At 72.0% G+C, this 56831-nt stretch carries 53 protein-coding genes and 1 pseudogene (1 of these 54 running past the window's edge); 16 read left to right on the top strand and 38 right to left on the bottom strand.

Going from position 1 to position 56831, the window contains the following annotated elements; translation table 11 throughout:
* The 9 genes from ACFY3L_RS13480 to ACFY3L_RS13440 form a co-directional block, all read right to left on the bottom strand.
* On the bottom strand, window positions 1-495 hold the beginning of the coding sequence (locus tag ACFY3L_RS13480; protein ID WP_389322632.1) for a substrate-binding domain-containing protein. Its footprint begins 714 nt before the window's first position; 495 of the gene's 1209 nt are visible here — the first part of the coding sequence; the start codon lies at window positions 493-495; the stop codon falls past the left edge of the window.
* Window positions 496-628: 133 nt separating this feature from the next.
* Window positions 629-1501, bottom strand: a complete 873-nt coding sequence (locus tag ACFY3L_RS13475) for an alpha/beta hydrolase family protein (protein ID WP_389322365.1) — start codon at window positions 1499-1501, stop codon at window positions 629-631.
* Between the two features lie 53 nt (window positions 1502-1554).
* The gene (locus ACFY3L_RS13470; protein WP_389322363.1) at window positions 1555-2763 is read right to left on the bottom strand and encodes a glycoside hydrolase family 5 protein; all 1209 of its coding nucleotides are present in this window, start codon (window positions 2761-2763) and stop codon (window positions 1555-1557) included.
* 111 nt (window positions 2764-2874) lie between these two features.
* Entirely contained in the window at window positions 2875-3534 is a 660-nt protein-coding gene (locus ACFY3L_RS13465; protein WP_344503523.1) for a response regulator transcription factor, read from the bottom strand.
* Window positions 3534-4583, bottom strand: a complete 1050-nt coding sequence (locus ACFY3L_RS13460; protein ID WP_389322360.1) for an ATP-binding protein — start codon at window positions 4581-4583, stop codon at window positions 3534-3536. The genes ACFY3L_RS13465 and ACFY3L_RS13460 overlap by 1 nt, the downstream gene beginning before the upstream one ends.
* A gap of 5 nt (window positions 4584-4588) precedes the next feature.
* Window positions 4589-6076 (bottom strand): hypothetical protein, encoded by a 1488-nt coding sequence (locus ACFY3L_RS13455; RefSeq protein ID WP_389322358.1) that lies wholly within the window; start codon window positions 6074-6076, stop codon window positions 4589-4591.
* 25 nt (window positions 6077-6101) lie between these two features.
* On the bottom strand, window positions 6102-7706 hold the full coding sequence (locus ACFY3L_RS13450) for an ArnT family glycosyltransferase (RefSeq protein WP_389322356.1): 1605 nt from the start codon (window positions 7704-7706) through the stop codon (window positions 6102-6104).
* Window positions 7696-8868: a glycosyltransferase gene (locus ACFY3L_RS13445; protein ID WP_389322630.1), complete on the bottom strand. Its 1173-nt coding sequence runs from the start codon at window positions 8866-8868 to the stop codon at window positions 7696-7698. Before ACFY3L_RS13445 ends, ACFY3L_RS13450 begins: the two co-directional genes overlap by 11 nt.
* Window positions 8762-9373 carry a GtrA family protein gene (locus ACFY3L_RS13440; RefSeq protein ID WP_389322354.1) on the bottom strand — a complete coding sequence of 204 codons (612 nt, stop codon included), beginning with the start codon at window positions 9371-9373 and terminating at the stop codon, window positions 8762-8764. The genes ACFY3L_RS13445 and ACFY3L_RS13440 overlap by 107 nt, the downstream gene beginning before the upstream one ends.
* A gap of 146 nt (window positions 9374-9519) precedes the next feature.
* On the opposite strand from ACFY3L_RS13440, the gene ACFY3L_RS13435 reads away from it, so the two are divergent.
* From ACFY3L_RS13435 to ACFY3L_RS13420, 4 genes are read left to right on the top strand one after another with little or no spacing between them, the layout of a single operon-like run.
* Window positions 9520-10167 (top strand): response regulator, encoded by a 648-nt coding sequence (locus ACFY3L_RS13435; protein ID WP_389322352.1) that lies wholly within the window; start codon window positions 9520-9522, stop codon window positions 10165-10167.
* 7 nt (window positions 10168-10174) lie between these two features.
* Entirely contained in the window at window positions 10175-11179 is a 1005-nt protein-coding gene (locus ACFY3L_RS13430) for a sensor histidine kinase (RefSeq protein ID WP_389322350.1), read from the top strand.
* 34 nt (window positions 11180-11213) lie between these two features.
* Window positions 11214-12863 (top strand): FAD-dependent oxidoreductase, encoded by a 1650-nt coding sequence (locus tag ACFY3L_RS13425; protein ID WP_389322348.1) that lies wholly within the window; start codon window positions 11214-11216, stop codon window positions 12861-12863.
* Window positions 12860-14011: a cytochrome P450 gene (locus ACFY3L_RS13420; RefSeq protein ID WP_389322346.1), complete on the top strand. Its 1152-nt coding sequence runs from the start codon at window positions 12860-12862 to the stop codon at window positions 14009-14011. The genes ACFY3L_RS13425 and ACFY3L_RS13420 overlap by 4 nt, the downstream gene beginning before the upstream one ends.
* Before the next feature lie 267 nt (window positions 14012-14278).
* On the opposite strand, the gene ACFY3L_RS13415 is transcribed toward ACFY3L_RS13420, so the two are convergent.
* Window positions 14279-15556: a hypothetical protein gene (locus tag ACFY3L_RS13415; protein WP_389322344.1), complete on the bottom strand. Its 1278-nt coding sequence runs from the start codon at window positions 15554-15556 to the stop codon at window positions 14279-14281.
* Between the two features lie 172 nt (window positions 15557-15728).
* Here ACFY3L_RS13415 and ACFY3L_RS13410 point away from each other — a divergent pair, with 172 nt between their 5' ends.
* Both ACFY3L_RS13410 and ACFY3L_RS13405 read left to right on the top strand, forming a co-directional pair.
* A complete protein-coding gene (locus ACFY3L_RS13410) occupies window positions 15729-16859 on the top strand; it encodes a sensor histidine kinase (protein ID WP_389322628.1) in 1131 nt (376 codons plus the stop codon).
* Entirely contained in the window at window positions 16856-17569 is a 714-nt protein-coding gene (locus ACFY3L_RS13405) for a response regulator (protein ID WP_389322342.1), read from the top strand. The genes ACFY3L_RS13410 and ACFY3L_RS13405 overlap by 4 nt, the downstream gene beginning before the upstream one ends.
* A gap of 5 nt (window positions 17570-17574) precedes the next feature.
* On the opposite strand, the gene ACFY3L_RS13400 is transcribed toward ACFY3L_RS13405, so the two are convergent.
* From ACFY3L_RS13400 to pgsA, 9 genes are all read right to left on the bottom strand, one after another.
* On the bottom strand, window positions 17575-17982 hold the full coding sequence (locus ACFY3L_RS13400; RefSeq protein ID WP_389322340.1) for a PIN domain-containing protein: 408 nt from the start codon (window positions 17980-17982) through the stop codon (window positions 17575-17577).
* Window positions 17979-18227, bottom strand: a complete 249-nt coding sequence (locus tag ACFY3L_RS13395) for a type II toxin-antitoxin system VapB family antitoxin (RefSeq protein ID WP_389322338.1) — start codon at window positions 18225-18227, stop codon at window positions 17979-17981. The genes ACFY3L_RS13400 and ACFY3L_RS13395 overlap by 4 nt, the downstream gene beginning before the upstream one ends.
* Window positions 18228-18692: 465 nt before the next feature.
* Window positions 18693-19448 (bottom strand): YebC/PmpR family DNA-binding transcriptional regulator, encoded by a 756-nt coding sequence (locus ACFY3L_RS13390; protein ID WP_389322336.1) that lies wholly within the window; start codon window positions 19446-19448, stop codon window positions 18693-18695.
* A gap of 3 nt (window positions 19449-19451) precedes the next feature.
* Window positions 19452-20063, bottom strand: a complete 612-nt coding sequence (pdxT, locus tag ACFY3L_RS13385; RefSeq protein WP_389322334.1) for a pyridoxal 5'-phosphate synthase glutaminase subunit PdxT — start codon at window positions 20061-20063, stop codon at window positions 19452-19454.
* An 8-nt stretch (window positions 20064-20071) separates the two neighbouring features.
* A complete protein-coding gene (gene pdxS / locus ACFY3L_RS13380; protein ID WP_389322332.1) occupies window positions 20072-20980 on the bottom strand; it encodes a pyridoxal 5'-phosphate synthase lyase subunit PdxS in 909 nt (302 codons plus the stop codon).
* Window positions 20981-21237: 257 nt separating this feature from the next.
* Window positions 21238-21705 (bottom strand): hypothetical protein, encoded by a 468-nt coding sequence (locus ACFY3L_RS13375; protein WP_389322330.1) that lies wholly within the window; start codon window positions 21703-21705, stop codon window positions 21238-21240.
* A 45-nt stretch (window positions 21706-21750) separates the two neighbouring features.
* Window positions 21751-22890 (bottom strand): glycosyltransferase family 4 protein, encoded by a 1140-nt coding sequence (locus ACFY3L_RS13370; RefSeq protein WP_389322626.1) that lies wholly within the window; start codon window positions 22888-22890, stop codon window positions 21751-21753.
* A gap of 17 nt (window positions 22891-22907) precedes the next feature.
* A complete protein-coding gene (locus ACFY3L_RS13365; protein WP_389322329.1) occupies window positions 22908-23822 on the bottom strand; it encodes a phosphatidylinositol mannoside acyltransferase in 915 nt (304 codons plus the stop codon).
* On the bottom strand, window positions 23819-24466 hold the full coding sequence (gene pgsA, locus ACFY3L_RS13360; RefSeq protein WP_389322327.1) for a phosphatidylinositol phosphate synthase: 648 nt from the start codon (window positions 24464-24466) through the stop codon (window positions 23819-23821). Before pgsA ends, ACFY3L_RS13365 begins: the two co-directional genes overlap by 4 nt.
* 189 nt (window positions 24467-24655) lie before the next feature.
* Here pgsA and ACFY3L_RS13355 point away from each other — a divergent pair, with 189 nt between their 5' ends.
* A complete protein-coding gene (locus ACFY3L_RS13355; protein ID WP_389322624.1) occupies window positions 24656-26818 on the top strand; it encodes an elongation factor G-like protein EF-G2 in 2163 nt (720 codons plus the stop codon).
* A 6-nt stretch (window positions 26819-26824) separates the two neighbouring features.
* On the opposite strand, the gene ACFY3L_RS13350 is transcribed toward ACFY3L_RS13355, so the two are convergent.
* On the bottom strand, window positions 26825-27280 hold the full coding sequence (locus tag ACFY3L_RS13350) for a GNAT family N-acetyltransferase (RefSeq protein ID WP_389322325.1): 456 nt from the start codon (window positions 27278-27280) through the stop codon (window positions 26825-26827).
* A gap of 38 nt (window positions 27281-27318) precedes the next feature.
* Between ACFY3L_RS13350 and ACFY3L_RS13345 the strand changes: the two genes are divergently transcribed.
* The gene (locus ACFY3L_RS13345) at window positions 27319-28332 is read left to right on the top strand and encodes a DUF695 domain-containing protein (RefSeq protein ID WP_389322323.1); all 1014 of its coding nucleotides are present in this window, start codon (window positions 27319-27321) and stop codon (window positions 28330-28332) included.
* A gap of 4 nt (window positions 28333-28336) precedes the next feature.
* Here the strand turns inward: ACFY3L_RS13345 and ACFY3L_RS13340 are convergent, their stop codons facing one another.
* The 3 genes from ACFY3L_RS13340 to ACFY3L_RS13330 form a co-directional block, all read right to left on the bottom strand.
* Complete coding sequence (locus ACFY3L_RS13340) at window positions 28337-28801, bottom strand: HIT family protein (protein ID WP_389322622.1); 465 nt, start codon at window positions 28799-28801, stop codon at window positions 28337-28339.
* 131 nt (window positions 28802-28932) lie between these two features.
* Window positions 28933-30921 carry a threonine--tRNA ligase gene (gene thrS, locus ACFY3L_RS13335; protein WP_389322322.1) on the bottom strand — a complete coding sequence of 663 codons (1989 nt, stop codon included), beginning with the start codon at window positions 30919-30921 and terminating at the stop codon, window positions 28933-28935.
* Window positions 30922-30984: 63 nt separating this feature from the next.
* Entirely contained in the window at window positions 30985-31566 is a 582-nt protein-coding gene (locus tag ACFY3L_RS13330) for a phosphoesterase PA-phosphatase (RefSeq protein ID WP_389322320.1), read from the bottom strand.
* A gap of 349 nt (window positions 31567-31915) precedes the next feature.
* On the opposite strand from ACFY3L_RS13330, the gene ACFY3L_RS13325 reads away from it, so the two are divergent.
* On the top strand, window positions 31916-32128 hold the full coding sequence (locus ACFY3L_RS13325) for a hypothetical protein (protein ID WP_389322319.1): 213 nt from the start codon (window positions 31916-31918) through the stop codon (window positions 32126-32128).
* 852 nt (window positions 32129-32980) lie between these two features.
* Here the strand turns inward: ACFY3L_RS13325 and ACFY3L_RS13320 are convergent.
* From ACFY3L_RS13320 to ACFY3L_RS13305, 4 genes are all read right to left on the bottom strand, one after another.
* Window positions 32981-35455: a VIT domain-containing protein gene (locus ACFY3L_RS13320; protein WP_389322317.1), complete on the bottom strand. Its 2475-nt coding sequence runs from the start codon at window positions 35453-35455 to the stop codon at window positions 32981-32983.
* Window positions 35452-36024, bottom strand: coding sequence for a MerR family transcriptional regulator (locus tag ACFY3L_RS13315; protein WP_389322315.1), 573 nt, complete (start codon window positions 36022-36024; stop codon window positions 35452-35454). Before ACFY3L_RS13315 ends, ACFY3L_RS13320 begins: the two co-directional genes overlap by 4 nt.
* A gap of 18 nt (window positions 36025-36042) precedes the next feature.
* Window positions 36043-37383, bottom strand: coding sequence for a sensor histidine kinase (locus ACFY3L_RS13310; RefSeq protein ID WP_389322314.1), 1341 nt, complete (start codon window positions 37381-37383; stop codon window positions 36043-36045).
* A gap of 82 nt (window positions 37384-37465) precedes the next feature.
* Window positions 37466-38125: a response regulator transcription factor gene (locus tag ACFY3L_RS13305; protein WP_033356782.1), complete on the bottom strand. Its 660-nt coding sequence runs from the start codon at window positions 38123-38125 to the stop codon at window positions 37466-37468.
* A 98-nt stretch (window positions 38126-38223) separates the two neighbouring features.
* Between ACFY3L_RS13305 and ACFY3L_RS13300 the strand changes: the two genes are divergently transcribed.
* Entirely contained in the window at window positions 38224-39348 is a 1125-nt protein-coding gene (locus ACFY3L_RS13300; protein ID WP_389322312.1) for an outer membrane lipoprotein carrier protein LolA, read from the top strand.
* Window positions 39349-39360: 12 nt separating this feature from the next.
* Here the strand turns inward: ACFY3L_RS13300 and ACFY3L_RS13295 are convergent, their stop codons facing one another.
* Window positions 39361-40212, bottom strand: coding sequence for an MHYT domain-containing protein (locus ACFY3L_RS13295; protein ID WP_389322310.1), 852 nt, complete (start codon window positions 40210-40212; stop codon window positions 39361-39363).
* Window positions 40213-40313: 101 nt separating this feature from the next.
* Here ACFY3L_RS13295 and ACFY3L_RS13290 point away from each other — a divergent pair.
* Window positions 40314-40766: pseudogene (locus ACFY3L_RS13290) on the top strand (SRPBCC family protein); the annotation flags it as partial.
* A 238-nt stretch (window positions 40767-41004) separates the two neighbouring features.
* Here the strand turns inward: ACFY3L_RS13290 and ACFY3L_RS13285 are convergent.
* Both ACFY3L_RS13285 and ACFY3L_RS13280 read right to left on the bottom strand, forming a co-directional pair.
* Window positions 41005-41751, bottom strand: a complete 747-nt coding sequence (locus ACFY3L_RS13285; protein WP_389322308.1) for a class I SAM-dependent methyltransferase — start codon at window positions 41749-41751, stop codon at window positions 41005-41007.
* 188 nt (window positions 41752-41939) lie between these two features.
* Window positions 41940-42917 (bottom strand): hypothetical protein, encoded by a 978-nt coding sequence (locus ACFY3L_RS13280; protein ID WP_389322306.1) that lies wholly within the window; start codon window positions 42915-42917, stop codon window positions 41940-41942.
* Window positions 42918-43191: 274 nt separating this feature from the next.
* On the opposite strand from ACFY3L_RS13280, the gene ACFY3L_RS13275 reads away from it, so the two are divergent.
* Both ACFY3L_RS13275 and ACFY3L_RS13270 read left to right on the top strand, forming a co-directional pair.
* Window positions 43192-43512: a hypothetical protein gene (locus ACFY3L_RS13275; protein ID WP_389322305.1), complete on the top strand. Its 321-nt coding sequence runs from the start codon at window positions 43192-43194 to the stop codon at window positions 43510-43512.
* Window positions 43512-45143 carry a DUF6745 domain-containing protein gene (locus ACFY3L_RS13270; RefSeq protein ID WP_389322303.1) on the top strand — a complete coding sequence of 544 codons (1632 nt, stop codon included), beginning with the start codon at window positions 43512-43514 and terminating at the stop codon, window positions 45141-45143. The genes ACFY3L_RS13275 and ACFY3L_RS13270 overlap by 1 nt, the downstream gene beginning before the upstream one ends.
* A 24-nt stretch (window positions 45144-45167) precedes the next feature.
* Here the strand turns inward: ACFY3L_RS13270 and ACFY3L_RS13265 are convergent, their stop codons facing one another.
* Window positions 45168-45377 (bottom strand): hypothetical protein, encoded by a 210-nt coding sequence (locus ACFY3L_RS13265; RefSeq protein WP_389322301.1) that lies wholly within the window; start codon window positions 45375-45377, stop codon window positions 45168-45170.
* Window positions 45378-45893: 516 nt separating this feature from the next.
* On the opposite strand from ACFY3L_RS13265, the gene ACFY3L_RS13260 reads away from it, so the two are divergent.
* Complete coding sequence (locus ACFY3L_RS13260; RefSeq protein ID WP_389322299.1) at window positions 45894-46991, top strand: winged helix DNA-binding domain-containing protein; 1098 nt, start codon at window positions 45894-45896, stop codon at window positions 46989-46991.
* Window positions 46992-46995: 4 nt separating this feature from the next.
* On the top strand, window positions 46996-47325 hold the full coding sequence (locus ACFY3L_RS13255; RefSeq protein WP_389322297.1) for a hypothetical protein: 330 nt from the start codon (window positions 46996-46998) through the stop codon (window positions 47323-47325).
* On the opposite strand, the gene ACFY3L_RS13250 is transcribed toward ACFY3L_RS13255, so the two are convergent.
* Both ACFY3L_RS13250 and ACFY3L_RS13245 read right to left on the bottom strand, forming a co-directional pair.
* On the bottom strand, window positions 47289-48965 hold the full coding sequence (locus ACFY3L_RS13250) for a CocE/NonD family hydrolase (protein WP_389322295.1): 1677 nt from the start codon (window positions 48963-48965) through the stop codon (window positions 47289-47291). The genes ACFY3L_RS13255 and ACFY3L_RS13250 overlap by 37 nt on opposite strands.
* Window positions 48966-48976: 11 nt before the next feature.
* Window positions 48977-49879, bottom strand: a complete 903-nt coding sequence (locus ACFY3L_RS13245) for a transglycosylase SLT domain-containing protein (protein ID WP_389322293.1) — start codon at window positions 49877-49879, stop codon at window positions 48977-48979.
* Window positions 49880-50034: 155 nt separating this feature from the next.
* On the opposite strand from ACFY3L_RS13245, the gene typA reads away from it, so the two are divergent.
* On the top strand, window positions 50035-51900 hold the full coding sequence (gene typA / locus ACFY3L_RS13240; protein ID WP_389322291.1) for a translational GTPase TypA: 1866 nt from the start codon (window positions 50035-50037) through the stop codon (window positions 51898-51900).
* Between the two features lie 249 nt (window positions 51901-52149).
* Here the strand turns inward: typA and ACFY3L_RS13235 are convergent, their stop codons facing one another.
* The 5 genes from ACFY3L_RS13235 to ACFY3L_RS13215 all read right to left on the bottom strand — a co-directional run bounded on the left by ACFY3L_RS13235 (window position 52150) and on the right by ACFY3L_RS13215 (window position 56540).
* Window positions 52150-53217 carry a MerR family transcriptional regulator gene (locus ACFY3L_RS13235; protein ID WP_389322289.1) on the bottom strand — a complete coding sequence of 356 codons (1068 nt, stop codon included), beginning with the start codon at window positions 53215-53217 and terminating at the stop codon, window positions 52150-52152.
* 131 nt (window positions 53218-53348) lie between these two features.
* Window positions 53349-54224: an STM4011 family radical SAM protein gene (locus ACFY3L_RS13230; protein WP_389322287.1), complete on the bottom strand. Its 876-nt coding sequence runs from the start codon at window positions 54222-54224 to the stop codon at window positions 53349-53351.
* Complete coding sequence (locus ACFY3L_RS13225) at window positions 54221-54439, bottom strand: hypothetical protein (protein WP_389322285.1); 219 nt, start codon at window positions 54437-54439, stop codon at window positions 54221-54223. Before ACFY3L_RS13225 ends, ACFY3L_RS13230 begins: the two co-directional genes overlap by 4 nt.
* On the bottom strand, window positions 54436-55746 hold the full coding sequence (locus tag ACFY3L_RS13220) for an STM4012 family radical SAM protein (RefSeq protein ID WP_389322283.1): 1311 nt from the start codon (window positions 55744-55746) through the stop codon (window positions 54436-54438). Before ACFY3L_RS13220 ends, ACFY3L_RS13225 begins: the two co-directional genes overlap by 4 nt.
* A complete protein-coding gene (locus ACFY3L_RS13215) occupies window positions 55746-56540 on the bottom strand; it encodes an STM4013/SEN3800 family hydrolase (protein ID WP_389322281.1) in 795 nt (264 codons plus the stop codon). Before ACFY3L_RS13215 ends, ACFY3L_RS13220 begins: the two co-directional genes overlap by 1 nt.
* Between the last annotated feature and the right edge of the window lie 291 nt (window positions 56541-56831).

Genomic DNA, 56831 nt, shown 5'->3' with positions numbered 1-56831 from the left:
GTCCTGGTACGACTGGCGGCCGGAGCGGAAGGTGTACTTGTTGACGCCGGTGACCGCGTCGGACGCGGCCGGGCCGGACACGAAGAGCACCTTGTTCTGCGCGGCGAGCGGCGCGACCTGGCCGGCGACGGCCGAGCTGGTGCTGCCGGCGATGATCTTGTATCCCTGGCCGATGAGGTCCTTGGCGGCGGAGACGGCCTTCGCCGGGTCACCCGCGTCGTCGACCTCCTTGACCTCGACCGGGCGGTTGCCGACCTTGCCGGTGCCCTTGGTCGCGAAGGCGAGCCCCGCCTTCCAGCCCTCGATGTACTGCTTGCCGTAGCCGGCGAGGGCGCCGGTCTGCGAGTAGACGAGACCGACCTTGATGGGAGTGCCGTCCTTGGCCGGCTCCTGCGCGGCTTCCTGGGGGCTGCTGCACGCCGCCGTGAACGTCGCCGCGATGCCCAACCCGAGCGCCGCGAACAGTACCCGCCGCGGCGCAGTCGTCTGCCGAATCACGCTTCCTCCGTGTGAACGCCTCGTTAAGGCCAGCGCCTGCTGGCGGTGTTCGCACACGCTAGGAGTGGCGCAGGGCACCGAGCTATGTGGGCGCACCACACAAGTCGGGCGGGTTGCCCGGTTCTGTGCCCTACGAGACGGCTACGAGGTCGAGGAACGCCCCGAACATCGACAGGAACACCGGGGAGTGTTCACCCTCAGCGATGAAGAGCATGTGGTCGGCGCCGGGGAGGACGGCGACGGCGTTGCGCCCGCGGTGCAGCCCCGGAAGGCGCTCGGCGAGCACGGCGACGCTGCGCTCGACGGGCACGAGCTCGTCGGCGGCGCCGAACAGGGCGAGGATCGGGCAGCGCAGGTGCGGGATGACGGCGGCGGGGTCGAAGCTCAGCGCCCGGGCGAAGAACGCGAGGGTCGCCACGGTGTCGTACGGCGCGGCGGCGACCACGTCGTGCCATTCGCGGCCGGCGTGCCGGTGCTGCGCATCGAGGACCTGGGCGGGCGGGTCGCCGACGGCGAGCCTGGCGGCGCGCTCGTCGACCCAGCGCATCGCCTCGTCGACGACGGCGGGCGGATGCCCGGCGCGGCGCAGCCCCCGCTCGATGCGGACCCGCTCCTGCTCGGCGATGCCGACCGCCGGCCCGGACACGGTGATCACGAAGTCGACATCCTGCGGCCGGCCGGTGGCGGCGAGCAGGGAGATCCAGCCGCCCTGGCTGTAGCCGACGAGGCCGACCCGCTCCACGCCGGTCTCGGCGCGCACGACGGCGACGGCGGCAAGGGCCTCGGCGGCCCGGTCGGCGAAGCTCTGCGCCCACCAGTCGCCCGGCTTGTCGTGCCGCAGCGTGGCCACCCCACGCCCGGCCAGCCAGCCGGGGATGCCGACCCAGTCGTGCCGCGTGGCGGGCCCGGATCCGTCGACCAGCACCAGACCGGCCCGGGGCGGGTCTGGAGGCACAGTGAGGATCGCTTGCAGGTCGCCGACCGTCAGATCCCGTTCAGGCATGAGGCCCTCCCCACGCTGAACATAACAGCGTGGGGAGGGCCATCGACGGAGACCTACGGCTTCTTGGTCACCGGCGTCGACTGGTACGACTTGAGCAGGTCCATCTTCGCCTGGTCGATCGTCTTCCAGTCGTCCTTCAGGACCCCGCCGGTGTCGCCGGAGTTGGGGTTCCAGGACCAGTACGTGTAGCTGAGCCCGTTCTCCTTCAGGTAGGAGATGAGATGCCGCTGCCAGATGCCCTCGAGGTCCTTGTTGCCCTGGGCGTCGGTCTCCGCGACGGAGCGGCCGCCGAACTCACCCATCAGGACCGGCGCCACGTTGTTCTTGACGAGGTAGCCGAACTGCTTGTCCCACAGCGCCGGCATGTTGGCCGGGAACGCCTTGTCGGTGAACCACTGCTGCGACCACACCTTGGGGCTGTAGTCGTGCGCGGAGTACACGAGCTTCGACTGGTCCTTGAGCCGGACCGGGTCCTTGGCCGCGCCCTGCAGGTTGCCGCCCCACCAGTACCCGTCGCCGTCGTAGGACTCGATGCCCTCCACGACGATCAGCCAGTCGGGGTTCTCGGCGAGGATGGCGTTGCCGGCCCGCTCGGCGGCGGCCCGCCAGTCGGTCTTCTCGCCGCCGGTGCCCCAGGTGGCCTCGCCGTGCGGCTCGTTGTGCAGGTCGGCGCCGACGACGAGCGGGTTGTCCCGGTAGTGCTTCGCGAGCATCTTCCAGTCGGAGATCCACCGCTCCTCGCTGACCTTGTCGGTGTACCAGAGGTTGCTCTGGCCCTGCGAGGTCGGCCGGTGCCGGTCGAGGATGACCATCATGCCGCGCTTGGTGATGCCCTCGACGACCTTGTCCATGATCTGCGGGCCGGTGAGGCCCTGCAGGTCCGGGTTGAGCTTGTAGTCCACGCCGTTGGGCTTCGACTTGTCGTCGAAGAGCTCGTTGCTGAAGGGCAGGCGCACCGAGTTGAAGCCCTGCACGGCCATCTGGTCGAGCATGTCGTCCAGGCCGCGGGACCACAGCCCGTGCGGGGCGAACGTGTTGGTCTCCAGACCGAACCAGTTGACGCCGGTGAAGGTGACCGTCTTACCGCCGGCGTCGACGATGCGGTTACCGGAGGTGTGCAACGGCAGCTGGAGTTGCCGGCCGGCCGCCTTGGCCGGACCGTGCTTCTCTTCGGAGTTGCGCATGACAAGACCACCGGTGGTGACAGCGGCGGCGGCGAGCACAAGCGTGGCGCTGAGCCACACAAGACGGGAACGCTTCAAGACCTGTCCTCACGTGCGACGACGTCGGGCAGGTCAAAACATTACGGAACCGGAAATTTCAGGTCAGCGTACAAATGTCCGAAATGATCCTGATGCAATTGTGCGAGACGCTCAGGGTGCAACTGTAGGAGCGTCCCAGTCCGCCGCTCGTACGACCGCCTCCAGCTTCGACCGGGCGCCCATCTTCGACAACAGATGCCGCACGTGGCTGCGGACGGTGGTGTAGCTGATGCTCAGCTCCCTGGCGATGTCACGGTTGTCCATGCCGGACGTCATCAGGGTGAGGATCTGCCGCTCCCGCGGGGTGAGGCTGTCCAGCCGCCGGGCGTGCTCCGCGGAGCGGTGCGAGCGCTCCCGCCGCCGCGCGAGGAGCTTCGCCAGCTGGCGGGCCGGCACGAGGATCTCCCCGTCGATCGCCCGGCGCACCGCGTCCGCGACGTCGGCCCCGCCGGCGCTCTTCACCAGGTAGCCGGCGGCGCCGGCCTCGAGCGCCGCGAGGATCACCTCGTCGCTGGTGTCGGCGCTGAGGAACACGATCGCGACGTCCGGCTGGTGCAGCCGCAGCGCGGCGACCGCCTCCGGGCCGGTGCCGTCGGGCAGCCAGTAGTCGCACAGCACCACGTCGACCCGCTCGACGTCGGCGAGGTGCTCGACCTCCCCGACGCCGCCGGCGATGGCGACGACGCGCAGCTCGTCGTGCTCGTTGAGCAGCGCGGCGAGGCCTTCGGCGACCACCTGGTGGTCCTCGACGATCAGCACTCGGTAGCGCATCAGGCGGCTCCTTTGGATTGCAGGTCGGCGCCGCGCGGCACCCAGAACGTGACGGTCGTGCCACTGCCGGCGCTGCCTCTGGGCACGCTGGCGATCCGGAACCACCCGCCGGCCAGCGCCGCCCGCTCCCGCATCAGCACCAGGCCGAGGTGTCCCGCGTCGGTCTCGAACTCCTCGGCGCCGACCCCGTCGTCGACGACCCGGATCAGATAGCCGCCGTCCTGCTCGCCCAGGATCACCGTGCACTCGTCGGCGTCGGCGTGCTTGTAGACGTTGGCGACGGCCTCCTGCAGCATCCTGAAGAGCAGCAGCCGGGTGGGCAGCGCCGGCTCGTCCTGCAGCCGGTTCTCCAGGTGTACGACCAGCGAGTGGTCCTCGGCGAGCCCGTCCAGCAGGTCCTTCGTCGCCGCGGCAAGCCCTTCACTGGTCAGCTTCGGCGGCCGGAAGTCGAAGATCAGCCGCCGCAGCCGTTCGGCGGCGAGGGCCAGGCTCTCCTCCAGCTTGCCGAGCAGCTCCAGGTTGCGGGGATCGCGCAGCCGGCGGCGCAGGTGCTGCAGCCGCAGCATCGCCGCGGTGATCACCTGCAGGCTGTCGTCGTGCACCCCGGCGGCGATGCGGGCCCGCTCCCGCTCCTGGTTGAGGATGACGTCGCCGAGCGCCTGCTCCTGCGCGGCGCCCTCCTGCTGCAGCCGGGTCACGCGGTGCTCGAGGCTGGACCGGGACAGGCCGCCGGCGCCCTGGTCGTCGACGGCGAGCACGACGAGCCCGCTCGGGTCGCCCGGCAGGGTCCCCAGCCGCACGTCGACCGGCACCTCGGCGCCGCCCGGCAGGCGGATCACCGAGGAGGTGTAGACGGGCTCGTCGGCGTTCACGTCGTCGAGCGCGCGTCGCGGGTCGCTGGCGAACAGCTCGCCGACCCGGCGGCCGACGAGGTCGGCGGTGGCCCGGTCGAAGAGCGACTCGGCGGCGCTGCTGGCAAGCCGGACCACCCCGGCGGCGTCGAGCACGACCAACGCCTCCGGGGCGGCCCGGAATGCCTGCCAGTACACCGGCGCTACTTCTCCAGATCCTTCGGCAGCACGTACGGCTTCGGCGTCGGGATGTCGACCGGTCCGCCGGAGGCGTCGACCTTGAAGTTGACGGTCGCGGTCGAGCCGCTGAGCTGCCCCCTCAGCTCGAAGATAACGCTGTTCTCCGTGTTGCCCGGGATGGTGTACTGCCCGACGGCGCGGGCGGCACCGGCCTTGTTGACCCGGAACGCGGACACGAGCTGGGGCGTCGCGCCCTTGGACGTCTTCACGTAGACGTGCACGGCCTCGTTCGGCGCGAACTGCGTGGCGTAGAAGTTGACGACCGTGCCCGGCAGGCCGCCGTAGGCGTTGGTCCGGGCCTGCGGCATGTAGGGCAGGATCGTGAACCCGGTGGACGCCGCCGCCCGGCTCTGCTCGCCGATGAAGACCAGCGACTGGGCACCCTTGAGCTGGTACGGCATGGTGAGCCCGGCGCCCTTGAAGCCTCCGGCGCCGTCGGTCGGCACCGCCATGACCGGCTGCCCGCCGGCGGAGTTCAGCCGCACCAGGACCCGCTCCCCCGGCGCGAACCCGGAGCCGGAGAAGGTGATCGACTGGGTCGCCTTCACCGCGTAGGGCGCGAGCTTGATCGACGGGTACAGCCGCAGCACCTGGAACGGCGCGCTCGCCGCCGCCCCACTGGTCTTGCCCACGACTACCAGACTGGTCGTCCCGACCGCCGTGACCCCGACTTTGATCGGCGTCTTACCCACCGAGCCATCCTCGTCGGCCTTGAGGGTGAGGGCGGGATCACCATTGATCCGTCCCCAGAAGACCTGCAGCTGCTCGCCCGGGGAGAAGCCCTTCACCGTCAGGTTGATGACGTCGCCGGGCTTGCCGACGATGGCGGACAGCGTCGCCTGCCCGGCGCCCTGGGCGACGGCCGCCTCGGCCTTGGCGACCTTGTCGCTGCCGCGCGCCTGCGCGGTCACCTCCATGACGGGCGTGGTCATCTTGGTGGGGAACGAGAAGTTCACCGTGAAGATGCCGTACTTGCCGGCCTTCGCGGTGCCGACCTGGACGGGCTTCGCGCCCTTGGCGTTCTTGGCGGAGCCCTTGGACGGCTGCGCCCCGGAGGAGGACGGCCCGAGGTACACGTCGACCATGGACCCCTGGTCGAAGCCGGACCCGCTGGCCGTGACCGAGCCGCCGAGCCGCACCAGGCCCGGGTTCAGCGTGACCATCGGATCGCCGCCACCGTGCACCATGACTCCGTTGAGGTCGACGGTCGGCGCCTTCGGCGCCTTGGTCACCGGCGCCGTCGGCGTCTCCTCGCCGCCGCCGCCGAACGACGGCAGCTTCGGCGTGTCGATACCCAGCGCCGGCAGCACCGAACGACCGACGCTGATCAGCAGGAACGCGGCGACCGCGGCGATCAGGAGCCGGCGGCCGGAGATCTTCGGCCGGGACACCCGCCGGCGGCGTTTCGCCGCTGCCGGACGGCGTTTCGCCGGTGCCAGCCGGCGCTTCACGGTTTGCATCGTCACTCCAGCTCGCTCATGAAGTTGCACCGATCTTGATGATCTGCAGTGAGACGTCGCCGCGGGTCGCCTGCCAGACGGGCTGCCCGTGTTGGTCGATCGCCTCGAGGATCCAGGTCTCGCCGCCGCGCTCGAGTGCGTCGCGCATCTTGTTCGACATCACGACGTAGTCGACGTTCTGCCAGCTTGAGGCGAAGACCTTGTCCCGCACGTCCGGGTCGGACGTGGCCTTGTAGTGCGGGTAGGCGTACTTGTACGGCGGGTCGTTGTCGTGCAGTGCGACCCAGATGTCGTCGTCGATGATGAGCTTCGCGTTCGGCGACACGTTCGTCTTGATCCACGCGACCTGCTGCTCCTGCAGGTAGGTCAGCGGCAGCCGGTAGGCGTCGCTGAACTCCAGCTGCCCCCTGGTGTTGTACTTGACGAGGAACCCACCCGGCATGACGAGCACCGGCACCAGCAGGCAGGCGACGAGCACCGCCGCGCCGGCCGGCTTCGTGCGCCGGGTCAGCCAGCCGAAGAACATCCCGAGGTTGAGCGCGAACAGCGGGACCATCGGCGCGATGTAGAAGTCGAGCAGGGCGCTGCGGGTCAGGTAGAAGCCGTAACCGGTGGCCATCAGCGCGCACGCCAGCATCGGCCCGCGCAGCCGTTTGTTGTTGCGGCCGGCGAAGAGGGCGAGCAGCGTCGCCGCGGTGCCGGCGATGAGCAGGTGACGGTCCTTGAACATCCAGCTGTCCTGCAGCAGGCTGGTGAACGACAGGCCGTTGCTGCTGTTCGAGTTGCGGTGCAGCTGCCACCACACGGTGTAGAGCAGCGACACGTGGTCGCCGGGGGTGGCCGCGGCGAGGTTGAAGTTGAACCCCTCCGGGAACAGCTCGTTCTTGATCTGCGCGTAGAGCAGGTAGCCGATGACCGGGGCGAGCGCGGCGAACCACCAGAACGACAGCCCGAAACGCCGGTTCGACTGCTCCTTCACCGTGCGGTGCAGCAGGTACGCGCAGCCCGGCAGGATGAACAGCGCGTTCTCCTTCGTGATGAGCGCGAGGCCGAAGCACGTCCCGGCGCCCATCACGGTGACGATCCGCCCGTCCTTGCGGGCCAGCAGGTACAGGCCCAGCAGGATCCACAGCATCATCAGGTTGTCCAGCAGCACCTGGCGCTGGTAGTACACGCCGAGCGGCGACACGTTGAACACGAACGCCGCGAGGAACCCGCCGGCCTTGCTGCCGGTGTAGCGCCGGATCGTCTCGTACAGCAGGAACACCGAGACCAGGTGGACGATCAGCATCAGGACGCGCCCGGTGTTGATCGCGTTGCCGAAGGCGCTGAAGCCGCCGGGCAGGATCGCGACCCAGCCCGCGATCGTGAGCCAGCCCATCGGCGCGTGGTCGTAGAAGTACGTGTAGGGCGACAGCTTGCCCATGTGGAGCACGGACCACGCCTGCTCCATGTAGATGCCTTCGTCGGTGAGGTACAGCGGGTAGCGGAACATGTTCCAGCCGTGCGTCACCAGGCCGATCGCCAGGCTGAGGATGATGAGCGGCCAGCCGCGCGTCTGCGGCGGCTTCTGCGGTGCCGCCGCCGGGCTCGCCGGCCGCTGCAGGGTGTCAGCCGACATTGGTCAGCTCCGCCGTCTCCGCCGCGGTGCGGTGCGCACCGACGTGGGCCGTCTTCTCCCAGTTGCGCTCGCCCTTGACCTGCCGCCACAGGGCGCGCGCCGCCGCGTAGGACAGCACCATCTGGTACGGGAACCAGGTGATCGCCATCTTCACCACCGTGCCGGGGGTCGCCTTCAGCCCGTGCGCGCCGGTGAACTCGTACAGGCCGACGACGCTCATCACGAAGTGCGCGCCGAGCAGGAGCACCGGCAGCCACGACATCATCGCCACCGGCACCGGCACGCTCAGCACGAACGCGCTGAGCAGCGCCACCGGCAGGTACACCCCGAGCATCGCCTGCACGTGCGGGAACGCCAGGGTGTACCAGGCCAGGAAGCGTTGCCGGCGGGTCGGCATGAGCTTCCAGGTGCCCTTGCCGAGGGTCTGCATGAAGCCTTGACACCACCGGGTTCGCTGCTTGATGAAGCTCTGCAGCGTCGGTGGCGTCTCCTCCTTCGTGACGTAGCGGTCGTCGTAGACGACCCGGACCTTCTCGCCCATGCTGGAGATGCGCAGGCCGATGTCGGCGTCCTCGGTCAGGTTCGACTCGTCCCAGCCGCCGAGCCGCTGGATCAGGTCCCGCTTGAAGAACACGGTGTTGCCGCCGAGCGGGATCGCGCCGTTCTTCGCGTGGTAGTGCAGCCGGCTGCGGAACCAGAAGAAGTACTCCAGCACGTTGAACGTCGAATACCAGTTGGAGTCGAAGTTCATCAGCTGCACGCCGGCCTGCACGCAGCCGACGTCCTCGCCCAACATGATGGTGTTGACGATGTCGAACAGCTGCGGCTGGACCTCGTCCTCGGCGTCGAAGATCGCCACGACGTCGTTGGTGGCGTACCGCAGCGCGGTGTTGAGCCCGTGCGGCTTGTTGATCGGCCCGTCATCGAACACCACCACCTCGACGTTCGTGCGGCCCATCGCGCGCAGCCGGTTCACCTGCGCCTGTGCCTGCTCGATCGTGCCGACGTCGTCGACGGAGCACACCACGAGGATCTGCACCAGGTGCGGCGGGTACTCAGCGGACGCGGCGCGGGCGATGGTGTGCTGGATGACCTCCTCTTCGTGCCGTGCCGGGAGGATGGCGGTGAAGGAGAGTGCGGGCGTAGCACGTTGATCGGGCACCCGCGCCCGGTCGCCCGCCTCGGGCTGGTCCCACGTGTAGATCATGAGGTACAACGCGTGCGCCGCCTGCACTGTCAGCACCAGCGAGATCAGGGTGAGAATGGTCAACACCAGCTGTTCCATCGGTGCGTTCACTCCAAATCCACTTCGAGCTGACGGCGAAGTTGACGGCGAACCCGGCCACGATGCCGATGAGGTTCGCGGGCAGGTAGTGCATCCCGAGCGCGACCAGCAGCTGGACCGCGACGACGTTGACCGGCAGTGCGGCGAGGCCGGCCAGGCTGAAGTAGGCGAACCGCTGCAGCGACAACCGGCGCCGGCGGAACGTCCAGAGCTCGTGCAGCACGTAGTTGGTGACCAGCGCGAGCTCGACCGAGGCGACGGTGGCGGGCAGCAGCGCCAGTCCGAGCACCCCGTGCAGCACGAGCAACGCGCCGTTGTTGACCACCACACCGCCGGCTCCCACCAGCGAAAACCGGCCCAGCCGGCGCAAGTTGGGCGTCACGGTGCAACGATGCTCGCCCCGGGCGCGCCTTACATCGGGCCACGGTCGGGGCGCGGCGGCGACCTTGGTCCTCCCCCATTCGGCGTACGCCGAACGGCACCGGGGACGTGGTGATTCACCGCCACACCGGGGTATAGCGCGCGGCGATGAGTATCAAGATCTTGATCGCCGACGACCACGCGATGGTCCGTGAGGGTCTGCGCGGTTTCCTGTCCCTCAGCGGCGACCTGGAGACCGTGGGGTTCGCCTCCGACGGCCGCGAAGCGGTGCGCCTGGCCCACGAGCTGCGCCCCGACCTCGTCCTCATGGACCTGCTCATGCCGGTCCTCGACGGTATCTCCGCGACCACCGTGATCCGCCGCGAGCTGCCCGGGGTCGAGGTCGTCGCCCTCAGCGGCTACCTGGAGCCGCAGCTCATCGCCGACGCCCTGCACGCCGGCGCGGTCGGGTACCTGCTGAAGGACACCTCCTCCGAGGAGCTGCACCGCGCGGTCCGCGCCGCCGCCGCGGGTCAGGTGCAGCTGTCGCCGGCGGTCGCGGCCCGGCTCGTCCGCGACGTGCACGTGCCGACGGCCCCGCCGCAGCTCACCCGCCGGGAGGAGGAGGTCCTGGTGCTGCTGGCCCGCGGCCGGGCGAACGGGCAGATCGCCCGGGAGCTGCACATCGCGCCGCAGACCGTGAAGACGCACGTGAGCAACATCCTGCAGAAGCTCAACGCCGAGAGCCGCACGCAGGCCGCCCTCTACGCGATGCGGGTCGGGCTCGTGCCGGTCCACGCGGCGGCCCCGAGTTGAGGCACCGTTGAGACACATAGCGGCGCTGCACGCCCTGCTGCGCGCCGGCGCCCCGGTCGACGAGGTGCTCCACTCGGTGTGCGACCGTGCCCGGCGCACCCTTCCGGCGGCAGCGGTCCTCGTCGTCGACGCCGCGGGCGCCGTACGGGTGAGCTCCGGCCCGCCGTCGCCGGACCTCGGTGCGATCGTCGCCGCCGGGATGCGGCACGGGCGGGCGGTGCTGCAAGGCGCCGTCAGCTGCGTGCCGATGCCCGGGCACGGCGGCGTCCCCGGCGTGCTCGTCGCCGTCGGCCGGCGGCGCCCTCCGCCACCGCGCCGCCTCGAAGCCTTCGCCGCGGTCGCCGCGCTCGCCATCGGTACCGGCGAGACGCAGGCGACCCGGGAGCGTGAACGCCTCGCGCGAGACCTGCACGACTCGGTGGTGCAGACCCTCTACGGCATCAGCCTCGGGGCCGGCACCGCCGCCGAGCTCGTCCACGGCGACCCCGCCAACGCCCGCGCCTCCCTCGACTGGATCCAGGAGACGGCCAGCGCCGGCCTCAGCGACCTGCGCGGCATCATCGTGCGGCTGCGGCCGGAGACCCTCGTCGGCGCGGGGCTCGCCGCGGCGCTGCGGCGCATCGTCGACGCGCTGCACTTCGCCCCCGGCACCGGCGCCGTCCCACCCGGGTGGGGCCTGCAGCTGGACGCCGAGCCGGCGGTCAGCCCGCAGGTGGAGGAGGCCCTGTACCGCATCGCCCTCGAAGCCCTCGGCAACGCCGCCCGGCACGCCGGTGCCTCGCAGGTCACCGTCCGGCTCGCCGGCGACGACACCCGCGTGGTCCTGGAGGTCGTCGACGACGGCGTCGGCTTCCATCCCTTCACCGCGGGATCGCCGGGCAGGCTCGGGCTGCGGTCCATGCGGGAACGGGCCGAGCTGGTCGGCGGCACCCTCGACGTGATGAGCGCGCCGGGCGCCGGCACCGTCGTCCGCGCGATCCTGCCCAGTTCCCCCGCCGTCCTCACAGGGTGAGGCACCGCCGCCGCCTCCGGCTGACCGTTGGTGCATGCGCGTGGTAGTTGATCTCACCAAGTGTCAGGGCTACGCCCAGTGCGCCTTCCTGGCGCCCACCTCGTTTCGGATGCAGGGCGACGAGGCCCTCATGTACGACCCTGCCCCCGCCGAGGACCAGCGCGAACGCGTCCAGCGGGCGGCGGCCGCGTGCCCCGTCCAGGCGATCCAGATCGACCGGCTCTCCGTGCATGACATGCCACCCGTCCACGTCGTGGACCGCCCGTCCCGCATCGTCGTCGTCGGCACGTCCCTCGCCGGGCTGCGCGCCGCCGAGGCGCTGCGCGAGGAGGGGTTCACCGGGTCCCTCACGCTCATCGACGGCGAGGCCGGCGAGCCGTACGACCGGCCGGCGCTGTCGAAGCAGGCCCTCAGCGGCCAGGTCGCGCCGGACGCGACCACCCTGCCGCACCGCGCCGACCTCGACGCCACCTGGCGGCTCGGCGTCAACGCGATCGGCCTCGACCTCGCCGGCCGCCGGATCCAGCTCGACGACGGCGCGTCGGTGCCGTTCGACCGGCTGCTGATCACCACCGGCGTCCGCGCCCGCCCGTGGCACGACCCGGTCGAGGCCGCCCTGGACGGCATGTTCGTGCTCCGCACCCGCGACGACGCGCTGCACCTCCACGAGCGGCTCGCCCTCCTCGCGCCGTACGGCGCCGCCGCCCGCCTCGGCGAGGCCCCGGGTCCGCTCGAGGCGCGCGACGCCGACCACACCCCGCGGGTCCTCGTCATCGGCGCGGGCTTCACCGGCTCGGAGATCGCCTCCACCTGCCGGTCGATGGGCCTGGACGTCACCGTCGCCGAGGCCGCCGCGACGCCCCTGGCCGGCGCGCTCGGCGGGGTCGTCGGCGCCGTCGCCGCCGACCTGCACCGCGAGCACGGCGTCGACCTGCGCTGCGGCGTCACCGTCGAGTCGATCGAGGGCGACGCCGACGGCCACGTGCGCCGGGCCCGCTTCTCCGACGGCACGACGGTCGACGTCGCGGTCGTCGTCGCCGCGCTCGGCGGGGTCCGCAACATCGAGTGGCTCCGCGACTCCGGCCTCGCAGTCGGCGAGTGGGGCGTCGCGTGCGACGCGGGCTGCCGCGCGTTCGACGCCAACGGCCTCGTCCTCGACGACATCTTCGTGGCCGGCGACGTCGCCCGCGCCCCGAACGCGATGTTCGGCTACCAGTTCCTGGCCCTGGAGCACTGGGCGAACGCCGTCTCCCAGGCCGAGGTCGCCGCCCACAACATGGTCAGCGACGAGTCCGACCGCTGGCCGCACCTGCACATGCCGTCCTTCTGGTCGCTGCAGTTCGGCGTCAACATCAAGGCCGTCGGCGTGCCCACCTTCTCCGACGAGGTCGTCATCACCCAGGGCTCGGTGGCGGAGCGCCGCTTCGCCGCGGCCTACGGGTACAAGGGACGCCTCACCGGCGCCGTCACCTTCAACCACGGCAAGTGGCTGCCCTTCTACGCGCGGCTGATCGAGCAGGCGGCGCCGTTCCCGCCGCACTTCACCACCGTCGACCAGCCCGAGTCGATGGTGCCCGTCCCCGCCGACGTCCCCGACTTCAAGTTCCTGGCCCGCGACGCGACCGTGGTGGTCACCGGCCACGACCCCAGCTCCCGATCCGCCTCTCTGAGGAGTGCCCGATGACCACTTCCGTCGGCTCCGCGTTCGGCGCGGTCCTGGACCCGGTGAACCGCCACAACCCCTACCCGCTGTACACCTCCCTGCGCCGCACCCCCGTCGGCCGCGAACCCGACGGCACCTGGCTGGTCACCACGTTCCGCGAGATCTCCGCCCTGCTGCACGACCCGCGGATCAGCTCCGCCGTCGACCCCGCCCGCGAGCCGGTCGGGCTGAAGCCGAGCTTCCTGCGGACCGACCCGCCCGAGCACGACCGCCTGCGCCGCCTCGCCACCCGGCAGTTCGGCCCGCCGCACCGCCCGACGTTCGTCGCGGACCTGCAGCAGTCCTTCGAGGGCATCGTCGACCGGCTCATCGCCGACCTGCCCGCCTCCACCGCGGACCTCGTCGACCAGTTCGCCTACCCGCTGCCGGTCCTCGTCATCTGCGAACTGCTCGGCGTGCCCCTCGCCGACGAGCCGCGCTTCAAGGCGTGGATCGACCGCGCGCTGTCCACCGAGAACCCGCGGGAGACGGACGCCTTCCGGGAGCTCGCGGACTACATCGGCGACCTCGTCGACGCCGACCCCGAGCCGGGCCTGCTGCGCTCCCTCGCCAACGACGACGGCCCCGACGGCCGGATGACCCGCGACGAGCTGGTCGGCACGGCGCTCCTGCTGCTCATCGCCGGCCACGAGACGACGGTCAACCTGATCGCCAACGCCTCGCTGATCCTGCTCCGCGAGCCCCGCTGGATCGACCGCCTCCTCGACGACCCGTCCTTCGCGATCCCGCTCGTGGAGGAGGTGCTGCGCTGGGACCCGCCGGTGCAGTTCCTCCCGTGGCGCACCGCCCTCGACGACATCCCCATCGGCGGCACCACCATCCCGCGGGGCGCCTCCGTCACGCTGCTCCTCGCCGCCGGCAACCGCGACCCCGCCCACGTCAGCGACCCCGACCGCTTCGACCCGGACCGCCGCCCCGTCCCGCACCTCGCCTTCGGCGACGGCATCCACTACTGCTTCGGCGCCCCGATGGCCCGCCTGGAGGCGCAGGTCGCCTTGCGCGCGCTGGCCCCGGTCCTGGCGCGGGCCCGCCTGCTGGAGGACCCGCCGGAGTACCGCCCGAGCCCCGTCCTGCGCGGCCCTCGCCACCTGCGCGTGGCCCTGGACTGACCTCTCCCCGCCGCACTCACCGTCACCGCAAGGCTCCTCCCCAGCCCACGACCCGGCGCAGAACCAGCCTCCACTCCAGCGCCGCAGCCCGCCACTCACGCCGGAGCCGCGGCCTACCGATCACCTGGCACGATGCGGCGCCCTCGACGCCGCTCGACTCCGGCGCCGCTCGGCCCCAGCGCCGCGGTCCACCGTCCACCCGGCGGGCCGCGGCGCCCTCGACGTCGCTCGTTCTCAGCGCCGCGGCCCGTCCGAACAGGCGGCCGGTCAGGCGGCCGGTTGGGGTTCCGCCGCGGAAGCAGGGGTTGCGGCCTGTAAGGGGCGGGGCGGGAGGGCCTTGGCCAGGAGGCCGTAGCCGGCGAGCAGGAGCAGCGGGCTGAGCACCGACAGCGGGCCGACGCCCACCGCGAGGAACGCCACCACCCCCAGCCCCGTCAGCACCGGCACCCACCAGCGGACCAGGCCGTCGGCGGCGGCGCCGATCGGGACCGCGATCAGGCCGAGCAGGCTCACCAGCATCGCCGGCATGGCCCAGCCGAACGCGAACAGCGCATACCCGCCGAAGGCCTCCGTCACCTTCGCCGCGAGCTCGGCCGGCACCGTCTGCCGGACCGCCAGGTCGCTGAAGTCGCCGACCATCAGCCCGCTGAAGTGCATCAGCGCGAACGCGGTGACCGCGGCCGCCGCGCTGGTGAAGCGCCGGCCCCGGCGCATCAGCAGCAGCATCCCCGGCACGAACAGCACCCACGCCCAGTGCAGGAGCAGCGCGCTCACCTGCGCCAGGCCCGGCTGCCGCACCGACTCCTCGATGTCCGGCGACAGCCCCGGCACGGTCAGCAGCCCCGCCCCGAACACGACCGGCGCGGCGACGAGCCCGAAGCGGCCCACCCGGTCCTTGAACGCGCCGAACGTCGCCGGCTCGTCCGCACCGGACGTGCCGGCCCTCTTGCCCATCTCCCACCCGGCGAACCCGTACGCCACCAGCATCACGACCGGCCCGGCGAGGTTCACCGGCAGCGGCGAGATCGCGAACTGCAGGTACAGCACCGAACCCAGCAGCGCGGCGGCCGCCGTCCACCAGGAGATGACCTTCGCGTAGGCGGCCGCGACCGGTGTCAGCAGCAGCGCCAGCGCCCAGCCGACCAGCCCCGGCGTCTGCCAGCCCCACACCGCCCACTGCATCGACTGGAACGCCTCGTCGGCGCGTTTGACGTCGGCGTCGGTCAGCGTCTGCTCCATGGCGAGGATCGCCAGGTCGTACGCCATCATCGCCGAGAACGTGACGAGCCCGAACACCGCGGCGCACCACGCGATCCGCGCGAGCACGGCGCCCCTGCGCCGGATCGGTGCGAGGAGCCCGAGGAACACCGGCACGAACAGCACCCACGCCCAGTGCAGCAGCACCGAGTGCCACTGGATGGCGTCGGGGTGCGCCCGGTAGATCCCGAAGCCCTGGTCCTCGCCGAGGGCGGGGTCGACCGCCGTGGCGACGCCGAGGAAAGCGGGCGCGAGGAAGAGCACAAGTCTGAAGAACAAAAGCCGCATATCGGTACCCCTGAGTCGGTCGAATTCACGTTGGACCAGCAAGGTACGTATGTGCCGGCTCGCAAGTCGCCACCATGGCGGGGGAATCGTTCTCCCCCTCGCGGGGGACCGCCGGTCATTCCTTGGACGGGCGATTCCGCGGCCGGGAAGCGCTTACGGTCATCACGTGGAGATGAGGCGGGCAGATCTCGCGCTGACGGGCGCATTCGTGGTGTTCGCCCTGACCGAGGAGGCGGTCGCGCACCAGCCGGGCGACTGGTGGCCGTTCGTGCTGGCGGGGTTCGCGCCGCTCGTGGCCCTGCGCCGGGTCATCCCGCTCACCGGCCTGCTCGCCAGCTGCGTCGGCGGCCTCAAGTACTGGTATCCGGACCAGATCGTCAACTACCGGCTGTGGCAGCTCGCCGCGATGATCATCGCGGCGTACACGGTCGGCCGGCACGTGCCGCTGCTCGGCACCACCGGCCGGCTCGCCCGTGCCCGCGGGGTCGCCGGCCTGCTCCTCGCCGTCGCGACCGGCGCCGCCTTCTGGCAGGTCGACCCGGTCGACCCGATGGGCGCGCTCTTCTTCCCCGTCGCGCCATGGATCCTGGGCACGGTCTTCGGCGTCCAGCACCGCCAAAGCGCCGACGCCGCCACCGCCCGCGCCGCGATCCGCGAGCAGCGGGTCCGCGAGGCGGTCATGGAGGAGCGCGTCCGGATCGCCCGCGAGCTGCACGACATGGTCGCGCACAGCGTCACCGTCATGGTCATCCAGGCGGGCGTGGTCCGGCGCCGCCTCGACGCGGGCCTCACCGTCGACGCCGACCTGCTGCGCAACATCGAGTCCTCGGGTCGTGACGCCGTCGGCGAGCTGCGCCGCACGCTCGGCCTGCTCCGGGGCGACACCGGCGGCACCGGTGGCACCACCGCGGCGCCGGTCGGCCTCGACCGCCTCGACGAGCTGCTCGCCCAGGTCCGCGAGGCCGGATTGACGGTCACCCTGCACCGCTCGGGCACCCCGGTGACGCTGCTGCCGGCCGCGGATCTCTCGGCGTACCGCATCGTGCAGGAGGCCCTGACCAACGTGCTCAAACACGCCGGACCCGCCGCGGTCACCGTGTCTTTACGCTACGCCGACGACGGCGTCCACCTCTCGGTCGTCGACGACGGCGGCCCCGTCACCGTTCCGGTCCCCGGCTCCGGCCAGGGCCTCATCGGCATGCGCGAGCGCGTCACCCTGTTCGGCGGCGACCTCGAAGCCGGCCCGCTCCCCACCGGCGGCTTCGCCGTCCACGCCCGGCTGCCGCGGCTGGTGGCGCCATGAGCTCCGGTCCCGCACCCGACGGCCCGGGCTCCGCCTCGACGCGTCCCGGCCCCGCCTCGAAGATCAGCGTGGTCATCGCCGACGACCAGCGGATGGTCCGCGCCGGCCTGCGCATGGTCATCGAGACCGAGTCCGACATGCACGTCGTCGGCGAGGCCGGCGACGGCGTCGAGGCGGTCACCCTCACCCGCCGGCTACGCCCCGACGTGGTCCTCATGGACATCGCGATGCCCCGCCAGGACGGCCTCGCCGCCACCCGCGCCCTGCTCGCCGCCCCCAACCCGCCCCGCATCATCGTGCTCACCACGTTCGACACCGACGACAACCTGTACGAGGCGCTCCGCGCCGGCGCGAGCGGCTTCCTGCTGAAGGTCTCCTCGCCCGAGCATCTCATCACCGCGATCCGCGTCGTCGCCGCAGGCGAGGCCCTCCTCGACCCGGCGGTCACGACGCGGGTGATCGCCTCGTACGCCGGCACCCCGGGCCCGCAGCCCCCGCCCGAGCTCGCCGACCTCACCCCACGCGAGACCGACGTCCTGCGCCTCATGGCCCGCGGCCTGTCCAACGGCGAGATCGCCGCCGCCCTGACGGTCGGCGAAGCCACGGTGAAGACCCACGTCGCCCGCGTCCTGATGAAGCTCGCCCTCCGCGACCGCGTCCAGGCCGTCGTCTACGCCTACGAGTCGGGCCTCGTCCGTCCCGGGCAATGATCCAGTCAGTCCGGATCGACGCTGACGCGCTGCTGGCGGAGTTCGGGGACGTGCCGCGCGATGGTCTCGAAGTCGCCGTCCTCGTGCAGGACCACGAGCTTGAGCCGGATCGCGGTCGCCGCGATCACAAGGTCGGCAACCGACACGGCCGTGAACGCGCTGGGCTTCACGAGCTCGTGTCGAATGACCGCAACGAGATCCCAGATACCGTCAGGGATCCCGGCCCAGGGATATGCAGCCAGTAGCTCGCTCTCCACCTCCAGATACCTGTGCGCTTCGGCCAGCGTCAGCGTCTCCACGAGAACCGGCTCGCTCACCAAGATGAGACCCCGCGCCACGAGGTCGTACCACGGAGCGGCAGCCTGACGACGATAGATGCGCACGAGAGCACTGGTGTCGACGAGATATCTCACTCGTCCACCTCGCTCAAGCGACTGTCGTCGAAGACGCCCTCGTCAGCCATGCGTTGCAGATTTTCGAGCGCCCTGCGTCGCCGGGCGCGTTGCTGGTCGACGAACTCGCGGAGCGCCGCGTTGATCGCTTCGTTGCGTGATGACGTCCCCAAGTGTCGCTGAGCCTCCTCGAGCAGCTCCTCGTCGATCGCCACGTCTTCCTCGGCGGCCGCCTCAGTCGCCGCCTTAATGACGGTTTCGGTCATGTTCCACCTCCTTTCTGACACTAGTAGCCACATGGCTATACGTCAACCTGGCCGGTCCAGCCTCAACCACCAGCATACGAACGAGCGGTTTCAGCAGGCCGGAGACAGTACGGCGCTCCGACCCATGAGCGGGTCGGAGCGCCGGGGCGGTTCGACGGGGTCAGGCCTCGACCAGGGCTGACCGGGCTGCTCGTCGTACCAGGCGTAGAAGGTGACCGGAGCCGGCGCGGCACAAGACCGGACGATGCCATCCAGCACGGCTACCACCACGATCGGCTCCACCTGCCGCGCGGAGACGATCTCGACGCCCGGTCGGAAGCCCCCGGTCGGAAAGGTCGGGACGCAGCGGCTCATCGAGGTACGAACGCACCAGAGCGGCGAACGGGTCCGACGCGGTCATCTCATAATCAAAGGGCGGAGCCGGCCACGATCATGGCCGGCTCCGCCCTTCGGCAGCGCGGTGGGTCAGGCCTCGACGAGGGCCATGACCTCGTCGGAGACGTCGAAGTTGGCGTAGACGTTCTGGACGTCGTCGCAGTCGTCGAGGGCGTCGATCAGCTTGAAGACCTTGCGGGCGCCCTCTTCGTCCAGGGGGACGGTCACGCTCGGCACGAACGACGAGTCCGCCGACTCGTAGTCGATGCCGGCGTCCTGCAGGGCGGTGCGGACCGCCACGAGGTCGGTCGCCTCGCTGATGATCTCGAAGGCCTCGCCGAGGTCGTTGACCTCCTCGGCGCCCGCGTCGAGGACGGCGAGGAGCAGGTCGTCCTCGGTCAGCTCGCCGGCCTTGGGCACGATGATGACGCCCTTGCGGCTGAACATGTACGAGACGCTGCCGGCATCGGCGAGGCTGCCGCCGTTGCGGGTGAGCGCCACGCGGACCTCGGTCGCCGCGCGGTTGCGGTTGTCCGTGAGGCACTCGATGAGGATGGCGACGCCGTTGGGGCCGTAGCCCTCGTACATGGCGGTCTGCCAGTCGGCGCCGCCGCCGATGAGGCCGGAGCCGCGCTTGACGGCGTTGTTGATGTTGTCGTTGGGCACCGAGTTCTTCTTGGCCTTCTGGATGGCGTCGAAGAGGGTGGGGTTACCGGACGGGTCGCCGCCGCCGGTGCGGGCGGCGACCTCGACGTTCTTGATCAGGCGGGCGAAGAGCTTGCCGCGCTTGGCGTCGATGACCGCCTTCTTGTGCTTGGTCGTCGCCCATTTTGAGTGCCCGGACATGGCCTAACCCTCCGTCGTCTGGCCCGCCTCACGCGCCATCTCCACGAAGTACCGATGGACTCGGAGGTCGCCGGTGAGCTCGGGATGGAAGGCTGTCGCGAGCAGGTGCTGCTGCCGAACCGCGACAATCCTACCGGCGGCCGCTCCGTCACTCACACGCCCCAGCACCTGCACGTCCGGACCGACCTCCTCGACCCACGGGGCGCGGATGAAGACCGCCGAGAACGGCCCACCTTCAATGTCCGAAATGTCGACGGTGCCTTCGAACGAATCGACCTGCCTGCCGAAGGCATTTCGCCGGACGGTCATGTCGATGCCGCCGAAGGGCACCTGGTCGGGGCGGCCGTCCAGGATCGTGCCGGCGAGCATGATCATGCCGGCGCACGAGCCGTAGGCGGGCATGCCGCCGGCCAGCCGCTTGCGCAGTGGCTCGGTCATGCCGAACTCGATCGCCAGCTTGCTCATCGCCGTGGACTCACCACCCGGGATGACCAGCGCGTCGACCGAGTCCAGCTCCTCGGGGCGGCGTACAGGACGGGCGATGACATCAAGCTCGGCCAGGGCGTGCAGGTGTTCGCGCGTATCGCCCTGGAGGGCGAGCACACCGATGATCATGCCGGCGGTCACCAGCCGCGCTCGGCGAGGCGGTGCGGCTGCGGGATCTCCTCGACGTTGATGCCGACCATGGCCTCACCCAGGCCGCGGGAGACCTTGGCGATGACGTCGGGGTCGTCGTGGAACGTGACGGCCTTGACGATGGCGGCGGCGCGCTGCTCGGGGTTGCCGGACTTGAAGATGCCGGAGCCGACGAAGACGCCCTCGGCGCCGAGCTGCATCATCATGGCGGCGTCGGCGGGGGTGGCGATGCCGCCGGCGGTGAACAGCACGACCGGGAGCTTGCCGGTCTCGGCGACCTCCTTGACCAGCTCGAACGGCGCCTGCAGCTCCTTCGCGGCGACGAACAGCTCGTCCTCCGGCAGCGACGTCAGCTTGCGGATCTCCGCGCGGATCTTGCGCATGTGGGTGGTGGCGTTGGACACGTCGCCGGTGCCGGCCTCACCCTTGGAGCGGATCATGGCCGCGCCCTCGGTGATGCGGCGCAGGGCCTCGCCGAGGTTGGTGGCGCCGCAGACGAACGGCACGGTGAAGGCCCACTTGTCGATGTGGTTGCTGTAGTCGGCCGGGGTGAGCACCTCGGACTCGTCGACATAGTCGACGCCGAGCGCCTGCAGGACCTGGGCCTCGACGAAGTGGCCGATGCGGGCCTTGGCCATGACGGGGATCGAGACGGCGGCGATGATGCCGTCGATCATGTCGGGGTCGCTCATGCGGGAGACCCCGCCCTGCGCCCGGATGTCGGCGGGGACGCGCTCCAGCGCCATGACGGCGACCGCGCCGGCGTCCTCGGCGATCTTCGCCTGCTCGGGGGTGACGACGTCCATGATGACGCCACCCTTGAGCATCTCTGCCATGCCCCGCTTGACCCGCGCGGTGCCGGTGACTGACGAGCTGGTGGTGGGCGACTCGGACACGACGAAGCACTCCTCACAGGGATGAACGGGATTCACCTCGAGTTTACGCCGACCGGGTGACAGGTTCCGACGTCCAATGGGAACCCCGCGGCCCACGTTGCGGCCACCGGGTCACCCCAAGCCCACGAAAATGACGATATTTCCGGTTTAGCGGGCGCGGAGCGCCTGATAAATCGGGAGAAGCTGAGGAGGCAGAAAGAAACGGAAGCCAGAGGTTCTCGGTGTGCGGTTGCCGCTCATGTACCGGCAGCGCCGGGTCACGGCAGGGACGGGTCGTCGACGTCGAAGTACGCGGGGCGGGGGTGCTTGCGGGCCAGGCGGAACAGGCGGACCAGCGTCCGGCGGCGCACGGCGAGGGCGTCGCGCACGACGTCGTTGTGCACCTGCCTGGCGAGGGCGACCCGCCTGCTGACCTGCACGAGCGGCCCGACGACGTCCTCCGGGCCGGCGGCCGCCTCACGCAGGTGGCGGGTCAGGTCGTTCTCGGCCACCTCGCGGTCCTCGGGCTGGGCGTCGACGGCGATCCGGGCCGCGTACATGAGGGTGGGCAGCTGGGCCGCCTCGGCGAGGGCCACCGCGGCCACCGCGCGCCGGACCAGGTGGGCGTCGAGCGTGGCGTAGGCCGCGACCGCCCGCGCGTGGAGCCGGTCGACGCGGGCCGCGAGCCACGTGAGGTAGGTGGCCACGAGGACCACCACCGCCACCACCGTGATCACCCACCACACGGCGGGAAGCCTACGGTAAGCGCGGCGGTCGCCGGGACCGGCTGTCTATGGGACGGGCTGCTCGATCACGGCGCCGGCGACCTCGATCACCGTCGAGTAGACCTCCAGGACCCGTTCGGCGACGACGGGCCAGTCGTACGCGGCGACGACGGAGGCGGCCCGGTCGGCGAGCTCGGCCCGCCGCGCGGGGTCGTCGAGCAGGCCGGCGATGGTGGCGGTCAGCGCGGCGGCGTCGCCGACGGGGAACAGCGCGCCGGCCCGCCCGCCGTCCAGGACCCGCCGGAAGGCGTCCAGGTCGCTGGCGACGACGGTCGCGCCCGCGGACATCGCCTCGGTCAGGATCATGCCGAAGGACTCGCCGCCGGTGTTGGGGGCGATGTACAGGTCGACACTGCGCAGCATCCGCGCCTTGTCCTCCTCCGACACCTTCCCCAGGAAGACGATCCGGTCCTTGAAGGCCGTGATGTCCGGGAAGTCGGCGAAGATCTCGTCGACGTCCCCGGGGCCCGCCACCAGCAACCGCAGGTCAGGACGGCGGGCGGCGAGCGTCGCGAAGGCGGACAGCAGCAGCGGGAAACCCTTCCGGGGCTCCGTGAACCGCCCCAGGAAGCCCAGCGTGCCCCCGCTGCCGGGGTATCCGGGCAGCGGCGTGGCGGCGCGGTACCGCGACACCTGCACCCCGTTGGGAATCTCCCACGCGCTGCCGCCCAGGTGCTCGACCTGGACCTTGCGCGCCAGCTCGCTCACCGCGATCCGCCCCGTGATCTTCTCGAGGACCAGCTGGAGCAGCCCCTGGGCGGCGGCGAGCGCCCGCGACCGGGTGATCGCGGTGTGGAACGTGGCGACGACGGGCCCGCGCGCCGACAGCACCGCCAGCATCGACAGGCTCGGCGTGAGCGGCTCGTGCACGTGCAGCACGTCGAAGCGGCCGGCGGCCATCCAGCGCCGGACCCGGGTCGCGGAGATGAGCCCGAACGAGACGCGCGCGACGGAGCCGTTGTACGGCACCGGCACCGCCCGGCCCGCGGGCACGACGTAGGGCTGGTCGGCGCTCTCGTCGTCGCCGGGCGCCAGGACGCTGACGTGGTGGCCGAGGCTGATCAGCGTCTCGGCGAGGTCGCGGACGTGGTTCTGCACGCCGCCAGGCACGTCGAACGAGTACGGACAGACGATCCCGATGCGCAGCACGCCTCCCACGCCTCCTAAGCCTTCACCACGGCGGGGGTGTCGATCCAGAGTCGTTGCAGCATGTGCCAGTCCTGTGGGTTGCGGGCGATCCCCTCGGCGAGGACGTCCGCGATGCGCTGGGTGAGCAGCCGGACCCGCACGTCGAGCGCCCCCTCCGAGGCGTCCGGCAGCGGGATCGGCCCTTCGAGCCGGCCGGCGGCCGCGTCCGGGTCGAACCACATCGACACCACGTACAGCGGCGCCCCGGTCCGCAGGGCCAGCAGCGCCGGGCCGGCCGGCATCTTCGTCCGGCCGCCGAAGAAGTCGACCTCGACGCCGCGGGCGGTCAGGTCCCGGTCGGCGAGCAGCGGCACCACGTACCCGGCCCGCAGCCGCTCCTCCAGCACGTCGAACGCGGGCCGCTCGCCACCGGTCGTCGGAAGGATCTCCATACCCAGTGAACGCCGGAAGTGCAGAAAACGCCGGTACACGCTCTCCGGCTTCAGCCGCTCCGCGACGGTCACGATCGGCCAGCCGTTGGCGGCGACCCAGGCGCCGGCCGCGTCCCAGTTGCCCGCGTGCGGCAGGGCGATGACCGCACCGGCCTTGTCGGCGACGTTCTTGGCGAGCAGCTCGCCGCGGTCCAGGCGGAATCCGCTGAGGTGCTCGGCCTTCGAGCGGCCCGGCAGGCGGAACGCCTCCAGGTAGTAGCGCGCGTAGGAGCGCAGCCCGCGCTCCACCAGGTCGGCGAGCTCGGCCTCCGACGGCCCGGGACCGATGACCCGCCGCAGGTTCGACGCGAGCGTCGCGGTGCCCTTGCCGCCGTTTCCGCTCCTGTACCGGCGGGAGCCGTGCCGGGCGGCGGCCGCGAAGAACGGCCACACGGCCGCCCGGGGGAGCTTCGGGATGAGGGAGAAGGCGGCCCCGTAGCCGAGCTCCGCAAGGTTCACGGAGCGACCCGATCGCCGGCGTCGGCGGCCGCCGCGATGTCGCGGGCCTGCCGGTACACGTGCGACATCCGCTGCCCGATGGTGATCACCGACAGCAGGACCAGCAGCCACAGGGCAGCCTCCATGCCGTACGGCACGCCGAAGCCGAACAGCAGGCCGCCGATGCCGACGAGGATGAGCCGCTCGGTGCGCTCGGCCAGCCCGACGTTGGCGGTCATCCCGAGACCCTCGGCGCGGGCCTTCACGTACGACACGACCTGCCCGGTGAGCAGGCACAACAGCGCCGCGGCGCACTCACGCAGCTGACCCCGGGAGGCGAACCAGAAGGCGACCGAGCCGAAGATGGCGCCGTCGGAGACGCGGTCCATGGTGGAGTCGAGCAGGGCGCCGAATTTGTTGCTGACGCCGAGCTGTCGGGCCATGGACCCGTCGAGCATGTCGGTCAGGCAGCTCACGGTGACGATAACGAGCGCGATGACCATGTGGCCGCGGGTGGCGAAGCCGAGACTGCCGATGAGCACGCCGACGGTGCCGGCGACGGTCACCGCGTTCGGGGTCACCTTGGCGCGCAGCAGCGCGGCCGCGACGGGGTTGACGATGCGGGCCAGTCCGGCCTTGCTGACTACGCTGAGGATCTTCGCCATGGCGCTCCCACGATAACGGCGGCGGAGCTTGCCGGATACCTGCGCGTGGGCCTGCTCACGGTGCTTGAGTAAACCGTAGGCCGCCGGTGGGGTCGAAGGGCTCTTGTGTCGGTGATGGTTCGGGTGTGGGATCGGTGAACAGGTCGTGACTGTGAGACTGCTCACAGCAGGCAGGACGGGAGGCGCATGATGGCGCAGAAGGTCCAGGAGAAGGGTGTCGCCGGCCCGGTGCCGGCGGTGGATGACCCCGGCAGGGTACGCAACGTGGTGGTCGTCGGGCACTCCGGCGCCGGGAAGACGACGCTCGTGGAGGCGCTGCTCGCGGCGACCGGCACGATCGGCCGGGCCGGCGCGGTGGCCGAGGGCACCACGGTGACCGACCACGACCCGGCGGCGGTGCGGCAGCAGCGGTCCGTGACGCTGTCCTGCGCCCCCGTCATCCACGACGGCACGAAGATCAATCTGCTCGACACCCCGGGCTACGCCGACTTCGTCGGGGAGCTGCGCGCCGGCCTGCGGGCCGCCGACGCGGCGCTGTTCGTCGTGTCGTCCGTCGACGGCGTCGACGCCGCCACCGCCGCGCTGTGGGAGGAGTGCGCCGCCGTCGGGATGCCCCGCGCGGTCGCCGTCACCCGCCTCGACCACCCGCGCGCCGACTTCCAGGACACCGTGGACCTCTGCCAGGACGCGTTCGGCGACAACGTGCTGCCGCTCTACCTGCCGATGCTCGGCGACGACGGCACTGCGGTCGAGGGCCTCATCGGGCTGATCACCCACCGGGTCTTCGACTACTCCGCGGGCTACCCGCCGTCGGTCCGCGACCCCGAGCCGCAGCACCTGCCGGCGATCGAGGAGTCGCACAACAGCCTGCTCGAAGGCATCATCGCCGAGAGCGAGGACGAGACGCTCATGGAGCGCTACGTCAGCGGCGAGATCATCGAGACGTCGGTGATCATCGAGGACCTGGAGAAGGCGGTCGCCCGCGGCACCTTCTACCCCGTCGTGCCCGTCTGCGCCCACACCGGCCTCGGCCTCGACGCCCTCCTCGAGGTGCTGACCAGCGGGTTCCCGTCGCCGCTGGAGCACGTCGTGCCGCCGGTCACCGACATCGCGGGCGACCCGCACGCGCCGCTGCGCTGCGACCCGGACGGCCCGCTCATCGCCGAGGTGGTGAAGACGACGATCGACCCGTACGTCGGCCGCGTCTCCCTCGTGCGGGTCTTCTCCGGCACGCTGCGCCCCGACACCCCGGTGCACATCTCCGGGCACGGCATGGCCGAGCGCGGCCACCCCGACCACGACGCCGACGAGCGGTTCGCGCACCTGTTCTCCCCGCTCGGCGCGACGCTGCGGGAGGTGCCGTACGCGGTCGCCGGCGACATCGTCGCGATCACCAAGTCGACGACGGCGGAGACCGGCGACACGATCTCCGGCAAGGACGACCCGATGCTCATGGCGCCGTGGGTGATGCCGGAGCCGCTGCTGCCGATCGCGATCGTCGCGAAGACCCGCTCCGACGAGGACGCCCTCGCCAAGAACCTCGGCCGGCTCGTCGCCGGCGACCCGACGCTGCGCCTGGAGCGCAACGCCGAGACCCACCAGCTGGTGCTGTGGTGCATGGGTGAGGCGCACGCCGACGTCGTGCTCGACCGGCTGCGCTCCGGCGGCGTGGAGCTGGACACCGAGCCGGTGCGGGTCGCGCTGCGCGAGACGTTCGCCGCGCCCAGCCAGGGCCACGGCCGGCACGTCAAGCAGTCGGGCGGTCACGGGCAGTACGCGGTCTGCGACATCAAGGTCGAGCCGCTGCCGCGCGGGTCCGGCTTCGAGTTCGTCGACAAGATCGTCGGCGGGGTCGTGCCGCACAACTACATCCCGTCGGTGGAGAAGGGCGTCCGCCACCAGATGGAGCGCGGCATGGTCGCCGGCTACCCCGTCGTCGACGTGCGGGTCACCCTGTTCGACGGCAAGGCGCACTCCGTCGACTCGTCCGACGCGGCGTTTCAGACCGCCGGTGCGCTCGCCCTGCGCGAGGCCGCCGAGCAGGGCCAGACAACGCTGCTCGAGCCGATCGACGAGGTCTGGATCCGCGTCCCCGACGAGTTCGTCGGCGCGGTCATGAGCGACCTGTCCGGCCGCCGCGGCCGGGTGCTGGGCAACGAGCCGGACCCGGGCGGGCACGAGCGGACCCTCGTGCACGCCGAGGTGCCCGCCACCGAGCTCGTCCGGTACGCGGTCGAGCTGCGGGCGATGACGTCCGGCTCGGGCACGTTCACCCGCGCGTTCGTCCGGCACGACCCGATGCCGTCACACCTGGCGGAAGCGGTGAAGAAGGAGCACGCCGCGTCCCGCTGACGCCCGTCACCGGTCTGGCTGGATCACCCGGTCCAGCCAGACCTGGTCGAGCAGCTCGATGCCGTCGACCATGATCCCGGCCGGGTACCCGTTCGCGGGCGTGAAGAAGTCCCGCTCGACGGACCGGAAACGGAAGCCCTGCCGCTGGTAGAAGCGCAGGTTGCCGACGTCGGCGGCGCCGGTGGCCACCAGCAGCGTCCCGCCGCCCTCCGCCCGTACCAACGCCGCGGCCGCCTCGACGAGGGCCGCACCGACACCGGTCCCCCGCCGCTCCGGCACCACCGCCATGTTCTTGACCTCCAGACCGACCAGCTGGAGGTGGCCCACGGTCCGCCCACCGTCCACCGCGACGAGCACGCGACCCTGGTGCAGATAGCCGTCCAGCAGCTCCGCGGAGTCCTCGGCCAGTTCGAACGACCACCGCAGGGTGGCCCGGTCACCGTCGTACAGCTCCACACGCACGACGCCAGACGATGCCAGGTCCGCCTACACTGCGCGGCATGATTTTCTCGCGGGGCAGGAAGCAGGACGCCATCGTCGAGTTCTGGGCGTGGTGGCCGTCGGTGCGGCCGGCCGTCACCGCCGCCATCGCCGGCGGCGGATGGGGGTCGATCCCGGACGACGTCAGCCGCCGCGTCCATGCCATCCACAAGGACCTGACCTGGGAGTTCAGCGCCGGCCGGAGCGCCCGGCACGCGCTGGTCGTGTCGGCGGGCGGCGACGCCGAGCTGCGCGCCACCGCCGCCCGCTGGGCCGCCCTCGCCCCGGCGGCGGACCCCGAGTTCGAGTACCACACCAGCCGGCAGCCGGACCACTCGACGCTCACCGCCACGATCGAGATCGGCGGGCAGAAACTCGACCTGGCGGAGTTGCGCTTCGCGTTCGAGCGCGACGGCGACGCCGTCGACGTCGTCTGCCACCACCCTGGGTTCCGCCGGCTGCCGGAGACCATCCGCGGGCAGGTGACGTTCCTGGCCCTCGACTGGCTGCTCGGCGAGGAGGGCGTCGAGACGTGGATCGGCGCGGTCGAGTTCGCCGCCGACGAGCCCGACGGAGCCCGCGACCCGCTCGACCTCGTCGCGGCCGTCGACGCGCTGCGGGAGGAGCACCGCGAGCCGAAGTGGGTCATCATGCGGGCCACTCCCCCTGACGCGCCGGTGATCCTCGCCGCCGCCGCCCGCCCGCTGAGGTCGGTGCGCTGGCCGCGCTTCGACACGTACGTCGGGGTGACGCTGCCCTACGAGGACCTCACCGACGCCGGGCTGCCGGACGAGGCGTCGCTCGCCGCGCTGAGGGACTTCGAGGACGGCCCCCTCGCCACGGCCCTGCGCGGCGACGGAGAGCTCGTCGCGCACGAGAGCAGCGGCGGCAAGCGGACCCTGCACTACTACGTCGACGGGGCCACCACCGCCGGCGCCGACCTGGCCGCCGCGGCGGCTGCCTGGAGCGAGGGCCGGTCCAAGGTGGAGCGGCGCCACGACCCCTCGTTCGAGGCCGTGGCGCACCTGGCCTGACGCGCTACTCCCAGACCGACGCCAGCAGCTTCCGGGTGTCGGTGAGCAGCTGCGGCAGGACCTTCGTCCGGCCGACGACGGGCATGAAGTTGGTGTCGCCGCCCCACCTGGGCACGATGTGCTGGTGCAGGTGGGCGGCGATGCCGGCGCCGGCGACCGAGCCCTGGTTCATGCCCAGGTTGAAGCCGTGCGCGCCGCTGGCCCGGCGGACGGCGCGCATCGCGGCCTGCGTGAAGGTCGCCAGCTCCACCGTCTCGTCCGCGGTCAGGTCCGTGTAGTCGGCGATGTGCCGGAACGGGCAGACCATCAGATGGCCGGGGTTGTACGGGTACAGGTTGAGCACCGCGAACACGAGCTCGCCGCGGGCGACGACGAGGCTTTCCTCGTCGGGCAGGCCGGGCGCCCGGCAGAACGGGCACCCGGTCGGCTCGTCGTGGTCCCCCGCCCGGTCCTCCTTGATGTAGGCCATCCGGTGCGGGGTCCACAGCCGCTCGATGTCGTCCGGTGTGCCCGTCACGCTTCTCTCCGGACCCGTCGCGTTCTTCTCCGGACCCGTCACGTTGCTGTCCGGACCCGTCACGCCGCTTCCGCTCGGACCTGTCACGCCGCCGAGGGTCCCACATTCGTGCGGGACCTGACGACCTCCACCACATGCGCGACGGCCTCGTCGAGGGCGACACCGTTGCGCTGGGAGCCGTCACGGTACCGGAACGACACGGTGCCACCGGTGACGTCGTCGTCGCCGGCGATCACCATGAACGGGATCTTCTGCTGCTGCGCGGTGCGGATCTTCTTCTGCATCCGCTCGTCGGAGTGGTCGACCTCGACCCGGATGCCTTCCTTGCGCAGCCGCGCCGCGAACTCGGCCAGGTAGTCGCCGTGGTCACCGCGGACCGGGATGCCGACCACCTGCACCGGCGCGAGCCACGCCGGGAACGCGCCCGCGTAGTGCTCGGTCAGCACGCCGAAGAACCGCTCGATCGAGCCGAACAGCGCCCGGTGGATCATGACCGGCCGCTGGCGGGTGCCGTCGGCGGCCTGGTACTCCAGCTCGAAGCGCTCCGGCAGGTTGAAGTCGAGCTGGATCGTCGACATCTGCCAGGTCCGGCCGATCGCGTCGCGCGCCTGCACGGAGATCTTCGGCCCGTAGAACGCGGCGCCGCCCGGGTCGGGGACGAGGTCCAGGCCGGACTCGGTGGCGACGCGGCGCAGGGTCTCGGTCGCGGTCTCCCAGACCTCATCGGAGCCGACGTACTTGTCCGGGTTCTTCGTCGACAGCTCGAGGTAGAAGTCGGTGAGGCCATAGTCCTTGAGCAGGTCGAGCACGAACTGCAGCAGCGAGGCGAGCTCGCTCTCGATCTGCTCCGGGGTGCAGAAGATGTGCGCGTCGTCCTGGGTCATGCCGCGCACCCGGGTCAGGCCGTGGATGACGCCGGACTTCTCGTAGCGGTACACCGTGCCGAACTCGAACATGCGCAGCGGCAGCTCGCGGTAGGACCGGCCGCGCGAGCGGAAGATCAGGTCGTGCATCGGGCAGTTCATCGGCTTGAGGTAGTAGTTCGCGCCCTCGACCTCCATGGGCGGGAACATGCCGTCGGCATACCAGTCCAGGTGGCCCGAGACCTCGTACAGATTGCCCTTGGTGATGTGCGGCGTGTTGACGAAGCTGTAGCCCGCCTCCTCGTGCCGCTGGCGCGAGTAGTTCTCCATCTCGCGGCGGATGATGCCGCCCTTCGGGTGGAACACCGGCAGGCCGGAGCCCAGTTCGTCGGGGAAGCTGAACAGGTCGAGGTCGGTGCCCAGCTTGCGGTGGTCGCGGCGGGCCGCCTCCTCCAGCAGGCGCTGGTACTCCTTCAGCGCGTCCCGCGTCGGCCAGGCGGTGCCGTAGACCCGCTGCAGCTGCGGGTTCTTCTCCGAGCCGCGCCAGTAGGCGGCGGCGGTGCGGGTCAGCTTGAACGCCTGGATCAGGCGGGTGGTCGGCAGGTGCGGGCCGCGGCACAGGTCCGACCAGCAGACCTTGTCATCTTTGGCGTCGAGGTTGTCGTAGATCGTCAGCTCGCCGCCGCCGACCTCCATGACCTCGCTGGTGTCGACGTCGCTCTTGACGTCGACCAGCTCCAGCTTGAACGGCTCGTCCTTGAGCTCTTTCTTCGCCTCGTCGACCGAGTCGAACCGGCGCCGGCGGAACCGCTGCCCCGACTTGATGATCTCCTGCATCCGCTTCTCGAGCTTCTCGAGATCGTCGGGGTGGAACGGCTTGGCGACCTGGAAGTCGTAGTAGAAGCCGTGCTCGATCGGCGGGCCGATGCCGAGCTTCGCCTCCGGGAACAGGTCCTGCACGGCCTGCGCCAGCACGTGCGCGGTCGAGTGGCGCAGCACGTTGAGCCCGTCGGGCGAGGACAGGTCGACGGCCTCGACCTCCGTGTCCTGCTCCGGCGTCCAGTCGAGGTCACGCAGCCGGCCGGTCCCGCTGCCGTCGGCCTCGCGGACGACGACGATCGCCTTGGGCCCGCTGGTCGGCAGCCCGGCCTCCGCGACCGCGGCGGCGGCGGTCGTGCCGGCCGTGACCACGAGGGTATTCGAGCGCACTGTGGACACGGTCTGCTCCCAAGCGTGAAGAGGTCTGATTCCCCGCAAACTCTATCCGCAGCGTCACCGCAGGGCCGAGAACACCCCGCCCGCCACGACCGCACCGACCACCGCCCCGACGACGACCTGCGCCACCGTGTGGTCCTTCAGCGCCACCCTCGACCATCCGACCAGCCCCACCAGCGGCGCCGTCACGATCAGCAGCCAGCCGTACACCAGCACCAGGATCACCAGCGCCCCCGCGGCCACGGCGGTGTGGATCGACATCTTCCACCAGTGGTTGACGACCGCCGCGACGACCAGGCCGACCCCACCCGCGACGACCGCCGCGAGCAGTTCCTGCTGCGCGTCCAGCCCGACCAGCACCACGAACCCGACCGCCACCGACACCAGACCGACCAGCAACGGCCCCCGCCGCTGCCGGTGATCCCCCACGTGCCGGTCCGTGAGATCCCCGCGCCGCACCCCGCGCAGGATGTACAGGAACGGCAGCACACTCTCGAACACCGCCGCGACGATCCCCAGCAGCAGCCCGCGCCCCACGCTCGGCGCCCCGTGCACGGCCAGCAGCACGAGCAGCACCGACACCAGCACCGCCGGCGCCAGCACTTCGGTCACCCCACGAGCGATCCGCTGCACGATCACCGCCGTACCGTACAGAAACCCCGCGGCGCCCCACGATCCGCGCACGCCCGCCGCCCACAGCCGGGACGTGCCGGCCGATGCGCTCCCCCGTTGAAGCACATCGACCGGCACCCCCAGCCCCGCGCCGGCGCACACGATCCCGTCCAGCGCCGCGTGCCCGGTCCGCCTCGACCGACTGAGCACGCCCTTCCGGCCCGCACCCGGCCCGGCCTGCTGACCTCCGAGCCACCACCCAGCCGGTCCGCGCCCGACCGGCCCGCACCCGACCGGCCTGACGGCTCCGAGCCACCGCCCGACCGGTCTGCGCTCAACCGGCCTGCAGGACCGTGAGCCACTGCCCAGCCGGCCGATGTTCAATCTGCCGGGCCTCGAACTGCTCAGCCCGACGTCAGCTCGCACCAACACGCAGCGGGCCGCACCCCTGACCCGCCCTGCCCCGATGACGCAGGCCGGACTCCCCCAGGTCAGGAACTGGGCGCGGTGCGACGTCCTCGGCCCGCGCGCCGCCGAGGCCACCCAGTCACCCGTCCCGACCGGGACTCAGCACGAGGGGCTGTGCTGAGACCCACGGCCCGACGCCGCGGCGACGAATACCGGAGCCCGCCAGCGCCGCTACTCAACGCCGAACCCGACGACGCCGCAACCGACACCGCAGCCCCGACGGCGCCGCAACCGACACCGGAACCCCGGCTGCACCACCGCCAACGCCCGAACCCGACAGCGCCAGAGCCCAGCCCCGACGGCGCCGCAACGACACCGGAGCCCGCCAACGCCGCCACCACGCCGAACCTGACGGCGCCGCAACGACACCGCAGCCCCGGCTGCGCCGGCGCTGCCGCAACGGCCCCCGACGGCCCCCGCCGGCGCCGCAACGACACCGCAGCCCCGGCTGCGCCGGCCCTGCCACAACGGCCCCCGACGGCGCGCCGCAACGACACCGGAGCCTGACGCCGCCGCAACCGACACCGGAACCCCGGCTGCACCACGCCAACGCCCGAACCCGACGACGCCAGAGCCCAGCTCTGCCGCAACCGGCCCCCGACGGCACCGCGCCGACACCGGAGCGCGACGGCGCCGCAACGACACCGCAGCCCCGACTGCGCCGGCCCTGCCGCAACGCCAACGCCCGGACCCGACGACGCCAGAGCCCAGCTCTGCCGCAACCGGCCCCCGACGGCACCGCACCGACACCGGAGCGTGACGGTGCCGCAACGGATGCTGCGGCCCTGCAACGACGCAACCGACACCGGCCGCGCCGCAACGGTTCTCGACGGCGGCGCAGCCAGCACCGGAGTCCGGCGGCGGTGGGGCGCACGTCGCAGCTCGACAGCGCCGCACCCGACACCCGATGACGCAGGAACCGGCGACGGAGCCCCGTAGCGCCGCGGCGGGTGGTCCGCGGCGCCGGGGTTGGTCAGCGCTTCCAGAAGGCGCCCCTGGACTTGGGCGGGTCGGGGTGGTCGCCCGAGACCTTGTCGAGCTCCTCGAGGACCTGCTGCCACAGCTCGTCGAGGGGCTGGGAGGCGATGGCCGCCGGGGTGAGGCGGTCGGCGAGGAGGCGCAGGACGCCGATGCCGAGCACCGCCAGGCGGGAGCCCAGGTCTTCGAGCAGCTCACGGCGCTCGAAGTCGGGGCGGTCGGCGGCCTCGCGCAGGCGGCGGGCCTCCTCGGCAGCGAGCTGGCGAAGCTCCGCCGAGTCGGCGCGCTGGCGCTCCGCCTCGACCGACGGCTGCGCCGATGCCGGCGGCTGCGGACGGACCGAGCCCCGGCTGCGCAGCGCCCGGGCGCCGCCGCCGGCGGGACGGGCGAACACGCTGCCGCCGCCGCCCACCGACTTGCGGTGCACGGTGCCACCCGGGGCCGACGGCGGCGCCATCGGTGGCATCGGCGGCGGCCCGCCCGGTGCGGGTGCGGGCATCGCGACGGCCCGGGCCAGGTCCGGCGCGGACCCGGCATACGACATCGACGTCGGGTGCAGCGGCGGCGGAGGCACCGCGGTCGGCAGCTCCCAGCCGGCGGGCGACTCGACGGGCTGCACCACCTGGCGCGGCTCGGCGCCGTCGGTGACGACCCGCTTGTCGACCGCCACATACGCGGTGAACCGGCACAGCACCCCGAAGCGCAGCGACACCTCGGTGATCCGCCGCTCGAGCTCGCCGTCGTCGCCGGTGGCGGCCCAGCGGGCGCCGGGGCCGGCGACATAGGCGTCCTCCAGGTCGCGCAGCAGCGCGCGGGCCCAGATCGCGGTGAGCGCCGGGTTGTCGTGCTCGGTGGCGGTGACCGTGGTCGACCATGGGGTGCCGTCGTGCATGGTGCCGGCGACGGTGAGCGTGCCGCCGGCCGGGCCGCGGCACCGCCCGGTGACCACGAACGGCACGCCGGGGAACACGTCGGGCAGCCGGGCCGGTGTCTGGGTGCCGTCGATGAGGTCGAGCCCCTCGGCGGTGACGGTGACGCCGCTGACGACGGGCGCCCCGATCCGCCGGTGGATGCGGTCCATGGCCTCGTCGAGCCGGTCCTCGCTCTCGACGAGCTCGCAGCGGCCACCGCCGGCGATCGCGAGGCGGCCGAGGAACCCGGCGTTGACCGCCTGGTCGATGCCGACGGTGTGCACCCGCACCCCGCGCAGCGTGCCCGCGACGGTCCGCAGGATCTGGTCCTCGTTGCCGACCTGACCGTCGGTGACCAGGACGAGCACCCGGTCGCGGTCGCCGGTGCCCGAGCCGAGCAGCTTCAGCCCGTCGATGAGCGGCTGGAGCAGCTCGGTGCCGCCGCGGGCCTCGACCCGCGACAGGTGCTCGACGGCGCGGAAGCGGTGCCGGTCGGTGCCGTCGGACAGGCCGGACGGCAGCGAGCCGGGCGTCTCTACCCGGTCGTCGAAGGACAGCACGGCGAAGCGGTCGGCGGCGGTGAGGGTGTCGACGATGCGGGCGGCGGCGCGGCGCGCCGCGACCATCTTCCAGCCGCCCATGCTGCCGGAGCGGTCCAGCAGCAGCACCACGTCCTTGGCTCTCGGCGGCGCCTGCGACTCCGGCGGCAGCACCGTCAACCGATAGGTGCCCTCGCCGCCCTCGGCGTCGGGCACCACCGCGAGACCGGCCTCGCCGGCGCCATAGGCCAGCCGGAGCACGAAGTCACGGTCGGCCCGCTCGCCGGGGCGCACCGACACGGTGCGCTCGGTCTGCTGCACGGCGTGCAGGCTGGAGCGGACCTCGCCGAGCGGCAGGCCGGCCGGGTCGATGTCGACGTCGATGCTCAGGCGCAGCGGGTTGGGGAAGCCGGGCAGCAGGACCGGCGGCGTGATGCGGGACGCGTCGGGCACGGCGTCGGTGTCCAGGGCGTGACCGGCGCCGACACTGTCACCGTCGAGGGCGCCGCCCGGGATGTAGCGCGGGGCGACGACCAGCGGGAACCGGAACGTGGCCTCGCCGTCCTCGAACGCCAGCGGACCCGCCAGTGACAGTGACACGCTGACCCGCTCGCCGGGCAGGATGTTGCCGACCCGCATGGTGAACACGTCGGGCCGCTCCTCCTCGGCGATCGAGGCGCGCTGGCCGGCGGCGACGGCGCGGTCATAGGTCTCGCGGGCGGCGCCGCGCTCCTGCAGCTCCGCCTCGACGACCCGCCCGTCGGCGGTCATCGCCATCCGGGTCACGGCCGCCCGGTCGGGCAGCGGGAAGACATAGGTGGCCTCGAGGGGCACGTCGTGGACGTTGACGAACTCCTGGGTGAGGTCGATGCGCGCGACCAGGCCGGTGATGGCGGTGCGCACGTCGATCCGGTCGAGCGGCAGGTTGCCCCGCTCGGTGCGCAGCGCGCCGAGACCGGCGTCGTCCTTCGGTGCGGCGACCCGCTGGGCCTCCGCCTCGGTCATCGTGGCGACTCTCATTGCCCACTCCCTAGCTCGGCACTCGTATCACGCGTCGGTCCGTTGGCCAGGCCCCGCGCTGCCAGCAGCTCCAGCAGCGGCTTGGCGGCCGCCTGGATCGCGGCCACGTCGTCGGGTCCAGGTGTGCCGGGCAGCAGCAGCGTCACGTCACCACTCAGCGGCACCCCGCTGAGCAGTGCGGGCGGTGGCGCCGGTGGTGGTGTGTGCGGTGCGGGCGGCTCGGCCCAGAACCGTGTCCTGGGTTGCTCGTGCTTCGGCAGGTCGGCGATCTCCCACAGGACAGCGTCGGGCGCCTCGGCAAGCTCGATCTGGATGTCGGCGATCCGCCTGCCCTCCGACTGGCGGCGCTTGATCGCCACCAGCTGCGCAAGGTGTCGCGGACCGTAGAGCGCGGTGCGGCCCCGCATCGTCGGGCGGTCGACGAGGCCGATCGTCGCATACCACCTGATGGCACGGGCGTCGGGAACGTCGCGCACCCGACCATTGGGTGCGCCCGCATAGGCGGTGCCTTCGAGCGCGGCGGCAACGCGTGCCGTCAGCTCGTCGAGCGTCCATCCTGTCGCGGTCACCCGTCAACTATGACACTGTCACATGACACTGTCAACAAACCGGGGCAGCCGGACCTCGGCCCGCACCCCCGGCCGCGCGTCCAGCAGCCGCACCGTGCCGCCGTGCCGCCGGACCAGTTCACGCACGATCGCCAGGCCGAGGCCCGTGCCGCCGGCGTCGCGGGCCCGGCCGTCGTCGAGGCGGGTGAAGCGGTCGAAGACCCGCTCACGCAGCGGGCCCGGGATGCCCTCCCCGTCGTCGGTGACAGTGACGACGACCTCCTGGCCGTCGGACTCCGCCTGCAGCACCACCCTGGTGCGGGCGTGCCGGACCGCGTTGTCGGCGAGGTTGAGCACCACCCTGATGAGCGCGTCCTGCTCGCCCTCCACCCACAGCGACTCACCCGACGGTTCGACGTCGACGCTGGTGTACCGCTTGGCCAGGGTCCTCAGGAGGCTCTGCATCTCGACCGGCTCCCGCGCCACCCGCCGCCCGTCGCGCTCGTCCGCCCTGGCCAGCAGGAGCAGGTCGTCGACCAGCCGCGACAGGCGGTCCAGGTCGGTCAGCAGGTCGTCGCCGACGGTCTGCCAGTCGCCGAGCTGCTGCGCCACCTCGACCTGGATGCGCATGCTCGCCAGAGGGCTGCGCAGCTCGTGCGCCGCGTCCGCGATGAACGACCGCTGCCTCGCGCGGGTCGTCGCGAGCCGGTCCAGCATGTGGTTGAGCGTCACCGCGAGGCGCTGGATCTCGTCGCTGGACGGCGGCACCGGCAGCCGCTCGTCGGTCGCCGCACCGGTGATCCGCTCGGCGGACGCGCTGAGCCGGTCCACGGGCGCCAGCGCCTGCCCGACGACCTTCCAGGCGATCGCGACCAGGATGCTGATCAGCGCCGGGTACGTCACCCACAACGACGTCTTCAACAGTTCGAGGCTGCGGTTGTAGTCGCCCAGCGGCACCGCGACCAGGACGATCCTGCCGTCGACCTCCCGCGCCGTGACCCGCAGCTGATCGGGCTGCAGCGCCCGGTCGCCGGACACGGTGACCCGCTCGTGCAGGGCCTTGTCGATCTCGTCGCGATGCAGCAGCGGTACGAGCAGGTCGGCGTTCCGGTCGCCGGCGACCACCCTGTGCTGGGCGTCGAGCACCTGGACCACCTGCCCGGCAGGCGCCGGCAGCGGCGACGGCAGCGTCGAACCCTCCTCCAGCAGGGCGGCGATCTCAGCGATCGTGGTGTCGGCGGAGCGATCCAGCGTGCCCCGGATGCTGAACGTCATCGCGGTCGCCATCGCCACGCCGGCGATCGCCAACCCGACGACCAGCCCACTCGTACCGAGGAGGACGAGGCGACCCCGAAGCGACAGCCGCGACCACCAGATCATGCCCCCTCCGCTCCGCTTCGGCGGCATGACCTTCGACCCTGAGCCTGCCGATTCGCGGCTCCTACGCTGCGCTCCGGACCGCTCATGCCGACCGCAGCCGGTATCCGGCGCCACGGACCGTCTCGAGGACGTCGCGACCCAGCTTGCGCCGCAGGTAGCCGACGTAGACCTCGACGGCGTTGGGCGCGGTGTCGATGCTGGCGTCCCACACGTGGTCGAGCAGCTCGGTCTTCGACACCACCTGCCCGGGGCGGCGCATCAGGTACTCCAGCAGCGCATACTCCCGCGCGGTCAGCACGATCTCCTCGCCGCCGCTGGTGACCCTCCGCCGCGCCGGATCCAGGGTCAGCTCGCCGACCGTCAACACGCTCGGCCGCTCCGGCGCGCCGCGGCGCAGCAGCGCGCGGAGGCGGGCGACCAGCACCACGTACGAGAACGGCTTGGTCAGGTAGTCGTCGGCGCCGCAGTCGAGGCCGTCGGCCTGGTCGTACTCGCCGTCCTTCGCGGACAGCATGAGCACCGGCACCCAGTTCTTCTCCGCGCGCAGCGCCGACACCACACGATAGCCGGACAGGCCGGGCAGCATGATGTCCAGGATCACCGCGTCATAGCCGCCGTGTCTGGCCAGCTCGAGGCCGGTCGGCCCGTCCCCGGCGACGTCCACGGCGAACCCTTCCGCCTGCAGGCCGCGCTGGAGCGCGCCCGCCATACGGATCTCATCCTCGACCACCAGCAGCCTCACGTGCACCAGCGTGGCACGCTGTGCTGTGGGAACGCACAGGCGGTCTCAGCGATGTCACAGCCGACCCCACGCACCATGGTCGGCAGGAGGTGTACCCAATGTCGAAGTTCACGTCACGACCTGTCCTACGGTGGGCGGTGCCCGCGGTCGCCGCGGTCGCCGTGGTGGGTGCCGGCGTGGCCGCAAAGACCCTCGCCGTCGCCGCCGAGCCGAACCTGCCGCCGCGCACCGCCGCCCAGCTGCTGGTCGATCTGCAGACCGCGCAGCTGGACGGCCTGTCCGGCACCGTCGTCGAGCGCGCGGACCTGGGCCTGCCGGCCCTGCCGGCGCTGCTGGGCGAGCAGAGCTCGGAGCTCACGTCGCTCGTGTCGGGCAAGCACACCCTGCGCGTGTGGTACTCGGGACCTGACAAGGCCCGGCTGTCACTGCTCGGCACGCAGGGCCAGAGCGACATCATCCACAACGGCGCCGACACCTGGACCTGGAACAGCAAGTCCGCCACGGCACAGCACTACAAGAAGAACGGCGCCGAAGCGGACCCGACGCAGAAGGGTCCGGTCCCGAGCGAGCTGCCGAAGAGCCCTCAGGAAGCGGCCGACCTCGCCCTCAAGGCGATCGACCCGACCACGCAGGTCTCCATCGGCAACTCCGCGAAGATCGCCGGCCGGGACGCGTACGAACTGATCCTGCGCCCCCGTGACACGGCGTCGACGATCGGTCAGGTGCGCCTGGCGATCGACGCGCAGGAGAAGCTGCCGCTGCGGGTGCAGGTGCTCGCCAAGGGCGACTCCAACCCGGCGTTCGAGGTGGCGTTCACGCAGGTGAGCTTCGCCCGGCCCGACGACGCGCAGTTCGTGTTCAACCCGCCGGCCGGCACCAAGGTCGAGGAGGCCGACCCGGGCAAGGCCGAGGGCGCCGGCAAGCAGCCGCAGCACGGCGGCCAGCAGAACGGTGAGCAGCCCAAGAGCACCGTCATCGGCACCGGCTGGACCTCGGTCTTCGTGGTGCGGACCGGGCAGCCGGGCCAGGCCTCGGCGGACCCCGCCGAGGAGAAGAAGGTGCAGGACGCCATCAACCAGCTTCCGCTGGGCAACGGCGGCCGGACGTTCAACAGCAAGCTCTTCAGCGTGCTGATCACCGACGACGGGCGGGTCCTGGCCGGCGCGGTGAGCCCGGAGCGGCTCTCGCAGGTGGCCGCGGACCCGGCGGCGGCACTCAAGTAGTCAGACAGAGGTTCACTGAGGGACCGGGGCGGCCTTGCCCCGGTCCCTTTCCTCGTGCCGGGCCGCCGCGGCGCGGTGCAGCGTCGCGATCGAGTACATGTCGCGGGCCCGCCGCAGCAGCTCCTCCTCGGACTCGGTGTTCTGCCGCACGGAGAAGCCGACCGTCGTGTACGCCAGGACGCTCAGCAGCACACAGGCGACCACGCAGACCGGCGTGAGCAGCGCCAGGGGGCTCGCACCGCTGATGGGCTCGCCCGACGGCATGGCGTCCACCCGTACCGCGGCCATCACCGCGTAATGCGTGCTGCAGGCCGCCACGGCCATGATCGTCGCGGCGACGCCGAGCGCCTTGTTGCCGCGGACCGTCGACACGCACCACAGGGACACCGTCGCCCCGACGACCGCCGCGACGACGGCGGCCAGGGCGGTCGCCGGGTCGTAGCCGACGGTCCCGGCGACGCGCATCGCGAGCGGCGCGGTGCCGTACGCCGCGGTCATGCCGAGCCCGGTGACGGTCCCGGCCGGCAGCACCTTCCACAGCGACGGCCGGCCGAAGCCGACGACGTACAGGCCCAGGCAGTACACCACCACCGCGATGCCGAAACCGAGCGCCGTGATCGGCACGTCGTAGCGGACCACGGAGTCGGGCACATCGGTGCCGAGCAGCGCCATGAAGTGCGGCACCCAGCTGCCCGCTCCCCCGATGGCGACGGCTGACAGTGTCAGCCACCGGGCTCTGCTGCCGCCGCTGGACGCCCTGGACCGGGCGGCGATGAACACGCCGAGCAGGCATCCGAGGAGCGCCAGGGCGAGGGCGAGCGCCGGCGTGATGGCGCCGTAGGCGAAGTGCTCCACGATGCCCATTCAGCCAGCCCGATGCCCGGGCCGGTCGGACAACATGTGCGGGTTTGCCCTCACCCTACGGGGGTAGCTGAGAGTGAGCACCGAGAGTTAGGGGAGCGCACATGAGTCAGGTTGTGGAGAGCGTCGACGTGGCCGTGCCGGTCCGGACCGCTTACAACCAGTGGACCCAGTTCGAGGAGTTCCCGGCGTTCATGCACAGCGTGCGGGAGATCCGCCAGCTCGACGACACCAGGTTGCACTGGGTGGTGGAGTTCGCCGGTGTACGGCGTGAGTTCGACGCGCGCATCACCGAGCAGCACCCGGACGAACGGGTCGCCTGGACATCGACGGAAGGCCCCAAGCATGCCGGTGTGGTGACGTTCCACCGGCTCGACGACACGCACAGCAGGGTGACCGCACAGCTCGACATCGACCCGGAGGACTTCGTCGAGAACGTCGCCGACAAGGCCGGCATCGTGGACCGGATGATCAAGTCCGACATGGCCAAGTTCCGCGAGTTCATCGAGCATCGGGGCACGGAGACCGGCGCCTGGCGCGGCGACGTGGCCTCCCCGTCCGCCGCTCCAGCCGCCCCGAAACCCGGGTCGTGGCTGCACGGTGACGCGATCCAGGCCGCGCCCGACCTCACGCAGAGCACCGACATCACGCGCATGCCGGACGCCGACGACTCCCGGCACGCCATCTGAGCTCCACTCTCCACCGCACCGGAAAGGCCGGCCGGCCAGCGTTCGCGCTGACCGGCCGGTGTGCTGTGTTTCCGGGGTTGCCGCCGGCGTGCTGTGTTCTCCGGGGCTATCGCCGGCGTGCTGTGATGAGCAGGCGGCCGCTGCCCAGGGTGTACGGTGTGCCGTCCGGCCCGCCGAACAGCTCGACGTCCGCGAACCCACCGTCGCGCAGCAGCGTGCCGAGGTGCCCGCTGGTGTAGACGTGGTGCACGGCCGTCGCGGTGAACCGCTCCCCGCCGCGCGTGAACGTGTACGTGCTGAGCATCCGGCTCGCGGCGACGTCGTACTCGGTGGCGGACTCGACGGTGATGTCGCCGGTGCGCATCACCCGGTCCTCGGCGGTGAAGCCGGGCAGGACCGTCTCCGCCGCCGCGTTGAAGTCGACGACGAACCAGCCGCCGGGGCGCAGCGCCGCGGCGGCCGCCGCCACGAACTCCGGCAGCTCGACCGGCTCCAGATAGCCGAAACTGTTGCCGAGGCACAGCACGGCGTCGAACTCGCCGGTCCGCGGGATGTCCCGCATCTCGGCGACCCTGAACTCGACCTCCAGGTCTTTCTTCGCCTGTACCGCGTGGGCGACGGCCTCTTCGGAGAGGTCGACGCCGGTGACGCGGTGGCCGCGGGCGGCGAGGGCGAGGCTGTGCCGGCCGCTGCCACAGGGCACGTCGAGCACCCGTGCCCCGGGTTTGATCCTCGTCTCGATGAAGTCGACGTCGGCGGCGGTCATCTCGGGTCCGGCGGCGCGGCGCCAGAACTCGTTGGGAAGCTCGGTGAAGAAGTCCGCGTACCACGCGGACTGGACGTGCTCGGACAACTGAGGATCTCCTCTTGGACGTGCGCGATCGGGGTCTCTGCGTCACCCGGGCACACCTCGGCAGACCATCGGACCGCGTCGGGTCCGTGGTTCACCGGCGACCCGGGACTCTGTCCCGGGCAGGCATGGCATCCTCCAAGAAGCTGTCGCGCCGACGGTACCAGCGACGCATCGACAGCCGGTATCGCCTACTCGACAGATCGGCGCTGCGCGGGGAGCCGCGTCTCCGCCGGGGTCGTGCTCTCCGAGGGCGTGTAGCGGCCCGACTCCATCGACCAGTCCACGTTGCCCCGGACCCAGTGCACGAAGTCGCCGGCGACGGCCGCGACCGCGAAGTCTCCGGCGAGCGGCCCGGCCTGGAACCGCTCACGGGCCGCGATGAACTCCTCCACCAGGGCGTCGTGCTCGGCGACCGCCACGCGGACCGCCGCCTCCACCGGCAGCCGGCGCTCGTGCCGCAGGGCGAGCACGATGTTGTGGTGGTCGCCGGCGGCCTCCTCCTTCGGCCACGACACGAGGTCGTTGAAGATCGCGGTGATCATCCCGGCGGACCGGCGCATCACGGCGAAGTCCGCGTCCTCGAACACCGCCGGGGCCAGCTCGACGCCGTGCATCGGCTCGATGAGGTCGAAGAACATGTCGATGGCCGCCGTGCGGAAGCGCATGGTGCGGTACTCGGCGACCGGCGGCGGACGGTTGGCGGCGCGGTTGCCGGCCTCCCAGACGGTGGCCTCCAGATAGTCGCCGACGTGGGCGACGAACCGCTCCCGCCAGGCGGACCCGACGCGCTGACTGGTGCGCCGCCACACCTCGGCGACGGCTCTGAGGTGGCCATTCGGGTCCTCGCCGTCGTCGGCCAGCAGCTGCATGACCTCGTCGACGAGGCGCCTGGTCGCCGCCGGGTCGCCGGCCCGCTCGAGGCGGTCGTCGAGGGCGAAGACGCTGATCAGCCAGGCGGTGGCGAGCCGCAGCTCGGCGGGTGCGGCGTCGGGGTAGGTGCGGGCCATCAGGTTGGCGAACCTCGCCCTGGCGAACGCGGCCCGGGCGCCCGGGCGGTCGAGCAGGCCGTGCCTGGTGGCCCACTGCAGCGACCAGCGCTGGACGCTGTCGGCGTGCGGTGAGAGGCGCGGCGCGAAGGGGCACAGGACCGCCAGCGTCGACTGCATGATGCACCCCTCTTGCCCAGGAGGTCTTCATGTTCGCTTCTTTTCAGGCTTTTCGCGACCCTGTTCGAGGGTTTTGAGATCTTCCTCCTGTTTGTCGAGTTGTGCACGGATCGCACAAGGGGCGTACTGAACTTGACCGACATCCATGGGTCTTCGGCCCTCGGCGGCCGTGAAAAAGTGTCGTACCCCGGCGCTATCGTGCGCTTGTTCCGATCTTCCGCTGCTGTTTGCTCGGCTCTTCTGCTTGTTCGGCTGCTTTCTTGGAGGTACGGCCATGTATCGACAAGGTGACGTGCTGCTGGTGCCCATCGCCGCCGGTGAGGTGCCCACGACCGCGGTGCCCGCCCCGCGCGACCGCTCCGGCCGCATGATCCTCGCCCGTGGTGAGGCGACCGGCCACGCCCACGTGATCGTCGGCCCCGACACGCTGCTGCTCGCCGACCGCGACGACATCGACCGGCTCTTCGTCAGGGTCGTCTCCAAGGCGAGGGTCGTCCACGAGGAGCACGGCTCGATCACGATCCCCGCCGGGTCGTACCGGATCGTGCGCCAGCGCGAGTACGTGCCCGGCTCGTGGCGTCCGGTGGCCGACTGATGACCACGACCCCGCTCACCTCCGAGACCAGCGCCGCGGCGCTCGGCGCCAACGCGGCGAAGTGGCTCGCCGCGGGCCTGTCGACCGCGCCCGCCGACCGCGAGGCCGCCGCCGAGGCGGTCCGCCTGGCCTACCGCTCGGCCGGCCTGCCCGAGCCCGCGCACATCGTGTGGTTCGCCTCACCGGCCGCGGGCGCCAGGGCGGCGGCCCTGCTCACCGGCCGCCGCGACCTCCCGGGCCCGGCCGCCGCCGCGCGACCCATGACCACCGCCGCCCGCCGTGCCGCCCGGGCCGGTCTCACCCTGCCCACCACCCGCCTGGGTGTGGGGACCGCGGCCTCCTTCAGCGACGACGACGTGCTCGTGGCCGAGCAGCTGCGCGCCCAGGGCTGCCCGCCTGTCCCGGGCACGGCCGGCGTCTCGGTCCGCGCCGCCGTCCGCACCACCCCGTGGGCCGCCGCGCGCGCCGAGGTCCACGAATCGCTCGGCCCCGACGGCTGGGCCCGCCTGTGGGCCGCCTGCGGCGCCGACGTGTGGCGCATGGTCAACGACCGCGTCGCCGTCCCGCTGCGCACCCACCTGCGCAACGAGCTCCCCGCCCACGCCCGCACCGTCCTCCTCGACGCCGTCTCCGGCCAGCACGACGCGGGCTGGCTCGCCGCCTTCGACGCCGCCGCCTCCCGCGCCGACACGCCCGGCGCGCTGCAGGTGCCCGCTCCTCGCACCGGGGGTTCGCGCCCGGGCGGCTCCCCGGAGGACCCCGCGTCCGGCGTTTCGCCGGGCGACGATTCCGGGAGCGGAGGGTGGGGCGACGATTCCCGGAGCGGAGGGTGGGGCGGCAGTTCGCGGGGCGGTGGCTCCAGGGCGGGCGGTTCCCCGCGCGGCGGCGCTCCCGGCGGGTGGGCCGGCAGTTCACGGGGCGGTGGTCTCCGGGCGGACAGCCCGCGGGGCGGCGGCCGGTCCGCTGAAGTTCAAGATCTGCGGACGGGCGGCGCCTACTCGCCCGACGGCTTCGAGGTCGATGCCCAGCGAGTCGACGGCGCGAAGGCCGACGGGGGCAGGGCCGACACCGCCGTGCTGCGTGCCGCGCAGCGGCTCGCGGGTCTGGCGGGGGTGGCGCGGTCCGCCGGGTGGTGGTGGCCGTATGCCAACGTCGCCATCCTGACCGACCGGCCCGACGAGCTCCACCGCGACAACGTGGGCCGGCTGCACGCCGCCGACACGCCCGCGCTGCGGTACAGCGACGGGTTCGCGCTGCACGCGTGGCGCGGCATGCCGATCCCCTCGGAGCTCGTGCACCGGCTCGCCCGCCTGACCCATGCGGAGATCGCCGCGGAGCGCAACGCCGAGCTGCGGCGCGTCATGCTCGAGCACTTCGGCTACGAGCGCTATCTGCGAGAAGCCGGCGCGCGGCGGCTCAGCTCCGACGCGTGCGGTGTCCTGTGGCAGCTGCGCTTCGCCGACGACGAGCCGCTCACCATGGTGGAGGTCATCAACAGCACCCCCGAGCCCGACGGCACCAGCCGCGTCTACTGGCTGCGCGTCCCACCGGCCACCCGCACCCCTCGCGAGGGCGTGGCCTGGACGTTCGGGCTCACCGAGCAGGAGTATCAGCCGCTGGTCGAGACCTGATCCCCGCCGGTTGGCTGTCGGGGGTCAGCCGCCGCCGTGGTGTGCCTCGATCTGCGCGCGGCTCGGGCCGAGGTCCGGCCAGTCGCGCTTCGGGTCGGTCTCGACGAGCTCGACCGTGTCGCTGGGGCGGACGCGGGCGGGCAGCTCGCCGAACCTGGCATGCCGCAGGAAGGCCAGGTCCGGATCGGTGAACGTGATCCTGGCCGAGCCGTCGTCCGCCGTGTCGCTGGTCATACCGACAATCGTCCGCCGGGCCGAGGTCCTCACGCAAGCACCCAGCCGCCGTGCACAGGTGCCCAGTGGCCGTGCGAGGCCCACCGGTCGTCGAGCACAGCGCCAAGTGGCCGTGCACACGCTCGCCGGCACGCCGTGCGCAGCCCTTTGGTCGCTGTGCACAGGACCGCTGATCGCCGTCTACCGGCTCGCCGGGCGCCGTGCACAGCGCCAAGTGGCCGTCCACACGCTCGCCGGCCGCCGTGCAGGTCGCTGGTCGTCGAGCGCGGGCCCCCAGGCGCCATGCGCAGGCATGCCTGCTGGCCCGCGGATGTCTTCACCGTCTTTGCGCGGGGCGTCTCTGCCGCCCTGCGGCGGGTGCCGCGGCGTCGATGCTGCCGGGCCCTTGGCCGTTCCGCGGGTGACGAGCCGGGGCGGTTCCGCGGGTGGCTGGTCGCGGTGGGTTCGAGGGGTGACGGGGCACGGCAGGCGGGGTTTTGGGATGCGGCGTGGACCGCGGGACATGAGAATGGGGCGATGCCGAGTGTGGGGCGGGCGAAGGTGCTCGCGTACCGGACCGTCGCCAACCAGCTGCACGAGCGGGTCGACGCCGACCCGGGCGACCTCGCGGTGCTCGACCTCGGGGTGCCCAACGTGCCGGCCGGGACGGCGCGGCAGGCCCTCGCCGCGCGGACGAGCAGGTTCGACGGGGACCTCGCGATGGTGTGGTCGACCCGGGGCGCGCGGCACCTGCACCGGCGGGCGGACCTGCCGGGGCTGGTCGCGGCGCTGTGGCCGGTGAGCGACGCCGACGCGGAGGCCAGGTTCGGCAGCAAGCAGATCCCTGACGGCGGCAAGCTCGGGATCGGCGCGTTCAGGGCGACGGCCGAGGCGTTCGCGGCCGTGGTCAAGGGGCCGATGTCGAAGGGTGACGCGAGCCGGGGCGTCAGCGACCTCGTCCCGGAGGCGTTGACCTACTACTGCGGGCCGTGCAAGGCGACGCACATCTCCGGGTCGGTGTTTCAGCAGGCGGGGCTCGCGGGTGGGGTGCAGCTCGACGAGGCGGCGGCGACCAGCGTGCTGCTGCCGGTCGACGACCCGGCGCCCGTGCCGGAGGGGGCGGGCGACCCGTCGGGGCTGATCCGCGCGTACCTGCGGCTGCTCGGACCCGCGACGCCCAGTGACGTCGCGAAGTACCTCGGGACGACCGTGACGGCGGTGAAGCCGGCGTGGCCTGGTGGGCTGGCCGAGGTGAGCGTCGACGGGCGCAAGGCGTGGATTCCCGAGGAGTGCCTGGCGGACCTGCTGGACGCCGGGCCCGTGCACGGGGTGCGGCTGCTGCCGGCCTCCGATCCGTTTCTGCAGGCGCGGGACCGCAGCGTACTGACGCCGCAGAAGGAACGGGAGAAGGAGGTCTGGCGGGTGCTCGGCAACCCCGGGGCGCTGCTGGTCGACGGGGATCTCGCCGGGTCGTGGCGGGCGAAGGTCGCGGGGAAGCGGCTGGCGGTGACGGTGTCGGCGTGGGGGTCGCTGCGGGCGCCGGTGCGTGCCGCGATCGACGAGGAGGCGCAGCGGATGGCGGCCGCGCGGGGCATCCCCACCGCCGAGGTCACCGTCGAGCGTGGGGATACTTGAGCGCATGGGTTACTTGATCGCGTTCGCGTCGCGGCGGTTGGTGGAGGACGAGTCGCTCCTCCCTGGGTACGTGTATCACGACCCCGAGGACGCGACCCTGCCGGCCGCGCCCGACGGGCGGAAGGCCAGCGGGTGGAACCTGCTGGTCGGCGACGAGACCGACGAGCAGCTCGCCGACGCGGGTGAGCTGCTCATGCCCGACCTGGAGTGGCTCGTCGAGCGGTACCCGGCGTTCGGCAAGATCGTCAGCGCGGGTTCCGAGGGGCGGCAGTTCGAGTGGGACGCCGACTCCGGCACCTACACCGACGTCGGCCCCTCCACGTTCCAGGACTGAGGCCCCGGCACCGGCAGGCTGATCGACGACGGGGCCAGGAGCTCCTGCCGGACGGCGCGTAGCTCCAGCTCATGACCGAGCGGCGCGCCCGTGCCCGGGTTGCGCGAGAAGCGCGGGTGCGCCCCGCCGCTGACCTGCACCCGGATGCGGCGCCCCGCCGCGAACCGGTATGCGGTCGGCCACAGCTCCACCCGCACCGCGACCCCGCCGCCGCCGGTGGCGCGGGCGAGTCCGTCGCAGATGTTCCACGAGCGGTCCTGCTCGTCCACCTCGCACAGGCGGACGAACACGTCGAAGTGCGGCACGAGGTCACGGTCGGTGAACGCCGTGCCGTCCGGCCGGACGCAGGCCGCCTGGACGGTGATCTCCGCGGCGATCGGGCCGACCACCTCCAGGGGCTCCTCGAGCGGCTCGGACGTGAACGTCAGCACGTCCGGCCGCGCCTCGAGCGGGCGGTTGTCGCGCCGGCCGGAGATCTTGCCGATGAGCCGCGGCCCGCCGAGCGCCGGCGTCGGGTCCTTCGGGTCGTAGGTGAACCCGTCCAGCCGCTCGCCGTCCGGTGCGGCGGTGGTGCTCAGGCCACCGTCGCGGCGCAGGTGCCACTGGCGCGTCGCACCGTCCGCGGGTGGCCATTCCGGCAGCTCCCGCCACGTGTCGGTGCCGCCGATGTGGACCCGGACGGGCCGTTCGCGGATCTGTTCCGGGCCGCCGGTGTGCGCGCGGAACCAGGCGACGGCCTCGGCCGCCGAGTGCTGGAAGAGCCCGGCGCTGCCATGGTGCCAGGGGCCGACGGTGAGGTGGGGCTGGAGACCCGCCGCCCGTAACGCGGTGTAGTCGGCCAGTTGCCATGGCAGGAAGATGTCGTACCAGCCACCTATCATCAGGACCGGCGCGGTGACCTTCGGGAGGCTGTGGGTGTGGCCGCGCTGGGTCCAGTAGGAGGAGGTGGGGTCGGCCTCGGCGAGCCACCGCTGGAAGAACTCGACCTCGGCGCCGGTCGTGATCCGGTCCGCCTCGGCGAGCGGCACGCGGGCGAGGCCGCGCTGCAGCCTCGGCTGGCCGCGCAGCAGCTCGACGGCGTTGTCCAGGCGGGTGCCGCGCTGCGCGTCGAGGATCGCCGACCAGGTGAGCACGGTGTCGAGGGAGAAGGCGCCACCGGCGTAGGTCGGCGGGCCGAAGTCGGAGGCGGTGACGATCGTGGCCATCGCCTTGAGCTCGTCGCCCGCCTCGGCCGCGAGCGCCCACTGCACGAAGCCGACGTAACTGGGGCCGTAGGTGAGGAGGCGGCCGTCGTACCAACGCTGCAACCGCAACCAGTCGAGGGTGTCGAGACCGTCCTCGCGCTCCTGCAGCAGCGGCTCGAACGTGCCGCCGGAGTCCGCCGTGCCCCGGCACGACTGGATCAGCACGTTGAAGCCGCGCTGGGCGACGGCCCGGCACAGCACGCTGGTGGGTGCGCCGCGGCCGTAGGGCGTGCGCACCAGTACCGAGGGCAGCGCGGCGTCGAGGGCCGGGCCGTAGTGGTCGGCGCGCAGGATCGCGCCGTCGCGCATCCGGACGGGGATGCCCTTGGTGACGCGGACCCGCCCGGTCAGCGCGGGCGGCAGCTTCAGCAGTCGGCCTACCGGGTCGAGCCTCATGCCGCCCTAGGTTAGTAGTCGTTGCAGCAGCGGCCCATGAGCGCCTTGACGTTGTTGACGTAGTTCCAGTTGGTGATCCCGGCGTCACCCTTGGTCAGGTCGACCGCGCCGGCGCCGTTGTTGTAGGCGGAGATGACCGCGTTGAGCAGCGCCGGGTCGGCGCCCATGATGTCGAACGTGCCGAGTTGCTCGCCGAAGTAGCGGATCGCCCAGGCCAGGTACTGCCCGCCGAGCATCACGTTGTCCTTCGGGGTGTCGATCTGCCAGCTGGTGCCGAAGCGCTGGTTCATCCAGGTCTCGGTGTCGGGCATGACCTGCATGACGCCGACGCCCTTGTCGCAGGCGTAGATGTTGGACTGCCAGCCGCTCTCCTGGTCGGCGACCCCGTACAGCAGCCGCTTCGGCACCCTGATGGCCTGCACCTCGGCGGAGGTGTTGCTGCCCCAGAACTGCTTCACCGACGCCGCGTCCAGATACTCGCGGACGGTCGACTTCGGCAGCTGGGTGCCCTTGTACGTGGGCTGGCAGCCGGGTTTCGTGCTGACCTTCGGCGGCGGGGGCGGCAGCGCGGTCTGCTTCGGCGGCGCGATCGACTTCTTCGGCGCGGCCTTCGAGGGCGTCGCGGACGGAGTGGGGCTCGGCGGCGGCGCCGACGTCGCCACCACGACCACCTCGCTCGGCTCGGCGCTCGGCTCGGCCTCGGTCGGCGACGGCCGCGAGCCGGCGGCGGACGTGGGCTTCGGATCCTGGCCCTTGGCGAGGACCGCGAGCCCGCCGAGCGCGATCAGGACGACCACGACGAGCGCGCCCAGTAGGAAGATCATCCCCGGGCGGCGCCGGCGCGGCGCGTCCTCTTCGATCCCCCAGCGCTGCTCAGCGGTGTCGTCGTCCTCATAGAAGCTGCCGTAGCCCATCGATGCCTCCCCGTCCTGGCACGCTATCGCGGACCGCGCGGGCCCGCTGTCCCCTATGACGCCAGAGCAGGCCGTTTCGATGAGTCGGGGCGCGGTACATCACATCGCGCACTGTGCGTGACGACGCGCTCGGGCCACCTGGAACAATGGCGGTCATGCAGACCCGCGCAGACCTCCGCAACGTCGCCATCGTCGCTCACGTCGACCACGGCAAGACCACCCTTGTCGACGCGATGCTGCGGCAGAGCGGCGCGTTCCACGCGCGCGCGGAGCAGGTCGACCGGGTGATGGACTCGATGGACCTGGAGCGCGAGAAGGGCATCACCATTCTCGCGAAGAACACCGCCGTGCGCTATGTCCCTGCCGACGGCGGAGCCCCGACCACGATCAACATCATCGACACCCCCGGCCACGCCGACTTCGGCGGTGAGGTCGAGCGCGGCCTGACCATGGTCGACGGCGTGGTGCTGCTCGTCGACGCCTCCGAGGGCCCGCTGCCGCAGACCCGGTTCGTGCTGCGCAAGGCGCTGAAGGCGCGCCTGCCGATCATCCTGGTGATCAACAAGGTGGACCGTCCCGACGCCCGGATCAAGGAGGTCATCGACGAGACGTATGAGCTCTTCCTCGACCTCGACGCCGACGAACACCAGATCGAGTTCCCGATCGTCTACGCCTGCGCCCGCGACGGCATCGCCTCGCTGAGCCAGCCCGAGGACGGCACGGTGCCCGCCGACAGCGACAACCTGCAGCCGCTGTTCCAGACGCTGCTCAACACGATCCCCGCCCCGTCCTACACGGAGGACGCGCCGCTGCAGGCGCACGTCACCAACCTCGACGCGTCGCCGTTCCTCGGCCGCCTCGCGCTGTGCCGGGTCCGCGAGGGCAAGATCCGCAAGGGCCAGACCGTCGCGTGGATCCGCACCGACGGCACGGTCCAGAACGTCCGCATCTCCGAGCTGCTGATGACGCAGGGCCTGGAGCGCAAGCCGGCCGAAGAGGCCGCGCAGGGCGACATCATCGCGCTCGCCGGCATTCCCGAGATCATGATCGGCGAGACCCTCGCCGACGCGGAGAACCCGGTCGCGCTGCCCCTCATCACCGTCGACGAGCCGGCGATCTCGATGACCATCGGCACCAACAACTCGCCGCTCGCCGGCAAGGTCAAGGGCACCAAGGTCACCGCCCGTCTGGTCAAGGACCGCCTCGACCGCGAGATGATCGGCAACGTGTCGCTGCGCATCCTCCCGACCGAGCGCCCCGACACGTGGGAGGTCCAGGGCCGCGGCGAGCTCGCCCTCGCCATCCTCGTCGAGCAGATGCGCCGCGAGGGGTACGAGCTGACCGTCGGCAAGCCGCAGGTCGTCACCCGCGAGATCGACGGCAAGGTGCACGAGCCCGTCGAGCGCCTCACGATCGACGCGCCCGAGGAGTACCTCGGCGCGATCACCCAGCTCCTCGCCACCCGCAAGGGCCGCATGGAGCAGATGGTCAACCACGGCACCGGCTGGATCCGCATGGAGTGGCTGGTCCCGGCGCGCGGCCTGATCGGCTTCCGCACCGAGTTCCTCACCGACACCCGCGGCACCGGCATCCTGCACCACGTGTTCGAGAAGTACGAGCCGTGGTTCGGCGAGCTGCGCATGCGCCCCACCGGCTCCCTCGTCGCCGACCGGGCCGGCGTCGCCACCCCCTTCGCGATGATGAACCTGCAGGAGCGCGGCTCCATGTTCATCGAGCCCACCACCGAGGTGTACGAAGGCATGATCGTCGGCGAGAACTCCCGCGCCGACGACATGGACGTCAACATCACCAAGGAGAAGAAGCTCACCAACATGCGCTCCTCCGCCTCCGACGAGACGGAGAAGCTCATCCCGCCGCGCAAGCTCACCCTGGAGCAGGCCCTCGAGTTCTGCCGCGAGGACGAGTGCGTCGAGGTCACCCCGACCGCCGTGCGCATCCGCAAGGTCATGCTCGACCAGAAGGACCGCGAGCGCGTCGCCCGCAAGCGCGCCCACGCCTGACCCGTCCGCTGAAGGGGCCGCTCCGGCGGCCCCTTCAGCGTCTCCGGCGGACGTTCCCCTACTGGATGTAGCCGCGTAGGTGGTGTTCTTCGGCCCGCCGGACCTGCCGGGCGATCTCGCGCGATCGGCGCGGCGCCCGATCGCGCCGGCGTTCGCGGCTGTGCGGTGCTGGGGCCGGCCACTGGGCCAGCGCGATCAGACACTCGAGTTCACGGCACATGGCTCACCTCCCTGCGCGTGACGACGCCGCTACGCGGCGATGATGTCGGCGACGACGCAGGCGATGTTGTCCGGTGCGCCGGCGGCGTAGGCGAGGTCGATCAGCCGTTGCACTGTCGGTTCGGGTTCGCCGGTCCCGGCGAGGGCGGTGTGCAGGTCGGTGCGGCTGACGACGGACGACAGGCCGTCGGAGCACAGCAGGTAGCGGTCACCGGCCACGGCGGTGCGCAGCGCGAGGTCGGCTTCGATGGGCTGGCCGCCACCGCCGAGGGCGCGGGTGAGCAGGGCCCGCTGCGGGTGGGCGGCGGCCTGGTCGGGGCTGAGCTTGCCGTGGTCGACCTGGCTCTGGACCCAGGTGTGGTCCTGGGTGAGCTGCGAGAGCTCACCGCCGCGCAGCAGGTAGACGCGGGTGTCACCGATGTGCACCAGGGCAAGCTGCGAGCCGCGCCGCAGCATCGCGGTCAGGGTGGTGGCCGGCTGGTTGTCGTCCGTGGCGGTGGCGCGCACCGCGCGATCGACGTCGTCGACGGTCCCGGCCAGCATGGCGAGCAGGTCGACGGCCGGCTTGTCGGCCAGCTCGAGCGGCTTGAGGGCGTTGACGGCCGCGGTGCTGGCGGCGGCCCCGGCTCCGCGGGTGCCGTCGGCGACGGCCAGCAGCCGGTCGCTGGCGTAGGCGACGTCCTCGTTGCTGTCGCGTCCGTGGCCGCGGTCGCAGCGCACGGCGTAGCGGACGGTCAGGGTGGGGTTCGTGTCGGACATGGTGGCGCCCTTCCTGGACAGGTGCTCGACGAGGCGGGCGGCGTGGTGGGCGCGGGTCGCGGTGTCGGCGGTGACCTGCTGCCAGTAGGCGGTGACCGCTTTCGCCGCCGCGCCGGGCTCCAGGCCGCACACGGTGCGGATGTCGGCCAGCGGCATGCCGATGCGGCGCAGCTGGGCGATCAGCCCGGCGTGCGCCAGCTGCTCCGGGTCGTAGAACCGGTATCCGGTCTCGGGATCGACCGCGGCGGGCGTCAGCAGCCCGACCTCGTCGTACAGGCGCAGCGCCTTGGGTGTCAGCCGCGCCGCTCGGGCGAACGCGCCGATCGTCAGCAGCTCCACGGTGTCATCCTCCTCGTGCCGGCCGGGCGGCCGGCACGGACCACGGTCGGGCTTCCCCAAGGGTGAAGGTCAAGCGCCGGGCAGCACCTGTCGGTATCGCTCCTTCAGGAAGCACCGGCGTCCGCGGCGGTTCAGGCGTCGCCGATGAGGGAGGCGTGCGGGACGGACCAGAGTGGCTGCTCGTGGGGGACGCGCTCCAGCACCCCGCCGGCGAACACGGTGTACAGGGGCAGGCTCCGCAGGTGCACGTAGCCGATGTGACAGTCGCACTCCTCCTTCGGGCAGGGCGCCGCGGTGCGGCGCCAGGTGTCGTCGTACAGGTTGCCGAGCGGCTCGGGCACGAAGTGGCACCGGCGTACCGTGCCGTCGCCGAGCACGGAGATCACCTCGTCGCCGGTGCGGCACGCGAGCCCGCGGGACCGGTGCGGCCTGACGCTGTAGCCGAACAGCGGGTCGATCGCGGTCCACGCGGCCTCCTCCGCCGGCGCGTACGTGTGGCCGTCGGCGGCGTTGACCCACAGGTACACCTCGGGCGGCAGCGACGCACGCAGCGCCTTCGCGTCGGGAAGGTGCGCGGGCAGGCCGACGATGCCGACGGAGTGCCGGATGCCGTGCCGGTGCAGCGTCGCCACCTGCAGCAGGAAGCGCTCCAGGCTCGTCTGCCCGGGGTGGTACGTGCACCACAGCGCGAGCGTGTCAGGGTCGGCGTCGGCGACCCAGCCGAGCCGCCCCGCGAGGTTGGTCTGGATCGCGGCCCGCCGGACGTGCGGCAGGTGCGACAGGCGGACGAGCGCGGCCCGGTACCAGGACCGCGTCAGCCCTTCGCCCCACGGCGTGAACAGCACCTCGATCGGCTCGGCGGGGTGCGTCTCGACCCAGCCGACGAACCGGTCGAGCGCGGCCCGGTCCTCACGCAGCAGTTCGGGCGGGTCGTGCCGCTTCGCGAACGGGCAGTACGGGCAGTCGTAGTTGCAGCTCGCGAGCGGGCCGCGGTAGAGGATCTTCATCGCGGCCCATGCCCGGCCATGGCGGCACGGACGCCCACGGAGCGGAACTTCATCGCGGCCCATGCCCCGGCCATCGCGGCACGGACGCCCACGGAGAGGAACTTCATCGCGGCCCATGCCCCGGCCATCGCGGCACGGACGCCCACGGAGAGGAACCTCATCGCGGCCCATGCCCCAGCCATCGCGGCACGGACGCCCACGGAGAGGAACCTCATCGCGGCACGTGCCCGGCCATGGCGGCGCGGACGCCCGCGGAGATGAGCCAGGGCCCGATCGCGTCGGAGTGCGCGAGCCCCTCGGCCGTGAGCCGGTGCCCGTCGAGGTGGCCGCTGTCGCGGAGCCGGCCCAGCGCCGGGAAGTCGTCGTCCACACCGGTGCCGAACCGCGCCCGGTAGGCCGCCGGCTCGACCCCCGGCGCCCGCAGCAGCGACTTGAGCAGCCAGCGGCGGCGCTGCTCGGTGCCGTCGAGCGCGAACCCGACCTCGGCGACGTCGAAGTCCTCCGCGGGCCGCGCCAGATAGTCGTCCAGGATTCCCCGGACCTGCCGGACGCTCACCGCATAGTCGAACGAATAGTGCAGTTCCGTCGTGTACGACCTGGCCCCGCACCCCAGTCCGACCATGCCGTCGTCCTGGCAGCAGTACGCGGAGCCGTCAGGATCGCCGACCGGCGCGGCGTCCCGCCGCCGGAACGCGCGCATCGACTGCTGCTCGTACCCCGCGTCGGCGAGCAGGTCCACGGCGTGCCGGTAGAGCCCGAGCCGCTGCGCGTCCCATTCGGGGTCGGGCGTGCCCGGCGCGCGCCGGCCGAGCCCGGTCATCGGCCGCACGTACAGCGGGTACAGGTACAGCTCCTCGGGCCGCCACGTCAGCGCGGTCCGCAGCGACGCGGTCCAGGTGGCGGCGGTCTGGCCGGGGATGCCGTAGATGAGGTCGATGTTCAGCTCGGCCGGCCCCGCCGCGCGGATCGTGTCGAGGGCCCGGTCGACCTCGGCGCGACGCTGCGGCCGGCCCGCGGCGTGCGCCTCGGCGTCGAGGAAGCTCTGCACGCCGATGCTGACCCTGGTCGTGCCGCGCTCGACGAGGACCGCGAGCCGGTCGGCGGTCGCCGTGGCGGGCGACGTCTCCACCGACGTCGGCACCGCCCGCAGGTCCGCGCCGGTGGCCCGCTCGACCGCGTCGAACAGCCGGCTCAGCTCGGCCGCCGTCAGGTACGTCGGGGTCCCGCCGCCGATCGCGGCCCGCGCGTAGCTCGCGCCCGGCACGGCGGCGGCGACCCGGCCGGCCTGCCTGGCCAGCTGGCCGAGGTACGCGGTGACCTGCTCGGCGGGCGGCCTCGCCCTGGTGAACAGGTTGCAGAACCCGCACCGCATCTCACAGAACGGCACGTGGACGTAGAGGAACAGCGCGTCCGTCGCCTCCGCCGCCCACACGTCGGAGAGCGCCGGCCGGGGGCGAAGCGGCCGGTACGCGGTCTTGTGCGGGTACGCGTACAGGTACCCCTGATACGGAGATCCGAGCATCACCACTCCCCCGGCTCGAGCGTGAACTCGGCGTACGGCACCGTCCACACCACCTCGTGCGCGAAGCGGTGCCCGGTGTGCCCGTCCTCGCCGTACGCCGTGCCGTGGTCGCTGCACATGATCACGTGGCACGGCCGGCCGCGGGACGTGACGAGCCCGAACAGCGTCGGCAGGTGCCGGTCGACGTACGCCAGGGCCGCCCCGTGCGACGCGACCGTGTCCTCGGCGGCGCCGGGCAGGTAGTGCCGGTTGGGCTGGTGCATGGCGGCGACGTTGACGAACGTGAACAGCGGCCCGTCATCGGGCAGCACCGTCTTGAGCCGGTCGAGCTGCGCCTCGAAGCAGCCCGGGTTGGTGACCCCGAACTCCCGCGTCCAGTGCGCCTCGTCGAAGAGCCCCGGCAGCACCCCGCCCTGCGCCGACGTCATCGCGAAGAAGCCCACGCCGCCGATGCAGATGGTGTGGTACCCGACGGCCCGCAGCCCGGTGACGACATCGGCCTCGTCGAACTCCCAGGTGTCCTCGCCGACCGTCGTGCTGCCCGGGAAGCGCGCCGCGAACGGCCGCTCGTGCGGCCCCGGCGTCACCGGTGTCGGCAGAAACCCGCCGAAGAACGCATGGTGCGCCGCATACGTGAACGACGCCGGCGTGTGCCGCCGCTCCCACTCCCCGCCGGGAAGCACCTTCGCCAGGTTCGGCGTCCCGCCGGCCCGCAACTGCCCGACCGCGACGTCGTGCCGCAGCGTGTCCAACGTGACGAACAGCAGGTCATGGCTGCCGACGAACCGCTTCACCGCACGGCCCGGCTCTCCGCGACGCCCCCACGAGAAGTCACGCCCGTCGCCGGCACACCACCGTGAGCACCCCGCCCAGCGACCGTGACGCGCGAAGCAGCCGGCACGGCGACCGCGCCGCATGAAGCAGCCGGCCCAGCGACCGCAACGCGCGAAGCAGCCGGCCCAGCAACCACAGCGGACGGAGCGCCCGGCTCAGCGACCGTGACGCGCGAAGCAGCCGGCACGGCGACCGCGCCGCATGAAGCAGCCGGCCCAGCGACCGCAACGCGCGAAGCAGCCGGCCCAGCA

This window comes from Dactylosporangium sp. NPDC000521 (assembly GCF_042898305.1).
Taxonomy (GTDB): Bacteria; Actinomycetota; Actinomycetes; order Mycobacteriales; family Micromonosporaceae; genus Dactylosporangium.
The sequence above is the reverse complement of the archived record's forward strand: the minus strand, read 5'-3'. Positions and strand labels throughout refer to the sequence as shown.

Coding starts and splice junctions, on each gene's coding strand:
- ACFY3L_RS13245 (WP_389322293.1), bottom strand. CDS start 49,879: ATGGGCTACGGCAGCTTCTATGAGGACGACGACACCGCTGAGCAGCGC.
- ACFY3L_RS13475 (WP_389322365.1), bottom strand. CDS start 1,501: ATGCCTGAACGGGATCTGACGGTCGGCGACCTGCAAGCGATCCTCACT.
- ACFY3L_RS13355 (WP_389322624.1), top strand. CDS start 24,656: ATGGCGCAGAAGGTCCAGGAGAAGGGTGTCGCCGGCCCGGTGCCGGCG.
- ACFY3L_RS13310 (WP_389322314.1), bottom strand. CDS start 37,383: ATGATCTGGTGGTCGCGGCTGTCGCTTCGGGGTCGCCTCGTCCTCCTC.
- ACFY3L_RS13425 (WP_389322348.1), top strand. CDS start 11,214: ATGCGCGTGGTAGTTGATCTCACCAAGTGTCAGGGCTACGCCCAGTGC.
- ACFY3L_RS13395 (WP_389322338.1), bottom strand. CDS start 18,227: ATGACCGAAACCGTCATTAAGGCGGCGACTGAGGCGGCCGCCGAGGAA.
- ACFY3L_RS13345 (WP_389322323.1), top strand. CDS start 27,319: ATGATTTTCTCGCGGGGCAGGAAGCAGGACGCCATCGTCGAGTTCTGG.
- ACFY3L_RS13230 (WP_389322287.1), bottom strand. CDS start 54,224: ATGAAGATCCTCTACCGCGGCCCGCTCGCGAGCTGCAACTACGACTGC.
- typA (WP_389322291.1), top strand. CDS start 50,035: ATGCAGACCCGCGCAGACCTCCGCAACGTCGCCATCGTCGCTCACGTC.
- ACFY3L_RS13420 (WP_389322346.1), top strand. CDS start 12,860: ATGACCACTTCCGTCGGCTCCGCGTTCGGCGCGGTCCTGGACCCGGTG.
- ACFY3L_RS13220 (WP_389322283.1), bottom strand. CDS start 55,746: ATGCTCGGATCTCCGTATCAGGGGTACCTGTACGCGTACCCGCACAAG.
- ACFY3L_RS13270 (WP_389322303.1), top strand. CDS start 43,512: ATGACCACGACCCCGCTCACCTCCGAGACCAGCGCCGCGGCGCTCGGC.
- ACFY3L_RS13325 (WP_389322319.1), top strand. CDS start 31,916: ATGTTCAATCTGCCGGGCCTCGAACTGCTCAGCCCGACGTCAGCTCGC.
- ACFY3L_RS13415 (WP_389322344.1), bottom strand. CDS start 15,556: ATGCGGCTTTTGTTCTTCAGACTTGTGCTCTTCCTCGCGCCCGCTTTC.
- ACFY3L_RS13250 (WP_389322295.1), bottom strand. CDS start 48,965: ATGAGGCTCGACCCGGTAGGCCGACTGCTGAAGCTGCCGCCCGCGCTG.
- ACFY3L_RS13265 (WP_389322301.1), bottom strand. CDS start 45,377: ATGACCAGCGACACGGCGGACGACGGCTCGGCCAGGATCACGTTCACC.
- ACFY3L_RS13390 (WP_389322336.1), bottom strand. CDS start 19,448: ATGTCCGGGCACTCAAAATGGGCGACGACCAAGCACAAGAAGGCGGTC.
- ACFY3L_RS13340 (WP_389322622.1), bottom strand. CDS start 28,801: ATGGCCTACATCAAGGAGGACCGGGCGGGGGACCACGACGAGCCGACC.
- ACFY3L_RS13280 (WP_389322306.1), bottom strand. CDS start 42,917: ATGCAGTCGACGCTGGCGGTCCTGTGCCCCTTCGCGCCGCGCCTCTCA.
- pgsA (WP_389322327.1), bottom strand. CDS start 24,466: ATGGCGAAGATCCTCAGCGTAGTCAGCAAGGCCGGACTGGCCCGCATC.
- ACFY3L_RS13405 (WP_389322342.1), top strand. CDS start 16,856: ATGAGCTCCGGTCCCGCACCCGACGGCCCGGGCTCCGCCTCGACGCGT.
- ACFY3L_RS13300 (WP_389322312.1), top strand. CDS start 38,224: ATGTCGAAGTTCACGTCACGACCTGTCCTACGGTGGGCGGTGCCCGCG.
- pdxT (WP_389322334.1), bottom strand. CDS start 20,063: ATGATCATCGGTGTGCTCGCCCTCCAGGGCGATACGCGCGAACACCTG.
- ACFY3L_RS13435 (WP_389322352.1), top strand. CDS start 9,520: ATGAGTATCAAGATCTTGATCGCCGACGACCACGCGATGGTCCGTGAG.
- ACFY3L_RS13320 (WP_389322317.1), bottom strand. CDS start 35,455: ATGAGAGTCGCCACGATGACCGAGGCGGAGGCCCAGCGGGTCGCCGCA.
- ACFY3L_RS13465 (WP_344503523.1), bottom strand. CDS start 3,534: ATGCGCTACCGAGTGCTGATCGTCGAGGACCACCAGGTGGTCGCCGAA.
- ACFY3L_RS13275 (WP_389322305.1), top strand. CDS start 43,192: ATGTATCGACAAGGTGACGTGCTGCTGGTGCCCATCGCCGCCGGTGAG.
- ACFY3L_RS13410 (WP_389322628.1), top strand. CDS start 15,729: ATGAGGCGGGCAGATCTCGCGCTGACGGGCGCATTCGTGGTGTTCGCC.
- ACFY3L_RS13295 (WP_389322310.1), bottom strand. CDS start 40,212: ATGGGCATCGTGGAGCACTTCGCCTACGGCGCCATCACGCCGGCGCTC.
- ACFY3L_RS13260 (WP_389322299.1), top strand. CDS start 45,894: ATGCCGAGTGTGGGGCGGGCGAAGGTGCTCGCGTACCGGACCGTCGCC.
- ACFY3L_RS13450 (WP_389322356.1), bottom strand. CDS start 7,706: ATGTCGGCTGACACCCTGCAGCGGCCGGCGAGCCCGGCGGCGGCACCG.
- ACFY3L_RS13225 (WP_389322285.1), bottom strand. CDS start 54,439: ATGAGGTTCCTCTCCGTGGGCGTCCGTGCCGCGATGGCTGGGGCATGG.
- ACFY3L_RS13255 (WP_389322297.1), top strand. CDS start 46,996: ATGGGTTACTTGATCGCGTTCGCGTCGCGGCGGTTGGTGGAGGACGAG.